Annotated in this window: 60 protein-coding genes (1 of these 60 cut by a window edge); 30 read left to right on the top strand and 30 right to left on the bottom strand. The window is 64.0% G+C overall.

The window, feature by feature from the left end:
* Nucleotides 1–58: 58 nt before the first annotated feature.
* Together VRS74_RS08745 and VRS74_RS08740 are read right to left on the bottom strand one after the other, a co-directional pair.
* Nucleotides 59–811 carry a metallophosphoesterase family protein gene (locus VRS74_RS08745; RefSeq protein WP_354144875.1) on the bottom strand — a complete coding sequence of 251 codons (753 nt, stop codon included), beginning with the start codon at nt 809–811 and terminating at the stop codon, nt 59–61.
* 43 nt (nt 812–854) lie between these two features.
* Nucleotides 855–1121 carry a hypothetical protein gene (locus VRS74_RS08740; protein WP_354144874.1) on the bottom strand — a complete coding sequence of 89 codons (267 nt, stop codon included), beginning with the start codon at nt 1119–1121 and terminating at the stop codon, nt 855–857.
* A gap of 217 nt (nt 1122–1338) precedes the next feature.
* Here VRS74_RS08740 and VRS74_RS08735 point away from each other — a divergent pair, with 217 nt between their 5' ends.
* Nucleotides 1339–1647: a UrcA family protein gene (locus tag VRS74_RS08735; protein WP_354144873.1), complete on the top strand. Its 309-nt coding sequence runs from the start codon at nt 1339–1341 to the stop codon at nt 1645–1647.
* Nucleotides 1648–1766: 119 nt separating this feature from the next.
* Here VRS74_RS08735 and VRS74_RS08730 read toward each other — a convergent pair whose 3' ends face one another.
* From VRS74_RS08730 to VRS74_RS08720, 3 genes are all read right to left on the bottom strand, one after another.
* The gene (locus tag VRS74_RS08730) at nt 1767–2513 is read right to left on the bottom strand and encodes a LytR/AlgR family response regulator transcription factor (RefSeq protein ID WP_354144872.1); all 747 of its coding nucleotides are present in this window, start codon (nt 2511–2513) and stop codon (nt 1767–1769) included.
* A 4-nt stretch (nt 2514–2517) separates the two neighbouring features.
* Complete coding sequence (locus tag VRS74_RS08725; protein WP_354144871.1) at nt 2518–3753, bottom strand: sensor histidine kinase; 1236 nt, start codon at nt 3751–3753, stop codon at nt 2518–2520.
* Nucleotides 3754–3853: 100 nt separating this feature from the next.
* Nucleotides 3854–5380 (bottom strand): fumarate hydratase, encoded by a 1527-nt coding sequence (locus VRS74_RS08720; RefSeq protein ID WP_354144870.1) that lies wholly within the window; start codon nt 5378–5380, stop codon nt 3854–3856.
* A gap of 142 nt (nt 5381–5522) precedes the next feature.
* Here VRS74_RS08720 and VRS74_RS08715 point away from each other — a divergent pair, with 142 nt between their 5' ends.
* From VRS74_RS08715 to VRS74_RS08695, 5 genes are read left to right on the top strand one after another with little or no spacing between them, the layout of a single operon-like run.
* The gene (locus VRS74_RS08715) at nt 5523–6110 is read left to right on the top strand and encodes a protein-L-isoaspartate O-methyltransferase family protein (protein ID WP_354144869.1); all 588 of its coding nucleotides are present in this window, start codon (nt 5523–5525) and stop codon (nt 6108–6110) included.
* The gene (locus VRS74_RS08710) at nt 6098–7597 is read left to right on the top strand and encodes a TolC family outer membrane protein (RefSeq protein WP_435521392.1); all 1500 of its coding nucleotides are present in this window, start codon (nt 6098–6100) and stop codon (nt 7595–7597) included. Before VRS74_RS08715 ends, VRS74_RS08710 begins: the two co-directional genes overlap by 13 nt.
* A gap of 52 nt (nt 7598–7649) precedes the next feature.
* The gene (locus tag VRS74_RS08705) at nt 7650–8111 is read left to right on the top strand and encodes a DUF2497 domain-containing protein (protein WP_354144867.1); all 462 of its coding nucleotides are present in this window, start codon (nt 7650–7652) and stop codon (nt 8109–8111) included.
* Nucleotides 8112–8145: 34 nt separating this feature from the next.
* Nucleotides 8146–10290 carry a S9 family peptidase gene (locus VRS74_RS08700; protein ID WP_354144866.1) on the top strand — a complete coding sequence of 715 codons (2145 nt, stop codon included), beginning with the start codon at nt 8146–8148 and terminating at the stop codon, nt 10288–10290.
* Nucleotides 10287–10685, top strand: coding sequence for a (2Fe-2S) ferredoxin domain-containing protein (locus VRS74_RS08695; RefSeq protein WP_354144865.1), 399 nt, complete (start codon nt 10287–10289; stop codon nt 10683–10685). The genes VRS74_RS08700 and VRS74_RS08695 overlap by 4 nt, the downstream gene beginning before the upstream one ends.
* Before the next feature lie 10 nt (nt 10686–10695).
* Here VRS74_RS08695 and VRS74_RS08690 read toward each other — a convergent pair whose 3' ends face one another.
* Nucleotides 10696–10989, bottom strand: coding sequence for a hypothetical protein (locus VRS74_RS08690; RefSeq protein ID WP_354144864.1), 294 nt, complete (start codon nt 10987–10989; stop codon nt 10696–10698).
* A gap of 116 nt (nt 10990–11105) precedes the next feature.
* Between VRS74_RS08690 and VRS74_RS08685 the strand changes: the two genes are divergently transcribed.
* From VRS74_RS08685 to xth, 3 genes are all read left to right on the top strand, one after another.
* Complete coding sequence (locus VRS74_RS08685) at nt 11106–11537, top strand: CBS domain-containing protein (protein WP_354144863.1); 432 nt, start codon at nt 11106–11108, stop codon at nt 11535–11537.
* A 33-nt stretch (nt 11538–11570) separates the two neighbouring features.
* The gene (erpA, locus tag VRS74_RS08680) at nt 11571–11900 is read left to right on the top strand and encodes an iron-sulfur cluster insertion protein ErpA (protein ID WP_354144862.1); all 330 of its coding nucleotides are present in this window, start codon (nt 11571–11573) and stop codon (nt 11898–11900) included.
* Between the two features lie 188 nt (nt 11901–12088).
* Nucleotides 12089–12886: an exodeoxyribonuclease III gene (gene xth / locus VRS74_RS08675; RefSeq protein WP_354144861.1), complete on the top strand. Its 798-nt coding sequence runs from the start codon at nt 12089–12091 to the stop codon at nt 12884–12886.
* A 63-nt stretch (nt 12887–12949) separates the two neighbouring features.
* Here the strand turns inward: xth and VRS74_RS08670 are convergent, their stop codons facing one another.
* From VRS74_RS08670 to VRS74_RS08625, 10 genes are all read right to left on the bottom strand, one after another.
* Entirely contained in the window at nt 12950–13612 is a 663-nt protein-coding gene (locus VRS74_RS08670; protein ID WP_354144860.1) for a cell wall hydrolase, read from the bottom strand.
* Nucleotides 13613–13813: 201 nt separating this feature from the next.
* Nucleotides 13814–14149 (bottom strand): DUF1491 family protein, encoded by a 336-nt coding sequence (locus tag VRS74_RS08665; RefSeq protein ID WP_354144859.1) that lies wholly within the window; start codon nt 14147–14149, stop codon nt 13814–13816.
* A 5-nt stretch (nt 14150–14154) separates the two neighbouring features.
* Complete coding sequence (locus tag VRS74_RS08660) at nt 14155–14655, bottom strand: PaaI family thioesterase (protein WP_354144858.1); 501 nt, start codon at nt 14653–14655, stop codon at nt 14155–14157.
* Nucleotides 14645–15106 (bottom strand): PTS sugar transporter subunit IIA, encoded by a 462-nt coding sequence (locus VRS74_RS08655; protein WP_354144857.1) that lies wholly within the window; start codon nt 15104–15106, stop codon nt 14645–14647. Before VRS74_RS08655 ends, VRS74_RS08660 begins: the two co-directional genes overlap by 11 nt.
* Nucleotides 15107–15240: 134 nt before the next feature.
* A complete protein-coding gene (gene hpf, locus VRS74_RS08650) occupies nt 15241–15825 on the bottom strand; it encodes a ribosome hibernation-promoting factor, HPF/YfiA family (RefSeq protein WP_354144856.1) in 585 nt (194 codons plus the stop codon).
* A 51-nt stretch (nt 15826–15876) separates the two neighbouring features.
* A complete protein-coding gene (dnaQ, locus tag VRS74_RS08645; protein ID WP_354144855.1) occupies nt 15877–16569 on the bottom strand; it encodes a DNA polymerase III subunit epsilon in 693 nt (230 codons plus the stop codon).
* 61 nt (nt 16570–16630) lie between these two features.
* Complete coding sequence (gene coaE, locus VRS74_RS08640) at nt 16631–17227, bottom strand: dephospho-CoA kinase (protein ID WP_354144854.1); 597 nt, start codon at nt 17225–17227, stop codon at nt 16631–16633.
* Nucleotides 17224–18078 (bottom strand): shikimate dehydrogenase, encoded by an 855-nt coding sequence (aroE, locus tag VRS74_RS08635; protein WP_354144853.1) that lies wholly within the window; start codon nt 18076–18078, stop codon nt 17224–17226. Before aroE ends, coaE begins: the two co-directional genes overlap by 4 nt.
* The gene (locus VRS74_RS08630; protein WP_354144852.1) at nt 18075–18659 is read right to left on the bottom strand and encodes a Maf family protein; all 585 of its coding nucleotides are present in this window, start codon (nt 18657–18659) and stop codon (nt 18075–18077) included. Before VRS74_RS08630 ends, aroE begins: the two co-directional genes overlap by 4 nt.
* The gene (locus VRS74_RS08625) at nt 18656–19504 is read right to left on the bottom strand and encodes a pyruvate, water dikinase regulatory protein (RefSeq protein WP_354144851.1); all 849 of its coding nucleotides are present in this window, start codon (nt 19502–19504) and stop codon (nt 18656–18658) included. Before VRS74_RS08625 ends, VRS74_RS08630 begins: the two co-directional genes overlap by 4 nt.
* A 331-nt stretch (nt 19505–19835) precedes the next feature.
* Between VRS74_RS08625 and hemE the strand changes: the two genes are divergently transcribed.
* The 4 genes from hemE to VRS74_RS08605 all read left to right on the top strand — a co-directional run bounded on the left by hemE (nt 19836) and on the right by VRS74_RS08605 (nt 23279).
* Nucleotides 19836–20858 (top strand): uroporphyrinogen decarboxylase, encoded by a 1023-nt coding sequence (gene hemE, locus VRS74_RS08620; protein ID WP_354144850.1) that lies wholly within the window; start codon nt 19836–19838, stop codon nt 20856–20858.
* Between the two features lie 49 nt (nt 20859–20907).
* On the top strand, nt 20908–21363 hold the full coding sequence (locus VRS74_RS08615; protein WP_354144849.1) for a CopD family protein: 456 nt from the start codon (nt 20908–20910) through the stop codon (nt 21361–21363).
* Between the two features lie 185 nt (nt 21364–21548).
* Entirely contained in the window at nt 21549–22814 is a 1266-nt protein-coding gene (gene rho, locus VRS74_RS08610; RefSeq protein ID WP_354144848.1) for a transcription termination factor Rho, read from the top strand.
* Nucleotides 22815–22886: 72 nt separating this feature from the next.
* Complete coding sequence (locus tag VRS74_RS08605; RefSeq protein WP_354144847.1) at nt 22887–23279, top strand: BLUF domain-containing protein; 393 nt, start codon at nt 22887–22889, stop codon at nt 23277–23279.
* A gap of 34 nt (nt 23280–23313) precedes the next feature.
* Here VRS74_RS08605 and VRS74_RS08600 read toward each other — a convergent pair whose 3' ends face one another.
* Together VRS74_RS08600 and VRS74_RS08595 are read right to left on the bottom strand one after the other, a co-directional pair.
* Entirely contained in the window at nt 23314–23715 is a 402-nt protein-coding gene (locus VRS74_RS08600) for a nuclear transport factor 2 family protein (RefSeq protein WP_354144846.1), read from the bottom strand.
* Between the two features lie 26 nt (nt 23716–23741).
* Nucleotides 23742–24440 (bottom strand): dienelactone hydrolase family protein, encoded by a 699-nt coding sequence (locus tag VRS74_RS08595; RefSeq protein WP_354144845.1) that lies wholly within the window; start codon nt 24438–24440, stop codon nt 23742–23744.
* 115 nt (nt 24441–24555) lie between these two features.
* Between VRS74_RS08595 and VRS74_RS08590 the strand changes: the two genes are divergently transcribed.
* From VRS74_RS08590 to VRS74_RS08565, 6 genes are all read left to right on the top strand, one after another.
* On the top strand, nt 24556–24813 hold the full coding sequence (locus tag VRS74_RS08590; protein WP_354144844.1) for a DUF6489 family protein: 258 nt from the start codon (nt 24556–24558) through the stop codon (nt 24811–24813).
* 18 nt (nt 24814–24831) lie between these two features.
* Nucleotides 24832–26109, top strand: coding sequence for a tRNA uridine-5-carboxymethylaminomethyl(34) synthesis GTPase MnmE (mnmE, locus tag VRS74_RS08585; RefSeq protein WP_354144843.1), 1278 nt, complete (start codon nt 24832–24834; stop codon nt 26107–26109).
* A 93-nt stretch (nt 26110–26202) separates the two neighbouring features.
* The gene (mnmG, locus tag VRS74_RS08580; RefSeq protein ID WP_354144842.1) at nt 26203–28056 is read left to right on the top strand and encodes a tRNA uridine-5-carboxymethylaminomethyl(34) synthesis enzyme MnmG; all 1854 of its coding nucleotides are present in this window, start codon (nt 26203–26205) and stop codon (nt 28054–28056) included.
* A complete protein-coding gene (gene rsmG, locus VRS74_RS08575) occupies nt 28053–28676 on the top strand; it encodes a 16S rRNA (guanine(527)-N(7))-methyltransferase RsmG (RefSeq protein ID WP_354144841.1) in 624 nt (207 codons plus the stop codon). The genes mnmG and rsmG overlap by 4 nt, the downstream gene beginning before the upstream one ends.
* 24 nt (nt 28677–28700) lie before the next feature.
* Nucleotides 28701–29477 (top strand): ParA family protein, encoded by a 777-nt coding sequence (locus VRS74_RS08570; RefSeq protein ID WP_354144840.1) that lies wholly within the window; start codon nt 28701–28703, stop codon nt 29475–29477.
* On the top strand, nt 29474–30454 hold the full coding sequence (locus VRS74_RS08565) for a ParB/RepB/Spo0J family partition protein (RefSeq protein WP_354144839.1): 981 nt from the start codon (nt 29474–29476) through the stop codon (nt 30452–30454). Before VRS74_RS08570 ends, VRS74_RS08565 begins: the two co-directional genes overlap by 4 nt.
* Before the next feature lie 114 nt (nt 30455–30568).
* Here VRS74_RS08565 and VRS74_RS08560 read toward each other — a convergent pair whose 3' ends face one another.
* Nucleotides 30569–31063 (bottom strand): GAF domain-containing protein, encoded by a 495-nt coding sequence (locus tag VRS74_RS08560; RefSeq protein ID WP_354144838.1) that lies wholly within the window; start codon nt 31061–31063, stop codon nt 30569–30571.
* A 98-nt stretch (nt 31064–31161) separates the two neighbouring features.
* On the opposite strand from VRS74_RS08560, the gene VRS74_RS08555 reads away from it, so the two are divergent.
* The gene (locus VRS74_RS08555; RefSeq protein ID WP_354144837.1) at nt 31162–32631 is read left to right on the top strand and encodes a PQQ-dependent sugar dehydrogenase; all 1470 of its coding nucleotides are present in this window, start codon (nt 31162–31164) and stop codon (nt 32629–32631) included.
* 17 nt (nt 32632–32648) lie between these two features.
* On the opposite strand, the gene VRS74_RS08550 is transcribed toward VRS74_RS08555, so the two are convergent.
* Together VRS74_RS08550 and VRS74_RS08545 are read right to left on the bottom strand one after the other, a co-directional pair.
* Nucleotides 32649–33476, bottom strand: a complete 828-nt coding sequence (locus VRS74_RS08550; RefSeq protein WP_354144836.1) for a DUF815 domain-containing protein — start codon at nt 33474–33476, stop codon at nt 32649–32651.
* An 8-nt stretch (nt 33477–33484) separates the two neighbouring features.
* Nucleotides 33485–35227, bottom strand: coding sequence for an acyl-CoA dehydrogenase family protein (locus tag VRS74_RS08545; RefSeq protein ID WP_354144835.1), 1743 nt, complete (start codon nt 35225–35227; stop codon nt 33485–33487).
* Nucleotides 35228–35294: 67 nt separating this feature from the next.
* On the opposite strand from VRS74_RS08545, the gene VRS74_RS08540 reads away from it, so the two are divergent.
* Nucleotides 35295–36266 (top strand): L-threonylcarbamoyladenylate synthase, encoded by a 972-nt coding sequence (locus VRS74_RS08540; protein WP_354144834.1) that lies wholly within the window; start codon nt 35295–35297, stop codon nt 36264–36266.
* 10 nt (nt 36267–36276) lie between these two features.
* On the opposite strand, the gene VRS74_RS08535 is transcribed toward VRS74_RS08540, so the two are convergent.
* From VRS74_RS08535 to VRS74_RS08510, 6 genes are all read right to left on the bottom strand, one after another.
* Nucleotides 36277–36615, bottom strand: coding sequence for a hypothetical protein (locus VRS74_RS08535; RefSeq protein ID WP_354144833.1), 339 nt, complete (start codon nt 36613–36615; stop codon nt 36277–36279).
* 71 nt (nt 36616–36686) lie between these two features.
* Complete coding sequence (locus VRS74_RS08530) at nt 36687–37502, bottom strand: GIN domain-containing protein (RefSeq protein WP_354144832.1); 816 nt, start codon at nt 37500–37502, stop codon at nt 36687–36689.
* Between the two features lie 71 nt (nt 37503–37573).
* Nucleotides 37574–38107, bottom strand: a complete 534-nt coding sequence (locus tag VRS74_RS08525; protein WP_354144831.1) for a CarD family transcriptional regulator — start codon at nt 38105–38107, stop codon at nt 37574–37576.
* 288 nt (nt 38108–38395) lie between these two features.
* Entirely contained in the window at nt 38396–38734 is a 339-nt protein-coding gene (gene fdxA, locus VRS74_RS08520) for a ferredoxin FdxA (RefSeq protein ID WP_354144830.1), read from the bottom strand.
* Nucleotides 38731–39054 carry an RNA-binding S4 domain-containing protein gene (locus tag VRS74_RS08515; RefSeq protein WP_354144829.1) on the bottom strand — a complete coding sequence of 108 codons (324 nt, stop codon included), beginning with the start codon at nt 39052–39054 and terminating at the stop codon, nt 38731–38733. The genes fdxA and VRS74_RS08515 overlap by 4 nt, the downstream gene beginning before the upstream one ends.
* On the bottom strand, nt 39054–41693 hold the full coding sequence (locus tag VRS74_RS08510) for a helicase-related protein (RefSeq protein ID WP_354144828.1): 2640 nt from the start codon (nt 41691–41693) through the stop codon (nt 39054–39056). Before VRS74_RS08510 ends, VRS74_RS08515 begins: the two co-directional genes overlap by 1 nt.
* Before the next feature lie 193 nt (nt 41694–41886).
* On the opposite strand from VRS74_RS08510, the gene VRS74_RS08505 reads away from it, so the two are divergent.
* Genes VRS74_RS08505 through VRS74_RS08480 form a run of 6 tightly spaced genes read left to right on the top strand, consistent with a single transcriptional unit; the run spans nt 41887 to nt 46550 of the window.
* Nucleotides 41887–43518 (top strand): peptidoglycan DD-metalloendopeptidase family protein, encoded by a 1632-nt coding sequence (locus tag VRS74_RS08505; protein WP_354144827.1) that lies wholly within the window; start codon nt 41887–41889, stop codon nt 43516–43518.
* Nucleotides 43519–43567: 49 nt separating this feature from the next.
* Nucleotides 43568–44563, top strand: a complete 996-nt coding sequence (gene hemB, locus VRS74_RS08500; RefSeq protein ID WP_354144826.1) for a porphobilinogen synthase — start codon at nt 43568–43570, stop codon at nt 44561–44563.
* 5 nt (nt 44564–44568) lie between these two features.
* On the top strand, nt 44569–45129 hold the full coding sequence (locus tag VRS74_RS08495) for a GNAT family N-acetyltransferase (RefSeq protein WP_354144825.1): 561 nt from the start codon (nt 44569–44571) through the stop codon (nt 45127–45129).
* Nucleotides 45122–45679: a GNAT family N-acetyltransferase gene (locus VRS74_RS08490; RefSeq protein ID WP_354144824.1), complete on the top strand. Its 558-nt coding sequence runs from the start codon at nt 45122–45124 to the stop codon at nt 45677–45679. Before VRS74_RS08495 ends, VRS74_RS08490 begins: the two co-directional genes overlap by 8 nt.
* Entirely contained in the window at nt 45676–46251 is a 576-nt protein-coding gene (locus tag VRS74_RS08485; protein WP_354144823.1) for a gamma carbonic anhydrase family protein, read from the top strand. The genes VRS74_RS08490 and VRS74_RS08485 overlap by 4 nt, the downstream gene beginning before the upstream one ends.
* 2 nt (nt 46252–46253) lie before the next feature.
* On the top strand, nt 46254–46550 hold the full coding sequence (locus tag VRS74_RS08480) for a DUF167 domain-containing protein (RefSeq protein WP_354144822.1): 297 nt from the start codon (nt 46254–46256) through the stop codon (nt 46548–46550).
* Between the two features lie 58 nt (nt 46551–46608).
* Here the strand turns inward: VRS74_RS08480 and VRS74_RS08475 are convergent, their stop codons facing one another.
* The 3 genes from VRS74_RS08475 to VRS74_RS08465 all read right to left on the bottom strand — a co-directional run bounded on the left by VRS74_RS08475 (nt 46609) and on the right by VRS74_RS08465 (nt 51569).
* Nucleotides 46609–48690: a S9 family peptidase gene (locus VRS74_RS08475; RefSeq protein ID WP_354144821.1), complete on the bottom strand. Its 2082-nt coding sequence runs from the start codon at nt 48688–48690 to the stop codon at nt 46609–46611.
* Nucleotides 48691–48834: 144 nt separating this feature from the next.
* Nucleotides 48835–51222: an ATP-dependent Clp protease ATP-binding subunit ClpA gene (gene clpA, locus VRS74_RS08470; protein WP_354144820.1), complete on the bottom strand. Its 2388-nt coding sequence runs from the start codon at nt 51220–51222 to the stop codon at nt 48835–48837.
* A gap of 143 nt (nt 51223–51365) precedes the next feature.
* Nucleotides 51366–51569 carry a DUF1192 domain-containing protein gene (locus VRS74_RS08465; protein ID WP_354144819.1) on the bottom strand — a complete coding sequence of 68 codons (204 nt, stop codon included), beginning with the start codon at nt 51567–51569 and terminating at the stop codon, nt 51366–51368.
* A 134-nt stretch (nt 51570–51703) separates the two neighbouring features.
* Here VRS74_RS08465 and VRS74_RS08460 point away from each other — a divergent pair, with 134 nt between their 5' ends.
* From VRS74_RS08460 to VRS74_RS08450, 3 genes are all read left to right on the top strand, one after another.
* A complete protein-coding gene (locus VRS74_RS08460; RefSeq protein WP_354144818.1) occupies nt 51704–52726 on the top strand; it encodes an NAD(P)H-quinone oxidoreductase in 1023 nt (340 codons plus the stop codon).
* Complete coding sequence (locus VRS74_RS08455) at nt 52719–53348, top strand: glutathione S-transferase family protein (RefSeq protein WP_354144817.1); 630 nt, start codon at nt 52719–52721, stop codon at nt 53346–53348. The genes VRS74_RS08460 and VRS74_RS08455 overlap by 8 nt, the downstream gene beginning before the upstream one ends.
* A gap of 130 nt (nt 53349–53478) precedes the next feature.
* Nucleotides 53479–53809: the 5' portion of a UDP-2,3-diacylglucosamine diphosphatase gene (locus VRS74_RS08450; protein WP_354144816.1), read on the top strand. It continues 602 nt past the right edge of the window; 331 of the gene's 933 nt are visible here — the first part of the coding sequence; the start codon lies at nt 53479–53481; the stop codon falls past the right edge of the window.

Below are 53809 nucleotides of genomic sequence, written 5' to 3'. Positions count from 1 at the left end.
CCCACAAGAGGGCGGTCCTGCGGGGCCGCCCTTTTCGTTTGGGCGGCAAGGCGACGGGTCAGGAGTGGAAGTCGCGCATTTCGACCGAGATCGAGCCTGCCCGGTCGATCCGCAGAACGTTGAACGAAGGCGGGGCATTGCGCCGCAGCCGGGTCGAAAGCGTACCCGCGCCGATCATTCGCATCGCATGGTTGTCGCGCGAACGCACCTGGTCGAACGGAAAGTGGACGTGGCCCGACAGGACCGCGCTGGCCCCTGCCGCCGCCAGCTCAGCAAAGGCCATGTCGCCGCGGATCGTCGGGTTTTTGCGCCTGTCCTCTTCGGCCAGCAAAGGGTGATGGCACGCGACCAGCTTCGGCCGAGGATCGGCGCGAAGGGCATCGAGCCGGGCCAATGCCGCATCGAGCTTGCGGCGCGTCACCACGCCGTCGGACCATGGCCAGCGCATTTGCGCCGGAACATTGGTGTCGAATGGGACGATGAGTGCATGGTCGAGCATGATTTCCGCGCCGACAGCCTGTTCGAGCGCACCATAACGGGCATAGGGCCGGCGGAACCGTTCCCACAGATTGTAATAGGGCATGTCGTGATTGCCCGGTTGCAGCATCACCGGCACCTGCAATCCGGCGAACCATTCTGCCGCGTCCGAATATTGGCGATGCGTCGCGCGCTGTGTCAGGTCGCCGGTGCAGACGATCGCATCGGGCCGCTCGGCATGCACCGCCGCTTCGAACCACGCCATTGCAGCGCGATCCTCGACGCCGAAATGGGTGTCGCTGACATGAAACAGGATCGATGCGTCGCCGGGCATGGCTCTGGCGCCTAGCACATCTGTTTCGCGAAGGAAGCGCCTCTCAGATCCGGCCGGTGAGGATCAGCCACGCCGCAAGCGCATTCAGCGCCGTATAGATCAGGTAGGCCCATGCCAGCCCGGGCCAGCCGTTCGCTGCAAGCATGAGCGCTGCGAGCAGGACCAGGAACTCGGTTACCAGAGTCAACCGCCCAACGAGCATGTGCACGAACCATGGCACATGGCCCAGCAGCGGGTGCCGGCTTTCGAGCACCGCCTTGTGCAACGCGAAATTGCCGATGCCGAGCAGAAAGATGAGCGCGATCGCCACGGCCGCATTATTGCGCAAACGCCGGTCGATGGGAAATGTCGGTTGATCGGCCTTCGTCAGCAATCAGTCCGAGCGGTGCATCGCCGGTCGAGCGTTTGCGCACAGCCGTCGAGCATAGGCTGCGTCAAGCTGCTGATATCCGTAACCTTCATTTTGCGGCCAGGGCCTTCTCCCCCTTCCCCCCCTTTTCAGGAGGCCACCGCGAATGGAGGAAATTATGTTGAAGTCCGCTCTTGCGGCAGCAAGCCTCACCGCTCTGATGGCGACCACCCCCGCCATCGCCGGCGAACAGGATGGCGATACGATTCAGGTGTCCTACAGCGATCTCAACCTCAAGGCAGCCGCCGGACAAGATCGGCTCGAAAACCGTCTCACCCGCGCCGCGCGCAAGGTTTGCGGCGTAGGATCGCCTACCGCCCGTCCGCGTCAGATCGACACCGCAAAGCGCGACTGCATGGCCGCCGCCATGAAGAGCGCCCGCAACCAGATGGCCGAAGCGATCAACGAACAAAAGCTGGGCGATTGACCCGGCAAAACCGACTGCACCCCTTGTGCAGGCTTGCGGCCTGAGCCCTTTCCAGTCCCGGGGCTCAGGCCGCTTCTTTATCTGGAATCGAGGGTAGCGCCCCGGCGCGCTGCCGCTATTCAGCGGCCGGCCATCGCCTTGACCTTGGGTAAATAGGTACGGCCGATCCGCATCGCATCGCCACACTCTAGCTCGGCCGACCAGACGCCGAGCCCGTCATGCCTGAGGCCGCGAATGTGATCTTTGCGCAGGATGGTCGAGCGGTGGATGCGGATGAACTGGTCCGGATCGAGCCGCTGCTCTAGGCCCGCGATGGTCTGCAACAGCAAATAGCTGCGCCCGCCATCGTTCTGGTCGCCTACGAACAGCCTGACATAGTCGCGCTCCGCGTCGATCCGGCTCACTTCGCTTACAGCGATCCGCAGCAATTCGGAACGATGCGGCACCCACAGTTCTTCGAGCCATTCGCTCTCGCTGCTGCGCGGGCTGCCACTTCGCGCCACAGCGCGTTCGATTGCACGCGCCAAGCGGTCCGCGGCCACGGGCTTGAGAACATAGTCGATCGCATCGAGATCGAACGCCTCGACCGCGAAATTGTCATGCGCGGTCACGAAAATCACCGCCGGCGGATTGTCCTTGCGGGCCAGTTCGCGCGCGACGCCGAGCCCGTCGAGCTCAGGCATGGTCATGTCGAGCAGCACGAGGTCGGGCGACAAGGCATCGACCAAGCGCAGTGCGGCAGCGCCATCGCTTGCCGTGCCCACAACATTGATCGCGCCGATTTCGGCGCAGATCACCTGGATCCGCTCGACTGCGAGCGGCTCGTCATCGACGATCAGCGTTCTCAAGGGCGCCTCCGATTGCATGGATTCAGCCGTTGCGAGTCAAAGGTAGGCGCATTTCGGTGCGGTATCCACCGGGCACCGGCCCCGATTCAAGCGTGACGTCGGGTCCGAAACGCGCTTCGATCCGGTCACGCACATTGGCGAGGCCGATGCCGAAGCCCTTGCGCGCCGTTTCTGGCACGCCCGGGCCGTCGTCACTGACGGTGATCACCAGCCGGTCGAACTCCTCACGCGCCGAAACGGTGATGGTGACCGGCCGGCTGACCGGCGAAACGGCATATTTGACCGAATTTTCGACCAGGGGCTGCAGGATCATGCCGGGCACGCGGGCGTCGGCAAGATCGCGCGGGAGCTCGAAATTGCTGCGCAGTCGCTCAGGAAAACGCACTGCTTCGATCTCGAGATAGAGCTTCTGCAGGTCGAACTCGTCTTCGAGTTGCACGTCGCTGGTGGGGTCATCCGCCAGGCTGTGGCGATAGAAGCGCGACATGGTCTGGATCATCTGCTCGGCGCGCTCCGCCTTGCCAGTCAAGACCAGCGAAGAGAGCGAATTGAGCGTGTTGAACAGGAAGTGCGGATTGACCTGGTAGCGCAGCGAACGCAGTTCGGCAGCCTTGGCCGCATTGCGGAATTCCTGCTCGCGCCGTTCGGCCACGCGCGCCTTTTCGCCTGTGAGCAGAGCCAGGTAGATAGCGCACCAGGCGAGCATCATGAAATAGCGGCTGAAGGCGATGTCGGTCAGCGAGCCGAGCGAATCGAGAAAGCCCATTTCTTCCGGCTGGCCATCGGCCATCGATTCGCTTTCGGGGAACAAGTTTGGCTCGGCTTCCGATGCGCCGCTCTGATCAGAGTCATGCGGAGCGCTGGTTGCCGCATTGCCGCCGTCGGTCGTGCCGACATCCTTGTTGATGCGCTCGTTGATGAGCCGCTCCATCTTCACGTTCAAATCGGCGAAGACGACGGTGTTGATCTGCGCCAGCAGCAATGCTGCAGGCAGCGACAATACCAATGCGGCAGTGGTCTTCTTCCACATCGCCCCTGCATCGAACAGGCGCAACACCGCCCACAGCACGAGGGTGACCGCCATTCCGCCGACCACGACGGCACCGCGCCGGACCATCATTTCGGTCGAATGGCCGATGCCGATGATCTCCCATCGCGCAGAGGCGAGCAGGAAATACATCGCCCACAGCACCACCACTGAAATCAGCACGGTACGAAAGGCGACCCTTGGCAGGGACTTGGCTTGGGCTATCGTCATTACCAACGCCCCTTAACCCCGGAGGTCGCGCAAGGCGAATCCGTCGTCGGCCATGGAATGGCGTTCATCGAAAGTTCATCGAGCGACCAACGACGCGAAATCACCCTCGCGCGAGCAGATTTTCCTTTGCAATCCGCTCTTTCCATTGCGCCGGGGCCAGCGTGTGGACGTTGGTGCCCTGGCTGTCGACCGCGACGGTTACGGGCATGTCCCTCACCGTGAACTCGTAGATCGCCTCCATCCCGAGATCCTCGAACGCGACGACCTTGGCCTCCTTGATCGCGCGCGCGACGAGGTAGGCCGCGCCGCCCACCGCCATCAAATAGGCGACTTTGAAGCGGCTGATCACTTCTACCGCATTGTGTCCGCGCTCGGCCTTGCCGATCATCGCCAGCAGCCCAAGATCGAGCATCATCTCGGTGAACTTGTCCATGCGGGTGGCGGTGGTCGGGCCGGCCGGGCCCACTACTTCGCCCATCACCGGATCGACCGGGCCGACGTAATAGATCGCACGCCCCTTGAACTCGACCGGCAGTTCCTCGCCCTTGTCGAGCATGTCCTGGATGCGCTTGTGCGCCGCATCGCGCCCGGTCAGCATCGCGCCACTGAGCAGCAACCGATCGCCCGCTTTCCAGCTGGCGACTTCCTCGGGCGTGAGATGGTCGAGATCGACCCGCTTGGCCTCCTTGTCCGGCTGCCAGTGAACATCGGGCCACTGGTCGAGATCGGGCGGATCGAGATAGGCCGGGCCCGAACCGTCCATCACCACATGCGCGTGGCGGGTGGCGGCGCAATTGGGGATCATCGCCACCGGTTTGCCCGCGGCGTGGCACGGCCAGTCGAGGATCTTGACATCGAGCACGGTCGACAGCCCGCCGAGACCCTGTGCACCCACGCCCATCGCATTGACCGCATCGAAAATGTCGATCCGCAGCTGCTCGATATCGTTCTGCGCGCCGCGCGCTTTGAGCTGGGCCATGTCGATCGGCTCCATCAGCGATTCCTTGGCAAGCTTCATGCAATGCTCGGCCGTGCCGCCAATGCCGATTCCGAGCATGCCCGGAGGGCACCAACCCGCGCCCATCGAAGGTATCTGCTCGACCACCCAGTCGACGATGTTGTCGCTGGGGTTCATCATCTTGAACTTCGACTTGTTCTCGCTGCCGCCGCCCTTGGCTGCAACGTCGATCGAGATCGTGTTGCCGGGCACCATTTCGACTGACAGGACGCAGGGCGTGTTGTCGCGCGTGTTCCGTCGAGTGAAAGCGGGGTCGGCCAAGATCGAGGCGCGCAGCTTGTTTTCGGGGTGGTTGTAGGCACGGCGCACCCCTTCATCGACCACCTCCTGCAGCGAACGCGCCGATTCGAGCCGGCACTGCTGGCCCCATTTGATGAAGACGTTGACGATGCCGGTATCCTGACAGATCGGCCGGTGCCCTTCGGCGCACATCCGGCTATTGGTCAGGATCTGGGCGATCGCATCCTTCGCGGCCGGGCCTTGCTCGGCCTTATAGGCCTCGCCCAACGCGGTGATGTAGTCCACCGGGTGGTAATAGGAGATGTATTGCAGCGCATCCGCCACGGTCTCGATCAGATCGTCTTCGCGGATTGTGATCATGTCGCTCATCGAAGCTGTGCTCCTGTCGGTCGATTCCACCGCCCCATAGACGCGTGCTGCTCCTAGCGTCAAAGCGCTTGGCTGCAAGCACCGCAATCGCTAGAGCAGATTGACGCAGTGTATTGCGTGTGTAATACAGCCGACGGATACCATGACCGAGACCAATATGCCCGCAGCCCGCAAGGCTATGATTGACAGCCAGCTTCGCACCAGCGGCGTGAACGAGCCCTTCGTTCTCGCACGCATGGGCGCGGTAGCGCGCGAAGACTTCGTGCCTGAAAGCGCGCGGGCAATCGCCTATGTCGACCGCGCCGTGCCGCTGGGCAATGGCAAGCATCTCGCCGCTCCGCTGGTGCATGGCAGGATGCTGTCAGAAGCGCTCCCCACTGCAAGCGATGGCGCGCTCGTTGTCGAAAGCGGATCGGGCTATCTTTCCGAACTGTTGCGGCCGCTGGTCGGCTCGCTCGACACGGTCTCGTCGGACGAGGTCGTCAAGGGCAAGCGCGGCCGCAAGAGCTATTCGCTGGTGCTGGTCGACGGCGCGATCGAGCAATTGCCCGAATCGCTCGCGAAGCAGCTCGAAGAAAATGGCCGGATCGTCACCGGGATCGTGCAGCGCGGCGTCACCCGCCTCGCTGTCGGCCGCAAGGTTGCGGGCAGCGTCACACTGCAGCCGGTTGCCGATATCGGCATCCCGGTGCTGCATGCGTTCGACCGCCCGAAGGAATGGAGTTTCTGATTTTGCCTGACCGGAGCCCTACCCTGCGGCGCATTGCCGCTGCCCTTTTGCTGGGTTCCGCGCTGGCCCCTGCGACCGCACAGGCCGACAGCCTGCGCGAAGCGCTGGCGAGCGCCTATGAAACCAACCCCTCGCTGCAGGCGGCCCGCGCACAGCAGCGCGCCGCCGACGAGGAAGTACCTATCCAGCGCGCGCAAGGGCTGCCCAGTATCAGCGCAACGGCCAATCACATCGAGTTCGTGAAGGCTTCGCCCAACAGTTTCACCGCTCCCGAACGGCGGTTGCTGGCAGGTCCGGACTTGACCGTGCCGATCTATTCGGGCGGCGCGGTCCGCAATGGGATCAAGGCCGCGAAGGAACGCGTGTCCGCAGGCCAGGCCGATTTGCGTGGCACTGAAAGCGCCATCTTCAGCCAGGTCGTCGCCGGCTATATGGACGTGCTGCGCAGCGAAGCACTGGTGGCGCTTTCGACCAACCAGGTCGAAGTGCTGACCGTCAATCTCCAGGCAACCAACGACCGGTTCGAGATCGGGGAACTGACCCGCACCGACGTGGCGCAATCGCAGTCGCGCCTCGCGCTGGCGCAGGGCGATTTGCGCAATGCGCAAGCCAATCTGATCTCCGCGCGCGAGAACTACATCCAGCTGGTCGGCCGCGCGCCGAGCAATCTGGAAGCGCCGCCGCCGTTGCCGGGCCTGCCCGAAACCGTGGGCGAAGCGGTGGTTGCCGCGCTCGACAACAATCCTGACCTGATTGCCGCGAAGGAGCGGGCGAAGGCCGCGGGTTTCGATTCGGAAGTGGCCGGGGCAGGGCGCCTGCCAACCATCGGCATATTCGCCGGGCTCGACTACACCAATTACTACGGGACGCTGGGCGGCCCGATCTCGTCGGACTTCAGGCAGAGCGAAACCACCGCCAATGCCGGGGCGCAGATCACTATCCCGATCTTCCAGGGCGGCCTTCCGGCAGCGCGCCAACGCCAGGCCTATGCCCGCGAAAGCGCCGCGCTCGAGAACGTCATCGCGACCGAACGCGACGTGATTGCGCAGGTCCGCGCAGCCTATTCGAGCTGGCAGGCTGCCAATGCCGTTATCGTCAGTTCCGAAGCGGCAGTGTCCGCCGCCGAACTCAGCCTCGAAGGCGTGCGCGCGGAGAACTCGATCGGCAATCGCACGATCCTCGACGTGCTGAATGCCGAGCAGGAACTGCTTTCCGCTCGCGCCCAGCTGGTGACCGCGCGGCGTAATGCCTATGTCGCGGGCTTCAGCGTGCTGGCCGCCATGGGAAGGGCCGAAGCGCGCGACCTCAACCTCGACACCGGTGTGCTCTACGATCCCGAAGTCAATGCCCGCCGGGTGCGCGGCCAGTTGTTCGACTGGCAGCGAGACGAAGAACCTGCTGCACAATCAACGAGAACCGTTGACATCCCCGCGCCTGACGCGATGATTGGCCCGCCCGTTGAATCGGATGACGTCACCACCGATTGACGTCACCTGCCCGCCGGGTGCCGCTTGGACGAACAACAGGGGATCGCGCGCAATGGCGCAGCATGGTGAAGCTTCGGTCGAAGAGATTCTCGAATCGATCAAGAAGGTGATTGCGCGCGACAATCGCGACGCCGCCCTGCAAGCACCTGCCCCGCGCTCGCCGGCGCAGGAGGTCGAGCCGGATGACGGCGATTCCGACATACTCGACCTTACCAGCATGGAATTCGCACAGGACGCCGTGCACCACGCCGAAGATGAGGAAGACGAGGCTGATCCGCCGCTGACCACCGATTCGGTGCGTCAGTCGATGCGCGAAAATTTCGAAGCGCTCGCCATGCTCGCCGAACCGGGCGCCCGCCCGCAGATTGTTCGCTCGGGCGAGACTTCGCTCGAAGGGCTGGTGCGCGAAATGCTGCGCCCGATGCTGGCCGAATGGCTCGACAAGAACCTGCCGGGCATGGTCGAGAAGATGGTCCAGGCCGAAATCGCGCGGATCGCAGGCAAACGCCGCTAGCGCCACGCCGGTCGAGCAGTTAAGCCTGCTCGCCATGACCAAGTCACACGCGCTGCTCTTCGCTACCGCCTTACTCGCGGCCCCTGCCACTGCACATGACCATGGCCCCGCCGCTCCGCCGATGCAGGCGCAGGACCTTGTAACGATGCCACGGCTCGGCGCGGCCGTCACTTCGCCCGACGGGCGGCTGGCGATCTATCGGGTTACGGAGACTGACGCCGAAACCTATGCACGCAGCGGCGAATGGTATCTGATCGACCTCGCCGATCCCGAAGCGGGTTCAGTCAAGCTCGACCTTGGCGGCGGCGCATCGGATGTTGTTTTCGGCCCAGACGGGGCGCTCTATTTCCTGTCCGATCGCGCGGACACAGCGGATGCGTCATCCGGCGGCGGCTACGCCCGACTCTGGCGCGCCGATTTGCACGCGGGCGGCGTTACAGGCGCTCCCACAATCGTCGCCGATTTCGCGGGGACCGCGATCGACGGCTTCAAGCTTTCGCCCGATGCCAAGCGACTTGCAGTCTGGGCCCCGATCGCGCGCGACTGCCCGCGCTTTGGGTGCGAAGGCGACGGCAAGGCGCATTTGCCCGGGCCCGGCACCGGCCGTCTCTATGACGCTGCCGACGGCTTCGTCCGGCATTGGGACCGCTGGACCACGCCTGGCACCTTCAACCGCGTGTTCGTGTTCGACCTGAAGGACGGGAAAGTGGCGGGCGGCGGCGTGCCGCTCGACGGGCGCGACCCGGCAACCGGCCTCACCGGCAACACGCCCACCATGCCCTTCGGCGGAGCCGAGGATGTCGCGTGGGCGTCCGACGGCACGGGCGTCTATTTCGTGGCACGCGTCGCCGATGCCGCAGAGCCGCGCTCTACCGATCTCGACATCTACTGGTCCGATCTTTCGGGCGCTGCCCCGGTCGAACTGACCGAAGCCAACCTTGCGCATGATTCGGCCCCCACCTCGTCACCCGACGGGCGCTGGCTGGCCTATCTCGCGATGGAGCGGCCGACCTATGAAGCGGACCGGCTGGTGATCCAGTTGCGCGACTTGCGCACCGGCAAGACCCGCGCGCTGACGCAGGAATTCGACCGCAGTTTCGACAGCATCGCCTGGACCCCCGATTCGCGCTGGATCATCGCCACGGCAGGCGACGTGCTCGACACGCCTGCGTTCCGGATCGATCCGCGCACCGGCGCAGTCGAGCGGCTAGACCTGATGGCGGGCAATGAAGCGCATATTGCGGGCGTCACCCCGCTTTCGGGCGGGCGCTTGCTGTTCACGCGCGATTCGATCGGATCGCCGCACGAACTCTATCTCTCGAAAGACTGGAAGCAGGCGCGCCCGCTCACCGATATCGCGATGAGCCGGATGGGGCAGCTGGCAACGACCGTCACCAGCCGTTTCAGCTTCGCCGGGGCCAATGGCGACACGGTGTGGGGCCAGGTCACCCGCCTCGAAAAGCAGGAAGGGCCAATCCCGGCCATCCTCTACATCCATGGCGGGCCGCAGGGCTCGTTCAACGATGGCTGGTCGATCCGCTGGAACCCGCGCGTACTCGCCAGCCAGGGCTATGCCGTGATCTCGGTCGATTTCCACGGCAGCACCGGATACGGCCAGGCTTTCACCGATGCGATCAACCGCGACTGGGGCGGAAAGCCGCTCGAAGACCTGCAACTCGGCCTTGCCGCCGCGCTCGCGCTCGACTCGCAGATCGACGGCAGCAACGCCTGCGCGATGGGCGCCAGCTATGGCGGCTACATGGTCAACTGGATCGCGGGGCAATGGCCGGACCGCTTCAAATGCCTGGTCCAGCACGACGGGCTGTTCGAGATGCGCAGCTTCTATTTCGCGACCGAGGAATCGTGGTTCCCGCGCTGGGATTTCGGAGGTTCCTACTCCGAAGCGAGCGAAACCTACGAGAAATGGAACCCGGCGAACCATGTCGACAAATGGCAAACGCCGATGCTGGTGGTCACAGGCGAGAAGGACTTCCGCGTGCCCTATACGCAGGGGATCCAGAGCTTAACCGTGCTGCAGGAACGCGGCATTCCCGCGCAGCTGCTGGTCTTCCCGGACGAGAACCACTGGGTGCTGGGCGCCAAGAACTCGCTGCAATGGCACAATACCGTGTTCGACTGGCTTGCCCGCTGGCTGAAGCCGCAAGCCCCGGTCGAATGAGCCAGCGCACCCCTCTCGAAGAGGCCGGGTTGGCGCTGGCCAAGCTCGGCGGCGAAAGCATTGAGCGGCACATCTTCCTTTGCGCGATGAGCGAGAAGCAGAAATGCTGTTCGCGCGAAGAGGGCGAAGCTGCCTGGAAATACCTCAAGCGCCGCCTCAACGAGCTCAAGCTGGCCGGGCCCAAGCGGATCGGCCCGGAAGGAAAGCCCTGTGGTGGGATCCAGCGCACCAAGGCCGATTGCCTGCAGGTCTGCGCGGCTGGACCGATCGCTGTCGTGTGGCCAGACCGCGTGTGGTACCACTCGGCGCGCGAGGAAGTGCTCGAGCAGATCATCCAGCAGCACCTGATCGGTGGCGAACCGGTCGAGGAATTCCGCTTGCACAGCGCGCGCTAGGCGCGACCGCTCAATCTTCGTCGTGCTGCGGCAGATTGTTGTCGACCGAGGCGTCGTGCCCGGTGCCATTCGACAGGAACACGAGGCCCATCAATGCACTGGTGAGCAGCATGGTGAAGCCAAGCCCCAATGCCACGGCGATGTAGAAATGCACCGAAATCGCGCCGTTCGATTTGTAGAGCAGCGCCAGTGCGATGAGCACGACTCCCACCGTCGCGAGGAACATGAAGCGCATGATCCGGCGATAGCGCGCCCAGGCGAAAGCGGCCTTTTCGGGATCGTCGAGGGGGGACTTGCCGACCATGCGCGCCACATGGGCGTTCGCGTCGCCCGATGCAACGTTCGATTTGCAACTGCACGATTCGCCTTTTGCGCGCGATAATGTCATTCTCTGTGGGGGAATCGGAGAGGAGACACGCAATGAGCATCGCACTGATCACTCAAAACCGCGGCGCCGCGAACGTCATTTCCTGCGATGCGTCGACGCCCATGCGCGAAGCGGTGAAGCTGCTGGCCGAAAAGCGCATCGGCGCATTGCCGGTGATGCGGGGCGGCTCGGTAGTCGGAATCTTCTCAGAGCGCGACGTGATCTACCGGCTGGCGCAGGAAGGCGAGATCTGCCTCGACCGCCCGCTTTCGGAAGTGATGACCGCTCCCCCGATCACCGTCGATACGACTACGCTGGTCGACGATGCGCTGGCACTTATGACGCGGCGCAGGATCCGGCACTTGCCGGTGATCGAAGGCGGCGCGATGGTGGCCTTCATCTCGATCGGTGATCTGGTGAAGCACCGCATCGACCAGGTCGAGCACGAAGCCGAAGCGATGCGGATCTATATCCAGACCGCTTGAGGATTTCCTCTCCCATCCCTACATCGGGCTATCATGGCTGACGCACTCACCCTTACGCCCGCCGCCGCCAAGCGAGTGGCGACGATTGCCGAGAAGCAGGTGAAGCCTGCGATCCTGCGGCTTTCGGTAGAAGGCGGCGGTTGCTCGGGCTTCCAATACAAATTCGACCTGGCCGAAGCGCCAGAGGCTGACGACACGGTGAGCGAGACCGATGGCGTCCGGCTGGTGGTCGACCCGATAAGTCTCGATTTGGTCGCGGGCAGTGTGGTCGATTTCGTCGAATCCCTGGGGGGTGCGGCTTTCCGCGTCGAGAACCCGCAGGCCGCTGCCGGCTGCGGCTGCGGATCGAGCTTCGGGATTTGAATTAGGCGTATTTGCGCGCGTCGCACGTTTGCGGCGCGCATGACGGCACCAGCCCGCACCCCCGCCTGGCCACCCGATAGGGTAAATCTTTGGGCGGCCGGGCGGGGGTGTGGGCTGGAACCGGGCGCAGGCCCGAGCATAGGGAGGGCCGGATAGACGCCAATCGAATCATCCGCCATGAAAGGCGGATGAAAATCGCCACATTCAACATCAACGGAATCAAGGCTCGCCTGCCGCGCCTGAAGGAATGGCTCGTCGAAACGCGCCCTACGGTCGCATGCCTGCAGGAGATCAAGAGCATGGACGAAAACTTCCCGGGCCATGAATTCGAAGAGATCGGCTATCGCGCGATCTGGCACGGGCAGAAGTCCTTCAACGGCGTCGCCATTTTGGTCGATGCCAATGCCGGGATCGAAGGCCCCATCGAAGTGCAGCGCGGGCTAGGCATCCCCGGCCCTGACGATTCGGGAGAGGAACAGGCGCGCTATCTCGAAGCCGATGTCGGCGGGGTACGCATCGTGTGCATCTACCTGCCCAATGGCAATCCGCAGCCGGGCCCGAAATTCGACTACAAGCTGGCATGGATGGAGCGGTTGCGCGCCCGCATGGCACAGATCTGGGCCGAGGAAGTACCCGCTGCCGTGCTGGGCGATTTCAACGTTATCCCGGAGGACAATGACGTTTGGTCGGTCAAATCGATGGCCGACGATGCGCTGATGCAGCCCGAATCCCGCGCCGCATACTCGCGCTTGCTGGGAGATGGCTGGACCGACGCGGTGCGCACGCACAATCCGCGCGGCGGCGTGTGGACCTATTGGGACTACCAGGCGGGCGCCTGGCAACGCGACCACGGCTTCCGCATCGACCACATATTGCTCAGCCCCGAACTGGCCGACCGGCTCGAAGCGGTTGGAGTCGATCGCGCCCATCGCGGGCGCGAAAAAGCGAGCGACCACGCGCCGGTCTGGGCCGTGTTGCGAGACTGACCCAATGCAAAGGGGCCCAACCTTGCGGCGGGCCCCTCCCGTCTTTCGTCAATTCGCCGATAATCAGCGATAGAAGACGTGCCGGCTGATAGTGGCCCGCGCCACTTTCTTGTTGCTCCAGCTTGGGCGCACATATTTCGCGTGGAAATAGAGCGAATCGCCCGCTTCCGATTCCCACAGGCCTTCATGCGCGATGCGGGCAATTGCCTTGGCGCGCTGCCAGGCTTCCGTACCGGTCTTGATGCGCGGCATTTCACCGCCGCTCACGAAGGAAAACTGCGCGCGCTGGTAAACCACGCCGCAATAGCTTGACGGGAAGCGCGGGTTGTCAGCGCGGTTGATCACCACTTGCGCCACAGCCAGCTGGCCGGCGAGCGGTTCGCCGCGCGCCTCGAAATAGACCGCGCCAGCAAGGCACTGCATCTGTTCGGAAAGCGCAAGTTCGGTATCGGTGGCGGCAACGAGCTGGCGCAGCGAGCCTGTCTTGGACGGCTGCGCATCGCCAGCGTCGGCAGCTTCATCGGCTGCGACGGTCGGTTGCACCACTTCCTGAGAGATGAACACGGGGGTGGATGCACTATTCGGTCCACCGGCGGTGTTCGCCGCCTCGATCTGCCCGGGATCAGTCTCCTGGGCAAAAGCGCCGGATGTTTCGGCGCTGGCAAATGTAAGGCCAAGCAAAGCCGCACCAGCGGCAAGCCCGAGCCCGTGGCTCCTGCGAGTCATATATCCATATTTTTAGGCGGTGGACGCGCACAGACGCAGGCTTGGACCGATCGCGCTTTTGCGCGTTTCTTATGGTCCGATTTATCGGCCTGCCGGCCGCCCCCCGTCTGCGTGCTTGCACCCCGGCCTTATTGCCGAAGGGCGCCGCCTGCGCACCTGGAAGCTGGCGGGCCACATAGAGTCGAGCGGCGAACAGTCAAGTTAACGCGGCAAAGATGCGACGAACCGTTCTCTGTCAGCGATATCTGCCTCCAAAATCCAGATATCGGGGTCCTGTTGCTTGCGCTTTTCGAGATATTCGAAAATTTCTTGCGGATTTTCAGATTTTTGCTGCTTTGCAGCAAGATACGGTCGCGAACCATCCAGTTGCGGCATTCTTTCGAAAAGCACCGCGTTCTCGCCGCGATAGATGGTTAAGATGAGGACGGTTCCGGCGTCCCTTTCGCCCTTCGCGATAACACTTGCGAAACCACCTTGCGATTCGATCGCACGAATAATGCCGGCGACTTCGAGATGGGCCGGCAGCCGCGCATCCATCGCAGTCAGTTGCCGCTGCCCGCGGACGCTGGCGCATAGCCCGGCAAGCCGGCGAGCGGAATGCGCGAACGCATGAAAGTGCCGGTGCCACGGCCGATCTCGTCGCCTTCGGCATCGACCAACCGCGCTTCAGCCACGAAAACGCGCCGTTTCCCGCTGATCCAGCGCCCTTCGGCAACCACCTGGCCAGTGCGCACAGGCTTGGTGAAGTGCAGGTTGAACGAAGTGGTCAGCAGGAAACGGTCGGTCGTGCGCGTATTGGCCGCATAGAAGGCGGCATCGTCGAGCATCTTGAAATAGATCGTGCCGTGTGCAGCGCCCGCCGCATGGTAGCTGCGCTCGTCCACTTCGAAAGTGATACGTGAGCGTCCTTCGCCCAGGATTTCGAGCCGTGATTCGAACAGCCGGTTCACAGGCGCCGAGGCATAGAGCTGCTCGAGTGCACGATAATGCAGCTCGGCCCCACTTACCGGAGCCGCAGCCAGGCTGGATGTATCAGGCGGCATCGCGGTCGAGATGGTTGCTCAGTAGCGCAAACATCGCTTCGGCATCGGGCGCGTCGAGCAGCGCCTCGCGCTTGGCATCGTCCCGCACGAGCCGCGAGATCGCCGCCAGAGCATGCAGATGCGCAGCACCGGCGTTCTCGGGCGAAAGCAGGCCAAACACCAGTTCGACCGGCATGCCGTCCGCCGCGTCGAAATCGACCGGTGATTCGAGCCGCAACAACACCGCGACCGGGCGATTCACTTCGCTGGACCGCGCATGCGGAATCGCGACGCCATTGCCGAATCCGGTCGAGCCGAGCTTCTCGCGCACTTCGATCCCTTCGAGTGCCTGCGTTGAATCGATCGCATAGGCGCGCGCGAACAGCGCCGCGACCTGCTCCAGCACGTCCTGCTTCGATTCAAGCCGACCCGTTGCGACCGCTTCGGGAAGCAATTGAAAATTTGCGTTCATTTCAAGCTTGCATCACGTCCAATGATTGTACCAGCGCCCCCTGACGCTTGGGCCACCGCCTTCTGCGGGCAGTGCGCCTGTTGTGGCATCCAGGGGCGTCGAGCTCTACCGCGTTCCATCCTGCGGCAATTGCCTTAGCGAGGCTCGACCCAGCCGATCGATCCGTCGGGGCGGCGGTAAACCATATTATGCCTCCCAGTTCCAGCATTTTTGAAAAACAGCGCGTTCGTGTTTCGCAGATCGAGCATCATAACCGCGTCAGCCACGCTGGCTTCGGGGATGTCGACGCTGGTCTCGGCAATGATCGGCGGGGCATCACTGGTGACCTCCTCTTCCGCCTCGTCGCTCGCGAAGATGGTATAGGCCGCTTCCTCGAAAGCGTAGGCGGCAGCTTCTTCACGCTGCGCGTGCGCGGCCTGCTCGTGCCGGTCCGTCAGCCGGCGTTTGTAGCGGCGCAGCTGCTTGTCGATCTTCTCTGCCGCGCCGTCGAGCGCGAGGTGCGCATCCTGCGCTTCCGCGTGTGCCTTGAGGATCAGCCCCTGCATCACATGCGTCACGATGTCGCATTTGAACATGCCCGCCGGCGCCTTGCCGAATGTGACATGCGAGGACAGCGCCCGGTCGAAATATTTGTCGACGATCCCGCCAAGGCGGTCTGCCACATGGTCCTGAAGGGCAGCGCCCGTTTCGATCTGGTGACCCGAAACACGAATATCCATGACGGCTCGATCTCCTTTCTGTTCTTGCGAGACCGCATCGGCCCCGGAAATTCAGTTCGACCAGAGCGGTGAGTCGATCCGGTCGACAAATGCCTTGTGCCGCGCCAACTCCTCCTCGCTCGGCGCATGTGGACGTGGTTCGCGGCGTGGCCTGAGTGCAGCGCTCGCCGCGATGGAACGGGAAACTTCGACTTCGACTACAGCGGTTTCCGCCGCGAGCTCGAGCCCGATCTGGCGACCGCCAGTGAGTTCGACATAGACCTGAGCCAGCAACTCTGCGTCGAGCAGCGCGCCGTGCTTCACGCGGTGGCTGCGATCGATCCCGTAGCGGGTGCACAGCGCATCGAGCGAAACCTTCGCACCGGGATGGCGCTTGCGTGCGATCGCGACGGTGTCGATCATCCGGTCGCTGTCGACACGCGCCATTCCGATCCGCTCAAGCTCCGAATTGAGGAAGCCGAAGTCGAAGCCCGCGTTATGCGCCACCAGCGGCGCATCGCCGAGGAACTCCATCAGTTCTTCGGCGCGTTCGGCAAAGCGCGGCTTGTCTGAAAGGAACGAGATCGACAGCCCGTGGACAGCCTCTGCCGCAGCAGGCATGTCGCGTTCCGGGTTGAAATAAGCGTGGAAACTGGCGCCGCTTGGCACCCGGTTGATCATTTCGATGCATCCGATTTCTACCATCCGGTCGCCCGAAGCTGGGTCAAGGCCGGTGGTTTCGGTGTCGAAAACGATTTCCCGCATCGATTTCAATATCGGACTCGGTTTGGCGTTTGGCAAGCGATTCTGCGCCGACAGGCGGTGTCTATTTTCCTGCTGACAGTCGCTCGATCAGAGCGACCACTTCGGCTTCGGTTTCCGCATGCGACACGCCGGTGTCGATCACATGGTCTGCTTTCGCGCGTTTTTCCGCATCGGGCACCTGGAGTTCGAGGATATGGGCGAATTTCTCGGGCGTCATGCCGGGCCGGGCGAGCACTCGCTGGCGCTGGACATCGGCCGGTGCCGACACGACCACCACCGTATCGACCTGTTTTTCTCCGCCCTTTTCGAACAGCAAGGGGATATCGAACACCACGATCGGAGCGCCGCCATGCTCAATCAGGAATTCGGCGCGATGCGCCGCCACAGCAGGATGGACGATCGCCTCAAGCCGGGCGAGCGCCTGCTTGTCGCCGAACACTTGCGCGCCAAGCGTCTCGCGCTTGACCCCTTCAGGGCCCGTCGAGCCGGGAAAGGCCGCTTCGATCGCAAGAAGCAACTCGCCGCCGGGGCGCTGCATCCGTCGCACTTCGGCATCGGCATCGAACACAGGAACGCCGTGGCGGATGAACATTTCCGCGACGGTCGACTTGCCCATGCCGATCGATCCGGTGAGGCCGACTATGAGCGGGCGGGTCATCGGGTCAGTATCTCCCTCAGTTCGGCATCGTGCTCGCGCGGGGGCGCTTGGCCGAAAAATCGCTCGAACGCGAGCGCGGCCTGGCCGATCAGCATGTTGAGGCCATCGAGGGTGCGATGCCCGGCGGCACGTGCCATTTTGAGGAAGTCAGTGTCGACCGGATCGGTGACGATGTCATAAGCAATCGCGCCCGGTGGGGCATGGCTCCAGTCGAACGCAAGCGGCGACTGGCCGCGCATGCCCAGCGGCGAGGCATTTACCACCAGGTCGAAGCAGCCCTTGCGGTCATCGAAGGGAAAATCGGTCGGGTCGGCGAAATGGGCGAGATCGATCGCATGATGCTCGCCGCGCGGCGCGAGCTCGTCGAGCAATGTCCGCGCCTTGGCAGGATCGCGCCCGGCCAGCACCAGAGTGAAACCCTCTTCCGCAAGCGCTGCAATGATCGCACGCGCCGCGCCGCCCGTACCAAGCACCCGCGCCATGCGGAACAGGTGATGCTGGCCGAGTTCCTCGCGCAGCGGCTCGAGGAAACCACCCGCGTCGGTATTATAGCCGACCAACTGCTCGCCCTCGCGAACGATAGTGTTGACCGCGCCGATGCGCGCCGCCAGCGGATCGAGCCGGTCGAGCAGCGCGATCACCGCCTGCTTGTGCGGCATGGTGACATTGCAACCGCGCCAGGCGGGATCCGAGCGACGGCTATCAAGGTAATCCGCCAGTTGCGCGGTAGTGACATGCGCGGCCCGGTAATCGGCATCGAGGCCTAGGTGAGCGATCCAGAAGCCATGGATCGCGGGGCTTTTCGATTGCACGATCGGATCGCCGATCACTTCGGCATAGGGACGCGTCACGAGGACATCTCCCCCAATTCGCGCAGCGCGCCGAGCACGCCGAGCAGCGGCATTCCCAGCACGGTGAAGTGGTCGCCTTCGATTCTCTCGAACAATTGCACACCGAGCCCCTCGATCCGAAACACGCCGACGCAATGGCCAACTTCGGGCCATTCGGCGTCGAGATATCGCTCGATGAAGCCCTCGCCGAGTTCGCGGACATGCAGCCGCGCAAGCGAAGCCGCGCTCCATTCGCAAGTGTCGTCGCGCACCAGGGCCGCAGCGCTGTGCAGTTCCATCACCTTGCCCGAAAAGTAGTGCAGGTGCTCTGCCGCCTGCGCGCGGCTCTCGGGCTTGTCGAAGCGCCGCCCTCCGCACGTCACCAGGCTGTCGCTGCCGAGCACCAGCCGCCCGGCATGCGTGCTAGCCACCGCCTGCGCCTTTGCGACGCTGAGCGCTTCGGCAATCTCTCCCGGCGTGCAATCCGCCAGCCCGGCTTCGAGCGCCCGCTCGTCGAGCGATGCGGGAATCGCCTCATGGGCGACACCCGCAGCATCGAGCATGGCGCGGCGCGACGCGCTTTTCGATGCGAGGACGATCATATCGCGCCTTCGCCATCTTCGCCGCCCTCACCGGGGCGGTCGGTTCGCTCCTGCATGATGCGCATTACTGCAGCAGCGGTTTCCTCGATCGAGCGGCGCGTCACATCGATCACGGGCCAGCCATTGTCAGCAAACATGCGGCGCGCGAATTGCACTTCCTCGCGCACTTTCTCGCTATCAACGTAGGACGTCTCAGTGCCTTCATTGAGCGACAACAGGCGGTTGCGCCGCACCTGCACCAGCCGCTCGGGCGCGGTGGTCAGCCCCACCACCAGCGGGCGGCGCAGTCCGAACAATGCAGGCGGGGGCGGCGATTCCATGATCAGCGGGATATTCGCAACCTTGTACCCGCGATTGGCGAGGTAGATGCTGGTCGGCGTCTTCGAACTGCGCGATACGCCTGCCAGCAAGATGTCCGCCTCTTCCCAGTCTTCCCAGCCCACGCCGTCGTCATGCGCGATTGTGTAATGGATCGCTTCCACCCGGCGGAAGTAGGCGTCGTCCATCAGGTGCTGGCGGCCGGGCTTGCCATGCGCCTCTTCGCCCAGCTGGACTTCGAGCGCGGCAGTAACCGCGTCGAGCACTGGCACGGCGGGCAGACCCAGCTGGCGGCAATGTTCCTCCAGCCGGGCGCGGGTTTCGGGATTGACCAGAGTGAACAGCACCAGGCCGGGGCTGGCAGCGAGCGACGGCACGATCCGGTCGAGATGCTGGCGCGAACGCACCATCGGCCAAAAATGGCGCACGACGTCAGGGTTGTCGAATTGCGCGAGCGCCGCCTTGGCGATCATCTCGAGCGTTTCGCCGGTCGAGTCCGAAACGAGGTGGAGGTGCATGCGTTGCATTGCGCGGTCGTTGCATCCTTGCCGGGAATGCCTGTGGAGAACAGCTGGCATAAACCACGGGAGAGGCCTGCCGACAAGTTCGGGGAGAGATTCCATGCCCGCTATCGGCTTTATCGCCAGCGGCTTTGTCGACATCGTGCGCCGCTATCAACAGGCTGGGGATAGCGCGGATAAGTTTGACTCGACTCAGGCAATCCCGCGATTCGCGAGCCGGACAGCGCTTTGCATCGCGGGAAAAATCGGGCAGGAACCACTTGTCCCCGAAATCCACAGGGCCAACAGACTCCTAAAACCCTTTATAAATATAATTATATTGATTGGATAAGACCTCATGCCGGGCTTGCTTCTTGACACTCTGCGTGGCCTCAAGGGTGAACGAGCACCCATGTGGCTGATGCGTCAGGCAGGGCGATACCTGCCCGAATATCGCGCACTACGATCAGAAAAGGGCGGGTTCCTCGAACTCGTTTACGATAGTGAAGCCGCGGCGGAAATCACGATCCAGCCTTTGCGCCGGTTCGGTTTCGACGGGGCGATCCTGTTCTCGGATATTCTGATCGTGCCGCATGCGATGGGACAAGGGCTCGAATTCCTCGCGGGCGAAGGTCCCAAGCTGTCGCCGCCGCTGCTTGAAGCCAGGCTCGAGGATTTCACTGCGCAACCCCAACGGTTCGAAGCGATCTACGAGACGGTGCGGCTGTGCCGCGCGCAGCTCGACGAAAGCGTGACGATGCTCGGTTTCGCGGGTAGCCCGTGGACCGTCGCGACCTATATGGTGGCAGGCGAGGGCAGCCGCGACCAGCATGCGACGCGCGAGCTTGCCTACGGGGATCCAGTACGGTTCCAGGCGATCATCGATGCTATCGTCGAAGTTTCGATTACCTACCTGCGCGGCCAGATCGATGCCGGGGCTGAAGCGGTGCAGCTGTTCGACAGCTGGGCCGGCAGCCTGGCACCCGACCAGTTCGACCGATGGGTAATCGCGCCCAACGCCGCGATTACCGCTGCGCTCAAGCAATCGCATCCGGATACGCCGGTGATCGGCTTTCCCAAGGGCGCGGGAGCCAAGCTTGCCGCCTATGCCAATGAGACCGGAGTCGACGCAGTGGGGTTGGACGAGACGGTCGATCCCGAATGGGCGGATCGCGAATTGCCAAAGGGCATGCCGGTGCAAGGCAATCTCGATCCGCTGCTGCTGATGGCGGGCGGTGCGCCGCTGGTCGATCGCGCATGCTTCATCCTCAAGACGTTCGCCGATCGCCCGCATGTGTTCAATCTGGGGCACGGTATCGGCCAGTTCACCCCGATCGAGCACGTCGAACAGCTTGTTGCCGTGCTGCGCGGACAGCGATGATTGTGGCGGGGGATGACGCGGCGGTGATGGTCGACTACATAAGCGAGCGATGCAGGACGTCATCGCCATGACCTATCTTTGGCTCAAGGCAGGCCACATCATCTTCGTGGTCTTCTGGATGGCGGGCCTGTTCATGCTCCCGCGGCAACTGATCTATGTCCATCCGGCGCAGCCCGGATCGGAGGAAGAAGCGCTGTGGGTCCACCGCATGGGCCTGCTGCGCAAGGTCATCCTCACGCCAAGCCTGGTGGTGGTTTGGGTGCTCGGCCTGCTGATGGCGGCCGAATTGGGCCTGTTTGCGGGCGCACCGGGATTGGGCTGGCTCCATGCCAAGCTGCTCTTCGTGCTGCTACTCACTGGCTATCACGGCTTTATGGTGGCGCAATCGAAGAAGATTGCTGCAGGAGAGCGGCCACTAAGCGAGAAGCAGCTGCGTATGCTGGGCGAAGTGCCTGGCCTGCTGCTGGCGGTCATCGTCGTGCTGGCGGTGCTGCGCCCTTTCTGAACCATTTGCTCCGCGAACAATCGGCGATTGACGGCGGTTTCCGCGGGCCGTATTTTGAAATCCTCTATCCGGCATGAGGCTTTGCATTCGGCAAAGCCAAGGTCTGCTTTCTCCAAGCCCATATGCCTCGCTCCACAGACGAGGCGACGACCTGTCGGCCAATCCAGAGACGGACGAATATTACAATGCATCTCAAAGACTTGAAACGAAAGACACCGGCCGAACTGGTCGCCATGGCCGAAGAGCTGGGTGTCGAAGGCGCGTCGACCATGCGCCGGCAGGACTTGCTGTTTAGCATCCTGCGCGAACTCGCCGAAGACGAGGAATATGAAGAGAAGATCATGGGTGTCGGCACCATCGAGGTGCTGCAGGACGGTTTCGGCTTCCTGCGCTCGCCCGAGGCGAACTACCTCGCCGGGCCCGACGACATCTATGTTTCGCCCAACCAGATCCGCAAATGGGGCCTGAGGACCGGCGACACGGTCGAAGGCGAGATCCGCGCCCCGCGCGACGGTGAGCGCTATTTTGCCCTCACAAGCCTCACCAGCGTCAATTTCGACGATCCGGAGGCGGTGCGCCACCGCACCAATTTCGACAACCTCACGCCGCTCTATCCGGACGAGAAGTTGACTCTCGACCCGGTCGATCCGACCGTGAAGGACAAGAGTGCACGGGTGATCGACATCATCGCGCCGCAGGGCAAGGGCCAGCGTGCGTTGATCGTGGCGCCTCCGCGCACCGGCAAGACCGTGCTGCTGCAGAACATCGCCAAGGCGATTACCGACAATCACCCCGAAGTGTTCCTGATCGTCCTTCTGGTCGACGAACGACCCGAGGAAGTGACCGATATGCAGCGCAGCGTGAAGGGCGAAGTTATTTCTTCGACCTTCGACGAGCCTGCGACGCGCCACGTGCAGGTTGCCGAAATGGTGATCGAAAAGGCTAAGCGCCTGGTCGAACACAAGCATGACGTGGTGATCCTGCTCGACTCGATCACCCGCCTCGGCCGCGCCTACAACACCGTGGTTCCGAGCTCGGGCAAGGTGCTGACCGGCGGTGTCGACGCCAATGCACTGCAGCGCCCCAAGCGATTCTTCGGCGCAGCGCGCAACATCGAGGAAGGTGGTTCGCTTTCGATCATCGCCACCGCGCTGATCGATACCGGCAGCCGCATGGACGAAGTGATCTTCGAAGAGTTCAAGGGCACCGGCAACAGTGAAATCGTGCTCGACCGCAAGGTCGCAGACAAGCGCATCTTCCCGGCGCTCGATGTCGGCAAGTCCGGCACCCGAAAGGAAGAACTGCTGGTGGGCAAGGACAATCTGTCGAAGATGTGGGTGCTGCGCCGCATCCTGATGCAGATGGGCACCATCGACGCGATGGAATTCCTGCTCGACAAGATGAAGGATTCGAAGTCGAACGAAGACTTCTTCGCGACGATGAACCAGTAAGGCTTGTGGGGCCCGCGCCGGACAGGCGTGGGCCCGCTTGCCTTTGGGCACGATCCGGCTATCACCGGGCCAATGCTGCGCCAATATGTCTATATCAGCACTGCGGACGGGATCGGTCCCGAGGATATCGCTTCGATCCTCGACTCGTGCCAGCGCAACAACAGCGAGCGCAATGTCACCGGCCTGCTGCTCTACAACGGGCGCAATTTTCTCCAGCTGCTCGAAGGCGATGTAGAGGATCTTTCCTGGGTGATGCGCAAGATCGAAGCTGATCCGCGCCATAACGGGGTTTCGATCATCGAGGATATCGCCATTGCCGGGCGCGCCTGCCCCGACTGGCTCATGCGGCATATCCGCATTGTCGACCAGGTGCCCGAGCGGCGTGCGGCGCTCGACGCTGAACTGCCTGCCGCGCTCGAGCCGAACCTGCGGCGGATCATCCTGAATTTCGCGGCACTGAACTAGGCGCGAAGCTCGCTATACAATCGAGCGCGCGGCCCTAGGCCTTTTGCCGCTCCAGCTGCGCAGCCATCATTTCCCAGACCTTGTTGATGGCCTTGAGCGGGCGAACCATCACTTTGAAATCCTTGATCAAACCCTCCTCGTCGAAAGCGATCATGTCGATCCCGTTGACGTGGATGCCATCCATCTCGGTGGTGAATTCGAGCACGACAGTGTCGTCGCCCACAACTTCGCGCACATAGGTGAAGCTGCCATTTCCCAGCGTCGCCCCCGCTGCAGTGAGATAGGCGACCACGATCGGCTTGCCCACTTGCGGGGTGTGGACGACAGGCGAGTGAAACACCGCGTCATCGCGCATTATGGCGGCGAGTGCGGCAGGATCGCTTCCTCCTTCGATCACTTCGTGCCAGCGCTTGAGGCCTTCGGCTGCAATGCTCATTGGATGCTCCCTATAATCCGCGATGTTCAGCCGAGATGTTCGGCGAAAAAGGCCTTCGTGCGGCTGTCGGCGAGCTGCGCGCCCGCTTCGTTGCGGCGGTTGCCGCTTTCAGTGGCGAAGCCATGGTCGAGCCCTTCGTAATCATAGAGCGTGACCCGCGGATGATCGTCCAGCCCGGCATGCATCGCGGCTTGCGCTTCAGGTCCGACGAAATGGTCTGCGGTAGGCACGTGCAACAACAGGGGATGCGCGATGCCGTGCTTCTCGCCCAGCATCTGGTCGATCATCACCCCGTAATAGCCGACCGAGGCGTCGATATCGCTGCGCGCTGCAGTCATATAGGCGAGCTTGCCGCCCAGGCAGTAACCGACGCAGCCGACCTTCGGCACGCCGGCCACACGGCGGATCCAGTGGATCGTCGCTTCGATGTCCTTCACCCCGTCATCGGGATTGTATTCCCCGAAATAGCCGAGCGCTTCCTGGAATTCGGCTTCGACGTCCGGGTCGAGCTGGATGCCCGGCTTCATGCGGAAGAACAGGTCGGGCGCGACCGCGAGATAGCCTTCGGCCGCCCAGCTGTCGCATTTGTTGCGGATCCCGGGGTTCACCCCGAAGATCTCCTGAATCACAATGATCGCTGCCTTGGGTGTGCCCGCAGGCCGCGCGACATAGGCATCGAAGCTGGCATTGCCGTCGAAGGTGGGGATCGTCGCGTACTGGGTCATTGCGGCTGCTCCTTTGATTCAGCGTGAAAGCGGCTTATCGCTTGCCGCAGGTGATTGCCAAACCCAAATATGTCAGGCGATACGGGGTTCCCGAAGGTTGGAGGGAGTAAGCGCGATGAAGTTTCATATCGAAATCGACTGCACGCCCGAAGAGGCGCGGGCCTTCATGGGGCTGCCCGATGTGTCGAAGGCCAACAATATCTATGTCGAAAGCATCGCCAAGGCGATGAAAGGGGTCTCCAATCCCGACCAGTTGCAGGAATATGCCCAGCAGCTCGCACCAATGGGGCAGATGGGGCTCAAGATGTTCCAGAGCTTCATGGAAAGCGGCATGCGCGGCGCAGGGTCCAAATCGAAATCTGACGACGACTAGGAACTGCGTCGTTTACGCATGAGCGACACCATCTTTGCACTTTCCAGCGGGGCTCCGCCCGCGGCGATCGGCGTGATCCGCATCAGCGGGCCGGCGGCCGGCGCGGCCTTGCGCGCGCTGGTCGGGCGCGATGTCGAACCGAGGCATGCCAGCCTGGCTAAGCTTCGTGGGGATGATGGTGCGCTTCTGGACGAGGCGCTGGTGCTTTGGTTCCCGGGCCCGAATACCGCGACGGGCGAAGACCTTGCCGAATTGCATTGCCATGGCGGCCGGGCGGTGATTTCCGCCATTGAAGCGGAATTGGGTGCGATTTCAGGCCTGCGCCGCGCCGAACCGGGCGAGTTTACACGCCGCGCCTTTGCCAACGGGCGGATCGACCTTGCCGAAGCCGAAGGGCTGGCGGACCTGCTCAGCGCCGAAACCGAGCTCCAGCGCAGCGCGGCAATCGCCATGGCGGGCGGGAGATTCTCCCGGCAGGTCGAGTTGTGGCGCGACGGCGTGTTACGGCTCTCGGCGGAAGTCGAGGCGGCGCTCGACTTTGCCGATGAGGACGATGTGGGCGGGTTGGCAGCCGATTTCGGCGCGCGTCTCGACCAGTTGGCGAGTGAACTGGCGCTATGGCTTGCGCGGCCGCGATCGGAACGGCTGGGAGAGGGTTTCCGCGTGGTGCTCTCTGGGCCGCCCAATGCCGGAAAATCCACCTTGTTCAATGCGTTGGTTGAGAGCGAGGCGGCCATCACTTCGCCCATTGCGGGGACTACGCGCGATGTGATCGAGCGCTCGGTGGCGATCGCCGGAATTCCCTTCACCTTCGTCGATACTGCGGGCCTGCATGAGGGCGGGGGTGATGAAATCGAATCGATAGGGATCGGGCGTGCGCGCGAACAGCTCGAACGTGCCGATCTGGTTCTCTGGTTGGGGCCCGAATACGAGGGACCGAGTGGGTGTTGGGAAGTCGAGGCACAGATCGACAATCATGCGCATCTGGTTAAATCTGCGCCTGATTGGCGGGTTTCCGCGCGGACAGGGGAAAATCTGGGCGCACTGAAGGCCGCGCTGGTCGAGAAGGCGCGTCAGTGCATGCCGAGGCCCGGAGAGGCCGCGCTCAATGCACGCCAGCATGGATTGCTCGCCGACGCCAATATTGCGTTGAGCGAGGCTAGCGAGCTGTCTGACCCCCTCATTATTGCAGAATGCCTGCGTCGGGCGCGCCTCGCTTTCGACCGTCTGGTCGGACGGGCGACCACCGAGGACATGCTCGACGCGCTGTTCGGGCGCTTCTGCATCGGGAAATAGACGGCAACACCCCGATGTTTCACGTGAAACATCGCGTCCCCGCTCTCGCGAAAGTTCTTTGACCCCGCGCCAGCGCGCCTGTATCGGCGCGACATGCGTAGCTTCGACGTGCTTGTGGTCGGCGGCGGTCATGCCGGTGTCGAGGCGGCCTGTGCGGCCGCCCGCATGGGTGCGCGCACGGGCCTGGTGAGCTTCGATCTCGACGCAATCGGCGCGATGAGCTGCAATCCGGCGATCGGGGGCTTGGGCAAAGGCCATCTGGTGCGTGAAGTTGATGCGCTCGACGGGGTGATCGGGCGCGCAGCCGATGCCGGGGCAATCCATTACCGCATGCTCAACCGCTCGAAGGGGAGCGCCGTTTGGGGCCCACGCGTGCAGGCCGACCGCGTGCTGTTCAAGGCAGCGGTGCAGAGGGCGGTCAAGGCGCAAGCTGGGCTCGATCTGATCGAGGGTGAGGTGGCAGCACTGCAACTCACTGCGGGTCGTGTTGCCGGGCTGGAATTGGCCGACGGCACGGCGATCGAAGCGGCGGCCGTTATCCTGTGCACCGGGACATTCCTCGGGGGCACGCTGTTTCGCGGTGAGGAACGCTTCGAAGGCGGACGGATCGGCGAGAATTCGGCACAGAAACTTGCAGCGCAGTTGCGCGGCGCGAATTTGCCGATGGCGCGACTCAAGACCGGGACGCCGCCCCGGCTCGACGGGCGCACGATCGACTGGGCCAGTCTCGAAGAGCAGCCATCCGATCCCGATCACTGGACCATGTCGCCGCTCACCGAGCGTCGCGCCAATCCGCAAATCTTCTGCGCGATCACACGCACCACCGAGGCCGCGCACGAAGCGATCCGCGCGAATCTGCACCGTTCCCCGCTATTTACCGGAGCGATCGGAGCGGCCGGGCCGCGCTATTGCCCCTCAATCGAGGACAAGATCCATCGCTTTGGCGATCGTGAGGGGCACCAGGTATTCCTCGAGCCCGAGGGCTTGAGCACGCATCTGGTCTATCCCAACGGGATAAGCACCTCTCTGCCGGCCGATGTCCAACTCACCATGCTCCGCGCCATGCCGGGGCTTGAGCAGGTTGTGATGGAAGTCCCGGGTTATGCGGTGGAATATGATCACATCGATCCGCGTGCGCTCACGGCGGACCTGCAATTGCGAGCGATTCCGGGGCTTTACTGCGCCGGGCAGATCAATGGCACAACGGGCTATGAAGAGGCTTCTGCACAGGGGCTGGTGGCGGGGCTCCACGCCGCAGCGCATGTTTTGGGCCTTGAGGCACCACGGCTCGACCGGGCGAACAGCTATATCGCAGTGATGGTCGACGATCTGACCCTGCAAGGCGTGAGCGAACCCTACCGCATGTTGACTGCGCGGGCCGAGTACCGCCTGCGTCTGCGCGCCAACAACGCTTCCACGCGCCTTACCCCGCTGGGGATCGAAGCGGGCTGCGTCGGAGCGGAGCGTGCGGAATGGTTTGCGCGCCGTGAAGAGCGCCGTGCAGCTTTGGCCGGGCATTTCGATACAGCGATCCATGCCCGCGAGTTGAGCGAGGCCGGCCTGCCGGTGCGGCGCGACGGCGGCACCAAGCAAGTGAGTGAATGGCTGCGGCACGAAGGAGTGGGCCTGGCCGATTTGAACCAATGGCTGGATCAGGAACTCTCCTTCGATGATCCGTTGATCGCCGAAATGGCCGAAGACGCGGCCTATGCTCCTTACCTTGCGCGGCAGGATGCCGAACTGCGCGATCTGCGTGCAAGCGAAGCGCTTGAACTGGCGCGTGATTTTCCCTTTGGCGAGGTTCCGGGGCTGTCCAACGAGATGGTCGAGCGGCTTGAGGCAGCAAAGCCCGCCAATCTCGCGGCGGCGGGAAGGGTGCCTGGGATCACGCCCGCTGCGCTTTCGGCTCTGCTTGTCCATGCGCGCCGGAGGCAGAAGGCCGCATGAACGGGCAACTCCTGAGCGACGAGGTGTCGGCGCGGCGCTATGTGGAGCAGATTGCGGATCAGGTCGCGATGGATCGGCTCGAAGTGCTGATTGCTGAGCTTCTTGCCGAGAACCAGCGCCAGAACCTGATTTCGCGCCCTTCCGAGGCGCAGGTGTGGCAGCGCCATATTGCCGACAGCGCGCAATTGCTGCGATTTGTTCCACGTGAAACATCTGGCACCTGGCTCGACCTTGGCACGGGGGCTGGCTTCCCTGGCATGGTGATTGCTGCGATCGAGCCCGAGCGCGAAGTGGTGCTGGTCGAATCGCGCGCGCGCCGCGTCGAATGGCTCGAACGAATGGCGGAGAAGCTCGCGCTTCCGCTGTGCCGGGCCGAAGGCAAGCGGCTTGAGCTGGTCAAACCGTTCCCGGCGCGTGTCATTTCGGCACGCGCCTTCGCGCCATTGCCAAAGCTCCTGAAACTATCCGCACCCTTTTCCACAAAGGCGACCACCTACCTGTTGCCCAAGGGGCGCTCGGCGGCGCAGGAACTGGAATCAATCCCTGCAAAGATTCGTCGGATGTTTCACGTGGAACACTCCTTGACCGATGCAGAGGCGGGGATCATCGTAAGCACCTGAGTGCGGGAAGGCGGAAAGCAGCCGATGATCACGATAGCCATTGCGAACCAGAAGGGCGGGGTGGGCAAAACCACAACCGCGATCAATATCGCTACCGCAATGGCGGCGATCGGCTGGCGCACGCTGCTGATCGACCTCGACCCGCAGGGAAATGCCTCGACCGGGCTGGGTGTGGGCACCGCTGCGCGCGTCGCGTCGAGCTATGATGTGCTGATCGATGGTGTCTCGCTCAAGGATGCAATGGTTGCTACGAGCATTCCCGGACTCGATATCGTCCCGGCGACGGTAGATCTCAGCGGTGCCGAAGTGGAGCTGGTTTCGGTAGAGGAACGGACTTCGCGCCTTGCCACTGCTCTTTCGGCGCATCGCGGGCACGATATCTGCTTCATCGACTGCCCACCCTCGCTCGGCCTGCTCACGCTCAACGCGCTTTCGGCCGCCGATACATTGCTGGTGCCGCTGCAGTGCGAATTCTTCGCGCTTGAGGGCCTCAGCCAGCTGTTGCAGACGGTGGAGCAGGTGCAGCAGCGCTTCAATCCCGCGCTCGGCATCATCGGCGTGGCGCTCACCATGTTCGATCGGCGCAACCGCCTGACCGACCAGGTGGCGGACGATGTACGCGAATGCCTCGCCGGCCTGGTGTTCGACACCGTGATCCCGCGCAATGTGCGCCTGTCCGAAGCGCCGAGCCACGGCTTGCCCGCACTGGTCTATGACCACTCTTGCGCCGGCAGCCGCGCCTATATCGCACTCGCGCGCGAACTCATCGGGCGCCTGCCCCGCGAAAGGAAAGCCGCATGAGCAACCCGACCGATCCGATCCGCTTTTCGGTGCCGGGCGTTGCAGCTACTGACCGGAAGAAGAAGCTCGGTCGCGGGCTGGGTGCCTTGTTGGGTGAAACCCGGCGCGAAGAACCGTTGGCGCAGCCTTCAGCCGACGTTTCGTCTGAAATCGGCGTTAAAACAGAATCTTACGCGACTTCGGGTCTCGCATCGCTACCTGTTTCGTCGATTGAACCGCTGCCCGGCCAGCCTCGCAAGCATTTCGACGAGGCTGCTCTCGACGAGCTCGCTGCCTCGATTGCCACGCGCGGAGTGATCCAGCCGGTGATCGTGCGCCCGCGTGGTGCAGGGCGTTACCAGCTGGTGGCGGGCGAGCGCCGCTGGCGCGCAGCGCAGAAGGCGCGGCTCCACGAAATTCCGGCGCTGGTGCGCGAACTAGACGAGCGCGAAGTTATGGCGCTCGCGCTGATCGAGAATATCCAGCGCGAGGATCTCAATCCGGTCGAGGAAGCGCGTGCCTACCAGCGGCTGAGCGATGACGAAGGGCTGACCCAGGCCGATATCGCGCGCATGGTCGAAAAGTCGCGCAGCCACGTCGCAAACCTCCAGCGCCTGCTGGCACTGCCCGATGCGGTGCTCGACCTGGTCGAGCAAGGCACGCTGTCGATGGGGCATGCGCGTGCGTTGATCGGGAATGACGACGCGATCGCGCTCGCGAAGCAGGCGGTGCGCGACAATCTCTCGGTGCGCGAAGTCGAGCAACTCGTCCGCGGCGATGCGGCGCCCAAACTACGCAAATCGGCAAAACGCAACACGCGCGATCCGGCCAAGGATGCCGATATCGCTGCGGTGCAGGCGCATCTCGAGGAATTCCTGGGCCTGACGGTGCGGATCAAGACTGAAACCGATCCGCGCAAGGGGGCGGTAACGATTCGCTATCGCACGCTCGACCAGCTCGATTTGATCTGCCAGCGACTAACCGGCGGAGATATCTAGCCCGCGAGCAAGTCGCGCCGCGCGACTTTCCGCACAAAGGCGTGGGCAAGAAGTTGCGCCGCGCAACTTGATGCAAAGCAAACAACTGAATTTTCGTGTGAATTTCCGGCGCGACTAGATTCGCGATGCGAGAAGTTCAGCCAACGCTTCGATTCCCGCTGCATCGTCGGCGGTGAATCGTGCGGGGGCCGGGCTGTCGAGATCGATCACAGCCACAACTTCGCCATTGCGCTTCACCGGCACCACCAGTTCCGATCGGCTCGCCGCGTCGCAAGCGATATGTCCGGGGAAGGCGTGGACGTCTTCGACCAATTGCGTTTCGCCCGATGCCGCCGCTGCGCCGCAAACGCCCCTGCCCAGCGGGATGCGGATGCAGGCTGGGCGGCCAACGAAGGGGCCTAGCACCAGTTCCTCGCCAGTGCCGGTTTCGACCATGCGATAAAAGCCCGCCCAGTTGAGATCGGGCAGGAATTCCCACACCAGCGCAGCGACATTGGCCATATTGGCCACGCCGTCGCTTTCGCCCTGGGTCAGGGCATCGGCAGCATCGCACAATTGGCGATAGCGCTCTGCGGGTTCGAGCGCAGGATCGGGGCGAAAATCATACATCGTGCCGTGCGATCTAGTGCCGCGCGCGACGAAGGCAAGCCCGGCGCGTGAAAGAGGGAGATTGCGGCGCCCCTTCGGCTAGCCTATTCCTTTGCGCCATGAGCACAACTCGCAAGATACTGATCGCCCTTCTCGTTATCATCCTGCTGCTGGGAGCCGCCATCTGGTGGCTGGCGCGCGGCGACACTGCGACCCTATCGGTCGACGAAGTTGCAGGCACCGATCCCACGCTGGAGCAGCCCAAGGCCGAATCCTTCCCAACAGTTCGCATTGCCAAACCGGTCGGCTGGGCCGAGGGCGAAGCGCCCGAAGCCGCCGAAGGGCTGGCGGTTGCGCGTTTCGCCGAAGGACTCGATCACCCGCGTGTGTTGCAGGCGCTGCCCAATGGCGACGTGCTCGCGGCACTGGCGCGTTCACCCAAGAGCGATGACGACGGCGGCATCATGGGTTGGATCGCCGACCTGCTGATGAGCCGTGCCGGGGCAACCGGCGACTCACCCAACCAAATCGTGCTGCTGCGCGATGCGGATGGCGATGGCACCGCGGAAGTGAAGCAAGTGATCCTCGACGAAGCGGGCGGGCTCGATTCGCCTTCGGGGATGGGCTGGCATGACGGCACGCTCTATGTCGCCAACCACGATGAAGTGCTTGCCTATCCTTACGAACTTGGCACGCTCAAGGTCACCGGCAAGGCGCGCAAGCTGATGGACCTGCCGCCGGGCGGCGGCCACTGGATGCGCAATCTCGAACTCAACCCCGAAAGCACGCTACTCTATGTTGCGGTCGGTTCGGTCTCGAACATTGGCGAGAGCGGGATGGAGGTCGAGCAGGGCCGCGCGATGATCTGGGAATATGACCTGACGACCAATCGCCAGCGCCAATTCGCGGTCGGGCTGCGCAATCCCAACGGCCTCGCCTGGAGCCCCTGGTCGGGCGAGCTGTGGACCACTGTGAACGAGCGCGACATGCTCGGCAGCGATCTCGTGCCCGATTACCTCACCAATGTGCCCGTGGGTGCGCAATATGGCTGGCCGTGGGTATACTGGAAGGACAATCTCGACGAACGGGTCAAGGCGCCGCGCCCGGCCTATCTGGTCGAATATGCGCGCAAGCCCGAATATGCGCTTGGCCCGCACGTCGCCGCGCTTGGGCTGGTCTTCACGCAGGAAGGCCACTTGATGGGCGATAAATTCGCCAGCGGGGCCTTTATTGCGCGTCACGGCTCGTGGAACCGCAAGCCGGCCTCGGGCTATGACGTGGTTTATGTCGCCTTCGATGCGCGCGGCAATCCGCAGGGCAAGCCCGTTCCGCTGCTGACCGGCTTCTTCAAGGGCGACGGCACCACGCATGGCCGGCCGACCTGGGTCGAATGGGCGGGCGACGGCGCGCTGCTGGTGAGCGACGACACGGCTGGTATCATCTGGCGGGTCAATGCGCCGGGCGCGCAGCCCGGCAAGGGCATCGAGCGGGTGCGCTCGGCTCCGCTCCGCCCGCAACGCGAGCTATCGGGTGATCCGCAGGCTGTTTTCACCGGCGAGGAGCTGGAACGCATCGTCCCGGTGCAATAGGGCGCGAAGTCGCGACGTCAGATTGCTTTCCCGGCCCGACCGGCCAGCTCGACCACGAATTGCCAGGCGCTGCGCCCTGACAGCGGGCCGCGTTCGCGCGACCAGCTGAGCGCATCCTCGGGCGACCATTCAACACCCAGTGACGTGGCATGGGCTGCGACGATCGAAAGGAACTCGTCCTGCGAGCAGGGGTGGAACCCCAGTCGCAGGCCGAAACGGTCGGCCAGCGCGAGCGAATCGTCCATCCGGTCGCGTTCCTGCAGCGGATCGGCCTGGTCCTCGCTGCTCCGTGCAAGGATGGCGCGATGGTTGGAGGTCACCGCCAGCCGCACATTGGCGGGGCGCGGCGCAAGGCTGCCCTCGAGCGCGCTGCGCAAATGCCGCATGGTCTGGTCGGACGAATGGTCGAAGGCGAGATCGTCAAGAAACAGGATGAAGCGCCGCTCGAGATGGCCGATCGCGGCGAACAGTTCGGGCAGGGCATCGAGGCTGGCGGGATCGAGCTCGACCAGCGCCAGCCGGGCACCGGCTTCCTCCTGTTCGGCGGCGACGCAGGCACGCAGCAGCGCAGATTTGCCCATGCCGCGTGCGCCCCACAGCAGCATGTCATGCGCGGCATGGCCCTGCGCATGGCGCCGCACGTTCTCGCGTACCGCGATTTTCTGCCGGTCGATCGCCTTGAGCCGGTCGAGCGGCAACGCATCGAGTTGCGCTACTGCGCGAACCCGGCCTGCGCTCCAGACATAGCCCGCATGGCCGAGCCAGTCGGCGTTGTCCTGCGCGGGCGGGGCCAACCGTTCAAGCGCCTCGGCAATGCGTGCCAGCGGATCGCCCTGGTCGGCCATGCCGCGCTCTAGCTCGCGAGCGCTTCGGCAGAGAGGCTGTAGAGCAGCCCTGCCCCTGCGGTGGCTGACGTCTTGAGGCCGCTTGCCTCCGGCACGATTCGATCAAGGAAGAAGCGCGTCGTGACTGGCTTGGTCGCGGCCAGCGTGGGGGCTGCGCCCGCCGCAATCGCCTGCGCCTGCTTCGCCAGCTGCCAGCCTGCGACTGCGACCGCGAGCATGGTGCAGAAGGGCACACTGCCCGCGAGCCTGTCGTCGAGGCTCGCTTCGCTCGCCATCCATGTGGCGATCGCACGGCAATCCTCCGCCAATGCGCGCAGCGCGGGCTCCTCGCCAGCGTCGCGGATAATGTCGGCGATCAGCGCCTCGACCACGCCACCCTGCTCGAGCCCGAGCTTGCGCGTGACGAGATCGGCTGCCTGGATGCCATTGGTGCCTTCGTAGATCGGGGCGATCTTCGAATCGCGCCAATGCTGTGCGGCGCCGGTTTCCTCGATGAAGCCCATCCCGCCGTGCACCTGCACTCCGATCCCGGAGACTTCGACCCCGACATCGGTGCCCCAGGCCTTGACCAGCGGCACCAGCACTTCGGCGCGCTGCCCCGCGGCGAGATTGCCCAGCGTGCCGCGATCGACCTGCCCCGCGCAATAATAGAGCAGCGCGCGCGCGCCTTCGGTCAGCGCCTTCATGCGCAGCAGCATGCGCCGCACATCGGGATGCTCGATGATCGCGACAGGCGATTTGTCGGGCGAACCGGCGCGGGCCGACTGCACGCGGTCGCGCGCATAGGCGAGCGCCTGCTGCGTCGCTCGCTCGCCGATCTGCACGCCCTGGTTGCCGACATTGATGCGCGCGTTGTTCATCATTGTGAACATCGCCATCAGCCCGCGATTGGGCTCGCCGACCAATTCGCCCACGCATTCGCCATTGTCGCCATAGGACATGACGCAAGTGGGCGAAGCGTTGATGCCCAGCTTGTGCTCAAGGCTGACGCAGCGAAGGTCGTTCTTCGGGCCAAGCGAGCCGTCGTCCTTCACATGGTATTTGGGCACAAGGAACAGCGAGATCCCGCGCGTGCCTTCGGGTGCGTCGGGCAAACGCGCCAGCACGAGATGGACGATGTTCTCGGCCAGCTCATGTTCGCCCCAGGTGATGTAGATCTTCTGGCCCTGGATCAGGTATTTGCCTGCGTGCTCGCCCTGTTCGATCGGCGTTGCTGTGGCGCGCAGTGCGCCGACGTCCGAACCCGCCTGCGGCTCGGTGAGATTCATCGTGCCCGACCATTTGCCGCTGACGAGGTCGGGAAGGTACTTCGCCTTCTGCGCGTCCGAGCCGTGATGTTCGAGCGCTTCGATCGCGCCCACGCTCAGCATCGGCAGCAGGTTGAACGCCATGTTCGCGCTGCCGAGGTTCTCGAGCACGTTGCAGGCGAGCGTGAAGGGCAGGCCTTGCCCGCCGAATTCCACCGGCGATGCGATCGCATTCCAGCCCTGCTCGACATAGGCGGCGTAGGCTTCGGCGAAACCGTCGGGCAGGCGCACCACGCCATTCTCGAGCTTCGCGCCTTCGAGGTCGCCAATGCGGTTCAGCGGCGCGAATTCGCCCGCTGCGAATTGCCCCACGCCTTCGACGATCGCTTCGACCAGATCGGGCTCGGCTGCGGCGAAGCGCTCGCTCTGCGCGAGCTCGTCGATCCCGGCGTTGACGCGGATGGCAAGCAGCTGGTCCTGGGTGGGCGGCGTATAGGGAGTCACGTCGGTCGAATCCTTGTCTCGCAGCAAAAAACTTGGCTTTGCGCGTCCCCACCTATAGCGGGCGGGCATGACCGGCAAGAACGCTACGGAAGTGATAGCTGCGGACGCAGCGGGAATCGCGCGAGCGGCGACGATTCTTGCCGGGGGCGGGCTGGTCGCGGTGCCGACCGAGACGGTCTATGGACTCGCGGCGCGCGCCGACAGCCCCGAAGCGGTGGCCCGGATATATGCCGCGAAAGGCAGGCCCGATTTCAACCCGCTGATCGTGCATGTCCGCGATGTGGAGCAGGCGCAGCGATACGCGCAGCTTTCGGGTGTCGCGCTGGATGTGGCGGGGGGCGAGTGGCCGGGGCCGCTGACGCTGGTCCTTCCGCTGCGCGCTGATGCGGGCTTGGCACCGGCCGTGAGTGCTGGGCTGCCGACCGTCGCCTTGCGGTGCCCGGCGCATCCGGTGATGCGCCATTTGCTCGAACAGGTCGATTTCCCGCTGGCGGCCCCTTCGGCCAATAGCAGCGGATTTATCAGCCCGACGCGGCCCGAGCATGTGCTGGCCTCGCTCGATGGAAGGATCGAGATGGTGCTCGATGGCGGCCCCTGTGCGGCCGGTGTCGAATCGACCATCATTGCGATCCGCGAGGATGGCAGTTGGGACGAGCTGCGGCCCGGCCCGGTGGATGTCGAGACCCTGCGCGCGCGATATGGCGGCGCGCGAAACAAAATTGGCGGGGAGACTCCCGCCGGAAGTATTGAAGCGCGTATTGAATCTCCGGGCCAGCTAGCCAGCCACTATGCTCCTGGAAAACCCGTGCGGCTGGGCGCGCTCGATGCCGAAGCTGGCGAATTCCTGATCGGCTTTGGCGATGTGGCGGGCGATTGCACCCTTTCCGCGGCGGGCGAATTGGATGAAGCCGCCGCACGGCTCTACGATTGCTTGCATCTTGCCGCGGCCAGCGAGCACTCACGCATTGCCGTGGCGCCGGTTCCTGAACGCGGGATCGGCAAGGCGATCAACGACCGACTGCGGCGCGCCGCAGCCTGATTCTGCCCGCTCAACGCTCGGGAGATGCGGCCAGCCCGGGGTTGTTGCGCAGCAGGATCTGGATTTCCGAGTAGGTTTCCTTCGCCTCGAAGCAGGCGCGATCATTGCCTTCGCGGCATTTCTCCAGCTGTCGATCATAGCGCCGCTCGAACTGGCGCAACTCTTCCTCGCGTTCACGCATTTCGCGTCCGCGCTTCTCGTCGGCTTCGGACTGGCTGGTGGTGGCAAGGTCGACTCGCTTGCTTGCAACCTTGACGGGTGCGGTCACGACGTCAGCGGCGGCGCGAACCACGCAGCCGCCAAGGAAAAGGGAAGACAGGGCGAGAGCAAGGAAGGGAAGGCCGCGCATGGGCTGGATGTCCCACACGCGGCCATTGCTTGTCCAGCGGCACGCGATGAAGCGCGCCGAATTGCCTTCGGTTATTCGGCTGGGGCGGCCTCTTCAGCACCCGGCTCGCACTTGAGCGTGCCCGAACCCATTGCGTTGATCTCGCAGGTGGCGCGCCCGATCACTCGCACATCGCCCGAGCCCATGATGCTTGCTTCGACTTTGCCGTCGGATGCAAAGCTGGCCGAGCCCGAACCCGCGACCGTGATATCGGCGCTCTCGACCTTGAGACTCGCCATGTCGGCTTTGCCCGAACCGAGAATGTTGAGGCCGAGCGTCGTCGCCGTACCGGCGGTCGTGAAAGTGCCTGCGCCCGCGATGGTGACATCGGCTTTGGTCGCTGAAAGCGCCGCCACGGAAAGGTCGCCCGATCCGGCGATGGTTACATCGGCAGTGTCCGCCATGGCAGCCGCCTCGACCTTGCCCGAACCGGCGATCACGATTTCCTTCGGCGCAGGCATCGTCACGCGCACGATCGCCGTGCCGCTGTGATCCCATTTGCCGTTCTTGCGCATCACGGCGAGCGCGCCGTCCTTGAGCGAGAAGCGGAGCAATTCGGTCGTTTCGCTGTCGCCTTCGACATCGATGTCGAGCGTGTCGCCTTCGCTCAGCACCACCGTGTCGGGGCCGGCCAGGATCAACTCGGTCGGGGCATCGCCCGACATGTCGAGCTCGGCCAGCGGCACGCCTTCCTCGCCATTGATTTCGATATTCATGTCATTGCAGCCAGCCACCGCCGCAGAAAGGGCGATTGCCGCAACGGGCGCCAGGCGCTTGATCAGCTTGTTCAGCATGGGTTCCTCCACCACATAATCCGTATTGCCCATGTAATACAGTATGGGACCCACATCAACCGCCCATGCGAAAAGGGCCGCCCTTTCGGGCAGCCCTTCGTCGAATTCGGAATGTCGCCGGTCGATCAGGCGTCTTCGGTGTTCTCGTAATATTGCGGCGCGTGCTTGCGCAGCACATCGAGAATCTTGCCGAGCGCGGTCGGTTCGTCGGTTTCTTCCATCGCCGCGAGTTCGCGTGCGAGGCGGCTCGAGGCCGCTTCGAAGATCTGGCGTTCCGAATAGCTCTGCTCGGGCTGGTCTTCGGGGCGGAACAGGTCGCGCGTCACTTCGGCGATCGACACCAGGTCGCCGGAATTGATCTTCGCTTCATACTCCTGCGCGCGGCGCGACCACATGGTGCGCTTGACCTTGGGCTTGCCCTTGAGCGTTTCCATCGCTTCCTTGAGCGTCTTGTCGCTCGACAGCTTGCGCATGCCGATCGCTTCGACCTTGTTGGTGGGCACGCGCAGCGTCATCCGCTCTTTCTCGAAGCGCAGCACATACAGCTCAAGCTGCATGCCGGCGATTTCCTCGTTCTGGAGCTCGACCACGCGGCCAACGCCGTGCTTGGGATAGACCACATAATCGCCGACGGTGAAGGCAGGAGCCTTGCTTGCCATGCACAATCCTTTCTTTGGACGAGGCCATCGATGGACAGTCGAGGGGACCCTTTCGGGCCTGCAAAGGCAGGCGCCGCGTGCCACCAGCTATCCGAGAATTTGGCCTTGCCTTTCTCTGCTACAACCCGGGCGCCAGGACCAATCCGGCGCGCTTGATCGATTATATAGCACACCCGCAACAAAATTGCGAGTCGCAAGCGCAATCGCCCTGAAAGCTATCGAAAGCGGTCGCGAGAGGCTCGATCCGAAGATGTATCAGCGCACGCCCCGCAGGACGGCGGGCCCGACTCAGTCGCCTTCGCCCGGCTCGGCCGAGAAGTACTTCTCGAACTTGCCTTCCTCGCCCTTGTGGTCGTCGGCGTCGGCCGGCGGTTCCTTCTGGCTGGTGATATTGGGCCATTCGGCCGAATATTTGGCATTGAGCTCGAGCCACTTTTCGAGGCCGTCCTCGGTATCGGGCAGGATCGCCTCGGCCGGGCATTCGGGCTCGCACACACCGCAGTCGATGCATTCGGAGGGGTTGATGACCAGCATCGTCTCACCCTCGTAGAAGCAGTCGACCGGACATACTTCGACACAGTCGGTATATTTGCACCGGATGCAGGCGTCGGTGACGACATAGGTCATGTGGCGGAATCCCCTTGCGTATCGCGTGTTTCGTCCGCTGCTATCGCGCTTTCTCCGCTTCGGTCAAGCTCGCGATAATGCGAACGCGCCATTCCCGGCGGGCCGCGCCGGTCCGGCAGGGAAAGAACCTCCACGATCCGCACCTGGTTCCCATGCGGGAAGGTGAGCACGTCGCCCGGATGCACGTCCTCGCTGCCGCGCCGCACATGCACGCCGTTGACCCGCATGTGCCCTTCGGCAATCATCGCCTGTGCGCGGCTGCGCGTCCGGGCGAAGCGCAGATAGACCAGCAGCCGGTCCATCCGCATCGCCTCGCCCATCAGCCGAGCAGTTCCTTGAGCGCGTCGAAGGCACCGCCGGCGCGTGCCGGGCCATGCTGGCTTTCACGCGGCTTTCCGCCTTTCGCGGCTGGTTTTCCCTTGCCACCTCCCTTGCCGTGGCACTTGTGGCCCGGCTTGCCATGCCTTTGCTTGGCTGCGGGCGCACCGCGCTCGTTCCGATCGTTGCGCTCGCCAGGGCGGCGCGGGCGCCAGCCCCACATGTCGGGCGCGGGCGGCCCGAATGCGCCTTCAGCCAGCGCGCGGGCGCCCTGCCGCTTGAACCCGGCACTGCCGAGCAGGCGCGGGATATTGCCCGCTTCAAGCCCGATCGAGATCGGGAGCGAAAGGTCGATCGCGAATTGCGAAGGCGGTTTGGCTTTGCCCCCTGCCCCGGTTGCCTTTGCGCGCGCATCGAAAGCGGCGCGCAGGATTTTTTCGGCCAGGTCGACGCGGATCGCCTGGCTGCCCGCCGGTCGATAGCCCGCGGGCAAGTGCCGCTGCTCGCCGATCACGGGCAGCATGGCCTCTTCAAGCGGCCGGCGGTCGATCCCCAGCGCATGAAGCAACCGGCGCGGGGCGGGCTTGAGCAGCGCGGGCACGAAAATGTCGAGCGCGCCGAACGTAACGCCGAGCTTGCGCAGGTAGGGCCGCAATTCCTTGGGCAAATGCTGCAACCCGGCATCCTCGCGGCTGACGCTGCCATGGCCTGCGATCACCGTGTGGAGCAGTGCGCGCGCTTCGGAACCCGCCGCCGGATCGTGCGCCGCCGCCGCAAGCGTGCGGAGCGGCGCGAGCGGTTCAAGCTGAGCTTCAAGCCAGTCGAGCAGCGCCGCTTCGAATTGCTTGCGCTCGAGTTCGGGCAAGAGCGCAAGCTCGCGCACCGGCACAAGGCGCGGCTTGCCGAAATCGTCAGGCAGTTCGACTTGGGCGAGCCGGTGGCCGTTCCACTGGATCGCGCCTTCGGACAGTTCGAGTTCGCCAAGCCCTTCGGAGGCGACCCATTGCGCGCGCTGCGTCAACAAGGCCGGCAGGGCCTTCTCGCCTGCTGCGAGCAGCATCTTGCGGTCCGCCACGGTGGCGTCCGGCGCGACCACGAAGCGGAATCCCTCGAGCTTTCCGATCGGTTCGCCATCGACAGTCAGCGCGCCATCGGGCGCGAGTTCGACCGGCAGGCCGCTGCGATCCTGGCCCAGCGATTTCATCAAAAGCGAAGTCCTCCGGTTTACAAATCTCTCGGTCAGCCGCGCATGCAGCGCGTCCGACAGTTTCGCCTCGGCTGCGCGAGCGCGCGCGAACATCTCGTCGCGCGCCAATACCCAGTCGGGGCGCTGGCAGATATAGGCCCAGGAACGCACCGCGGCTATCCGGCCTTGCAGCGTGTCGATATCGCCTTGCGTCCGGTCGAGTTCGGCAATGCGCGCGGCGACGTAGTCCGCCCCGAGATAGCCTTCGCAAAGGTCTTGCCATAGCCGCGCAACGAAGCGCGCGTGCTGCTCTGTGCCGACCGCGCGGAAATCGGGCAGCGAGCAGGCCTCCCAGAAGCGCCGTACCAATCCCGCACCCTTGATGCTTTGCGCCAGCGGTTCCTCGGCCAGCCGTTTGAGCACGGCCAGGTCGATTGCTTCGGGTGCTGCGCGCAGTTGCGGTTCGTCTGGCGGCGCTTCAAGGTCGCCGACCAGCGTGGCGAGATCGTCAAAGCGCGGTTCGGCTTCGCGCCAGAACAGATGCGTCAGCGGCGCGAAGCGATGCTCCTCGATCGCGTAGACTTCTTCATCGGTGAACTCGGGCGGCGAAGCCGTGCTGCCGCGCATGCCCGAAACCGTGCCGAAGGTGCCGTCGCGTTGGTGTCGACCCGCGCGACCGGCGATCTGCCCCATCTCGGCGGGCGTCAGCCGCCGCTGGCGCCTCCCGTCGAACTTGGAGAGCGATGCGAAAGCGACATGGTCGAGGTCGAGATTGAGCCCCATGCCGATCGCATCGGTGGCGACGATGTAGTCGACCTCGCCGTTCTGGAAAAGTTCGACCTGCTTGTTGCGCGTTTCCGGCGACAGCGCGCCCATCACCACTGCCGCCCCGCCGCGAAAGCGCCGCAGCGCTTCGGCCATGGCGTAAACCTGCTCGACGCTGAAAGCGACCACTGCGCTGCGCGGCGGCAGGCGCGACAGCTTGCAGCTTCCCGCATGGCTCAGGGTCGAGAAACGCGGGCGCCCGACCAGCTCGGCGCGCGGCACCAGCGCCTTGACCATCGGTTCGAGCGTAGAAGACCCGAGGATCATCGTCTCTTCGCGGCCGCGGGCATTGAGCAGCCGGTCGGTAAAGATATGCCCGCGTTCCGGATCGGCGGCGAGTTGCGCCTCGTCCAGCGCTACAAAGGCATGGCCACCGCCGAGCCGGTCCATCGCTTCGACCGTGCAGCAAAAATAGCGGGCGTCGGGCGGTTCGATCCGTTCCTCGCCGGTGATCAAGGCCACCATCTTGTCGCCCTTGATCGCGCGGACCCGGTCGAACACTTCGCGCGCAAGCAGCCGCAGCGGAAAGCCGATCATCCCGCTCGAATGGCCGCACATGCGCTCGATCGCGAGATGGGTCTTGCCGGTATTGGTCGGGCCCAGGACCGCCTTGATCGTGCCGTCGCTCACAATCGCGTTTGTGGCACCGCGCCGCGCCCCCCGCAACCGCGCGGCACGCCGCTCGGGGCGCTTCTCAACATTTCGCCGCTTGGCGGACTCGCTTGATCGCGCATTAAGCCAGCATTTACTTTGATCGGCGAAAAAAATGGGCCATTGAGCGCGTTGCACCATGGGGTTCGCAGGGCGCGAGGGAGTTGGGGCTTTGGAGCAATTGCGCGAATTGCCGGGCGAGACCGCGCCAGCGATCGAGGAACCGTTCCTCGATTTCGGCGACGTTCCGCCTGCTCGCAGCGCATCGGCCAGCGATTCCCCCGCCCCCGGCAAGATCGTGCTCAAGCGCGTGGAGGACTGGCGCGCGCGCTTCGACGAATGGCGCAACGAAGCCTCGCGACGGTTCGAGGGGATCGATATCGCGCCAGATCTGGCGGAGGACATCGGCAGCCGCCGCTGGTTCCGCGGGCTCGGCACCATGCTGGGGCTGAGCGCAGTCGCGCTGGCGCTATGGCCCGATTTCGCCCCGCTCGAAGCACGGCCCGCAATGGCGATCGACCAGACCGCGCGCGACGAATTCCGCAGCCAGATGATCCTGCCGTTGGCGCTTGGAGCTGACAGCGGGCGGCAAATGGGTGCCGGGCCGCGCGTGATTCCGCTCGCTTCGGCCCCGGAGCGCCCGCAGGTCGAGCTGGTTGCCACGCTGTCGCGCGGCGACAGTTTCGAGCGCATGCTGCAACGCGCCGGCGTGGGGCCGAGCGATGCCGCGCGGGTGCAGGAACTGATTGCGGGAGAAATGCCACTCGACCAGATCGAGCCCGGCACCACGATCGATATCACGCTGGGCCGCCGCCCGGCTCCAGGCGCTGCCCGCCCGCTCGACGACCTTTCCTTCCGCGCCCGCTTCGATCTCGAGCTCGAAGTGCTCAACGACAATGGCAATCTGTCGCTGCGTCGCAACGTGATCCGCGTGGACGACACGCCGCTGCGGATTCGCGGCACAGTGGGCCAGAGCCTCTATCGTTCGGCCCGTGCGGCGGGTGCGCCGTCCAGCGCGGTTCAGGAATTCATCAAGGCGCTCGACGGGCAGATCGACCTTGAACGCAGCGTGCGAGCCACCGACGAGTTCGACATCATTGTCGCCTATCGCCGCGCCGCGACGGGCGAACGACAGGCGGGCAAGGTGCTTTATGCCGGGATCGACCGCGACGGAAAGCCCAAGACCCAGCTGATGCGCTGGGGGCAAGATGGCAATTTCTTCGAGGCTTCGGGTGTAGGCGAACAGCGCGGCGGTATGGTCTCGCCAGTGCCAGGCCGCCTCACTTCTGGGTATGGCATGCGCCGCCACCCGATCCTCGGCTATCGCCGGATGCACTCGGGCGTCGATTTCAGCGCGCGCTATGGCACGCCGATCGTTGCGGTTACCGATGGCCGGGTGGCCGCGGCGGGCCGCATGGGCGGCTGCGGCATCGCGGTGCGGCTGAGCCATGGCAACGGCCTGTCGACCCGTTATTGCCACATGAGCCGGATGGCAGTGAATTCGGGCCAGCAGGTCCGCCGTGGGCAAGTAATCGGCTATGTCGGCTCGACCGGGCTCTCGACCGGTGCGCACCTCCATTACGAGATGTATCGCAATGGCCGCGCGGTTGATCCGCGCACGGTCAATTTCGTCACTCGCGCGCAGCTCGAAGGGCGCGAACTGATGAGCTTCCGCGCCGCATTGTCCGAACTCAAGATGATCGAACCGGGTGCCGCGCTCGAAGATCTTGAGCTGCAACCGAGCGAGATTGCAGCGCCCAAACGCGAAATCGAGAAGATCGACAACAAGCGGAAGATCGGCTGAACGCCAGCACCCGATTGCGCCCCCTGCAATTATCCGGCAACACGCGCGGATGAGCGTATCCTATCCCAATTTGCGCATGCGCCGCACCCGCGCCAGCCAATGGAGCCGCGCGCTCCATCGCGAGAACATTCTTACTCCGGCAGACCTGATCTGGCCGCTGTTCGTGACTTCGGGGGCGGGCGTGGAAGAGCCGATCGCCACACTGCCCGGAGTATCGCGCTGGTCGGTCGACGGGATTGCGCAGCGCGCGAAGGAAGCGGCGGCGATGGGCATTCCCTGTGTCGCGCTGTTCCCCAATACGCCCGCCGACAGGCGCAGCGACGATGGCGCCGAAGCGCTGAACCCTGACAATCTGATGTGCCAGGCGATCAAGGCGATCCGCGATGCCTGCGGCAGCGATATCGGCATCCTCACAGATGTCGCGCTCGATCCCTACACCAGCCACGGGCAGGACGGGCTCGTCGACGATGGCGGCTATGTCGTGAACGACGATACCGTCGCGGTGCTGGTCGACCAGGCGCTCAACCAGGCCGAAGCCGGGGCGGACATCATCGCTCCGTCGGACATGATGGATGGCCGCGTGCGCGCGATTCGCATGGCGCTCGAAATGAACGGTCACCCCAACGTCCAGATCATGAGCTATGCCGCGAAATACGCCAGCGCCTTTTACGGGCCGTTCCGCGATGCGGTGGGTTCGCGCGGGCTGCTGAAGGGCGACAAGAAGACCTACCAGATGGATCCCGCCAATGGCGATGAGGCACTGCGTGAAGTGGCGCTCGACATTGCCGAGGGTGCCGACAGCGTGATGGTGAAGCCGGGGCTGCCCTATCTCGACATCGTGCGGCGCGTGAAGGAGCGCTTCGAAGTGCCGGTCTTCGCCTACCAGGTCTCCGGCGAATACGCGATGATTGAGGCGGCGGTGGCTGCAGGCGCAGGCGATCGCGATGCGCTGGTGCTCGAAACGTTGCTTGCGTTCAAGCGGGCGGGCTGCAGCGGCGTGCTGAGCTACCACGCCTTTCATGCGGCGCGCCTGCTTGGCGGGTGAATCCGATGGCGGAATTTCGGCACGAAACCGAGCGGCTGGTGCTGCGCGACTGGCGCGATGCGGATTGGGCGGAGTTCTTCCGGGTGACCAATACCCCGGCGGTGATGGGCTGGCTCGGCGGCGTGTTGGACGAAGCGGGCAAGGAGGCAACCCGCGCCCGGGTGGAAAGCTGCGCTGCAAGCAACGGTTTCTGCTTCTGGGCCATTGAGCGCAAGGACGACGCTGCGCTGCTGGGCTTTTGCGGGCTCAAGCGTGCCAACGCGCCCGGCTCTACGGTTATCGACAAAATGGAGGTTGGCTGGCGGCTGCGCGAGGATGCCTGGGGCAAAGGCTATGCCAAGGAGGCAGCGATCGCTGCAATCGATGCCGGGTTCGATCGCTTCCATGCCGATGAGATCGTAGCATTGACGGTTATCGACAATGAAGCGAGCTGGGGACTGATGAAGCGGCTGGGCATGCGGCGGCGCGCAGAGCTCGACTATCCCGATGCGCGCTACGATCCGCCTTGGCGCGATACGATCGTCTATTCCATCGACCGCCCAGCATGGGAGAAGCAGCGTGGGTGATATTGTGATCGAGACCGAGCGACTGGTGCTGCGCCGGATCGACGAAAGCGATGCCGAGCTGCAATTCCGCGTGCTCAACACGCCGACCGTGATGGAACATCTCGGCGGAGTAAAGGAACTGCACGAGATCGAAGCCAAGCACGCCAAATCGATGGCATGGTTCGCGCAGCGCGGGTTCGGCTTCATGATGATGATTGAAAAATCCAGCGGCGAGCTGGTCGGCCATTGCGGGATGAAGCTGGTCGACAATCCGCTCGCCCCAAATCAGGGCGATCACGAGATAGGCTGGCTCGTGCGCGAGGATCGCTGGCGCCACGGCTATGCCAATGAAGCGATGCGCGCGGTGATCGACTGGGCCTTTGCAACGATCGGCGTGCCCCACCTCGTGGCGCTTGCCTGCGACCGGAACGTGCCGAGCTGGCGCTTCATGGAGAAGCTGGGGATGGAGCGGCGGCGCGATCTCGATTTCGACGATCCCGCTTATGACCCGCAGGACAACCCGACTATCCAGTATATGCTGACACGCGAGCAATGGGAGCAAGCGCAATGACCGCAAGGCCAGGAGTCAACATCGTCCCGATCCATGGCAAGTCCCCGCAGATCCACGACAGTGCCTTCATCGCACCCGGCTGCACCATCATTGGCGATGTTACGATCGGGGCGGAAAGCTCGATCTGGTACAATTGCGTTTTGCGCGCCGATGTCAGCCGGATCGTGATCGGCGAACGCAGCAATGTGCAGGACGGCAGCATCCTGCATTGCGACCCGCCGCGCCCGGGCGACCCGGACGGTTCGCCGCTGATCATCGGCGACGATGTGCTGATTGGCCACATGGCGATGATCCATGGCTGCACGATCCACGATCGCGGGTTCGTGGGTCTGGGAGCGATTGCGATGAACAAATCGGTGATCGGAAGCGATGCGATGCTTGCTGCCGGCGCGATGCTCACCGAAGGCAAGGTGATGGAGCCGCGCATGCTGTGGGCGGGGCGCCCGGCCAAGCCGCTGCGCGAACTCAACGATGCCGCGATCGCGGGGATGCGGATGGGCACCGCGCATTATGTCGAGAACGGCCGTGCCCATGCCGCGGCGGTAGCCGCCGCTTTGGGCGACCCGGCCTAGGGGTGGCGCGGCCGCGCGCCGAATTGCCGCCGCCAGAGGCGGTGCACGCATTGATCGACGGTGAAGGGCGGCTGGCGCTGCGGGTGACGCCCGGCGCGCGCAGCGAAGCGATGTCGATCGACGGTGGCCAGCTGCTGGTCAAGGTGCGCGCCAGGCCGCAAGACGGGGCGGCCAATCAGGCGGTGCTGGAACTGCTCGCCAGGGCCCTCGATATCGCCCCGTCGCGAATCGAATTGCTGCGCGGCGCGAGCGCGCGGGAGAAGCTCTTCCGGATCGTCGCCTGGGCGAGCCCCCCATAGTCGGGCGAGATCGCCCGCCCGCCTCGGGGCATGAACGCTCAGGCCCGCCGCTCGGAGATCACTCTGTTTTGTCGCCTTTGCGGTACTTGTCGAACCAGGCAATAACCGCAGAGGTTCGCGCGGCTTGCTGGCTGGGCGACTGCGACAGATTGTTGTGGCTCGAATCAGGGGTAACCACCAGCATGGTGTCGACTCCGGCCAGCTTGAGCGCGCCGTAATATTGCTCGGCCTCGCTGCGCGGGGTGCGATAGTCGTCCGCGCCGACCAGGACCAGCGTCGGGGTCTTCACATTGCCCACAAGGCTCAGCGGCGATCGCGCCCAATAGCCCTGCGGGTCTTCCCACGGCAGCGCACCGAGCCAGTAGCGCCCGAAATAGGCGGTGCCGTCTGCCGTCAGCGAATGGCTGGTCCAGTTGATCACCGGCTTGTGCGAGGCTGCCGCCTTAAACCGGTTGGTCTTGCCGACCAGCCAGCTGGTCAGCACCCCACCGCCAGAGCCTCCGGTGACGTAAAGATCATTCGGATCGGCATAGCCTGCGGCAATCGCGGCATCGACCACGGCCATCAGCTCGTCGAAATTGCTGATCGGGTAATTGTCCTCGATCCGGTCGGCAAAGGCTTCGCCATAGCCGGTTGAGCCGCCCGGATTGCTGAACAGCACGGCATATCCCGCCGCGCCATAGAGCTGGTAATCCGCCGAAAACAGCGGGCCATAGGCGGCATAGGGGCCGCCGTGCATTTCAAGGATGGTCGGCACCTTGTCGCCCGGCTTGTATCCCGGCGGCAGCATGATCCACGCCGGGATCCTGGTGCCATCGGGCGCGGTGACTTCGAGTGCACGGGTTTCGCCGAGCTGCTTGCCCGAAAGCTTGAGTTCGTTGAGTGCGGTGAGCTGGCGCATCCCCGCCTTGGTCGTCACGCCGACGTCGGGCGGGCGCGTGCTGCTCGCGGTGGTGAAGGCCATCGTCCCGCCATCGCTCACCGACCATTCGCCGCCGGTATAGGGCAGCGCGTAATAGGTGCTGCCCAGCGCCGGTGCGAGCGGGGTGACTTGCCCGCTCAACGAAATGCGCGCGACGCGGTGTTCGCCATCGCTCTCATAGCTGGCGAACAAGCCGGCAGCGGTCCATTCGAGCCCGTCGAAGCTGCGGTCAAAATCCGCTGCGATCCGCCGCGCACCCGAACCGTCGGCATTCATCAGGTAGAGCCCGGTCTGGTCATAGGCATTGCCGAGATCGTCGAAGCCGAGATAGGCGATCTGCTTGCCGTCGGGCGAGAATTGCGCGCCGCCATCGGGCCCCTTGCGGCTGGTCAGCGCGGTGATTGCGCCGCTCGCGACATCGAGTGCGTAGATCTCCGACTGCAGCGGTTCGAGCTCCCAATCGGGATTGCGATTGGCGCTGAACAGCAAGGTCTTGCCATCGGGGCTCCATTCGACCGAGCCGCCATTGTCGTATGGGCCGAAGGTCAGCTGGCGGGGCGCGCCGCCGGTCGCCGCGACCAGGAAGAGCTGCGACGTGCCCGGCTGGACATAGCCGCCGCCGTCGTTGCGGAAGGTGATCTTGTCGATCACCTGCAGCGGCTTGCCCCATTCGGCGCCCTCGGGCTTGGCGGGGGGCTTGCCCAGGCTCGGCGGATCGGCCGGAACGCGCGCGGTATAGGCGATGCGGGTGCCATCCGGCGACCAGGCGATCGCGCCCGGCGCTTCGGGCAGCGCGGTGATATTGGCGCGCGCGCCGCTCGCCAGCCACAGCACATGCAGTTCCGGGCCGCCGCCGCTGGCGGTCGAGACATAGGCGATGCGGGTGCCATCGGGCGACCAGCGCGGCGAGCCGTGCGATCCTTCGCCTGTCACCAGCGGGGTCTGCGCGCCGCTGGCCACATCGACCAGCCAGATCGAGCTGACCGTGCGGTCGGTCATGATGTCATTGGTGCGCCGGACATAGGCGATCTGCTTGCCGTCGGGGCTGATGCGCGGATCGGCCGCGACCGTCAGGCCGAACAGGTCGTCGCCGGTGAAATGCGGGTTGGGCGCGGTGCCCTCCGCCGCGTCAGCCTGTCCGTCGGCCAGCGCCGGTGTAGCCAGTACGGCAGGGCTGGCGAGAACGAGCGCCAGCGCGGTAAGGCGAAATGCAGTCATGTGAACCCCCCTCAAAACAGCAATGCACCGGTCAATCATATCCCGGCGGCAAATGCTATGGGGAGGGAGCAGTGGGGACGCGAGAAGGGGCCACGCTTCGACGAAGCGCGGACCCCGCTCGACTGCTGGGAACTCGTCTGGCCTTCAGCCTTTGCTGTCGCCGCCGTCATTGCCCGAAGCTTCGGGCTTGGCGGTCGGCTTTTTCGGGGCAGGCTTCTTCTTCGCCGCGGTTTTCCGCTTCGGTTTGGCCTTGGGCGGAGCGGGCGTGATCTCGAAGCTGGGCTTGCCGTCCTTGATGCCGACATGCACTTCGCCACCATCGGCGAGCTTGCCGAACAGCAGCTCTTCGGCAAGCGGCTGCTTGACCCGTTCCTGGATCAGGCGCGCCATCGGGCGGGCACCATACAGCTTGTCATAGCCCTTGTCCGCCAGCCATTCGCGCGCATCCTTGTCGAACTGGATGTGCACGTTCTGCTCGGCCAGCTGGAGCTCAAGCTGGAGGATGAACTTGTCGACCACGCGCCCGACAGTGCTCTTGCCGAGATAGGCGAAGGGCACGATCGCATCGAGGCGGTTGCGGAACTCGGGGGTGAACATCTTCTTCACCGCTTCGTCGCCCGCATCCTCCTTGCTGACATCGCCGAAGCCGATGCCTTGCGTCGCCATTTGCGCTGCACCGGCATTGGTCGTCATGATCAGCACGACATTGCGGAAATCGACCGTCTTGCCATGGTGGTCGGTCAGGCGGCCGTTATCCATTACCTGCAGCAGGATATTGAACAGGTCGGGGTGCGCCTTCTCGATTTCGTCGAGCAGCAACACGCAATGCGGGTTCTGGTCGATCGCATCGGTCAACAAGCCGCCCTGATCGTAACCCACATAGCCCGGAGGCGCACCGATCAGCCGCGAAACGCTGTGGCGCTCCATATATTCGGACATGTCGAAGCGCTTGAGCTCGATCCCCATGATCGAGGCGAGCTGGCGCGCGACTTCGGTCTTGCCGACGCCGGTCGGGCCGGAAAACAGGAAACTGCCGATCGGCTTGTCGGGATCGCGCAGCCCGGCGCGGCTCAGCTTCATCGCTGTCGCAAGCCGCTGAATCGCTTCGTCCTGGCCGAACACAACATGCTTCAGGTCGCGTTCGAGGTTCTCCAGCGCCTTCTTGTCGTCGGTGCTGACCGATTTGGGCGGAATCCGCGCCATGGTCGCGATCACCGCTTCGATTTCCTTGGCGGTGATCTTCTTCTTGCGGCGACTGGGCGGCACCAGCATCTGCATCGCGCCGACCTCGTCGATCACGTCGATCGCCTTGTCGGGCAGCTTGCGGTCATTGATGTAGCGCGCCGACAGCTCGACCGCGGTCTTGATCGCGTCGGGCGTGTAAGTGACCTTGTGGTGCTTTTCGAAAGCGCTGCGCAGGCCCTTCAGGATCTTGATCGTGTCTTCGATGGTCGGTTCGTTGACGTCGATCTTCTGGAACCGGCGCAGCAGTGCGCGGTCCTTCTCGAAGTGGTTGCGGAATTCCTTGTAGGTGGTCGAACCGATGCAGCGGATCGCGCCCGAGGACAGCGCGGGCTTGAGCAGGTTCGAAGCGTCCATCGCCCCGCCGCTGGTCGCGCCTGCACCAATCACGGTGTGGATCTCGTCGATGAACAGGATCGCTTCTGGCATCTGTTCGAGTTCGTTGACGACCTGCTTGAGCCGCTCCTCGAAATCGCCGCGATAGCGTGTGCCTGCGAGCAGCGCGCCCATGTCGAGCGAATAGATCACCGCGTCGCGCAGCACCTCAGGTACATCGCCTTCAATGATCTTGCGCGCCAGCCCTTCGGCGATGGCGGTCTTGCCCACGCCGGGATCGCCGACATAGAGCGGGTTGTTCTTGCTGCGACGGCACAGGATCTGGATCGTGCGATCGACTTCAGGCCCGCGTCCGATCAGCGGATCGACCTTGCCGGCCTCTGCCTTGGCGTTGAGGTTGACGGTGAACTGGTCGAGCGCGGTTTCCTTCTTGTTGCCGCTTTCCTTGGCCTGTTCGCCGCTTTCCGCCTGCGCTTCTTCCGAGCCCTGCGGCGACTTCGATTCGAGCTGGCGCCCGCCCTTGCCGATGCCGTGGCTGATATAGCTCACCGCATCGAGGCGGCTCATGTCCTGCTGCTGCAGGAAATAAACCGCATAGCTGTCGCGTTCGCTGAACAGCGCCACCAGCACATTCGCGCCCGTCACCGTGTCCTTGCCCGAGGACTGCACGTGCAGGATTGCGCGCTGGATCACGCGCTGGAAACCCGCGGTCGGCTGCGGATCCGCACCATCCTCGGTCTTCAGCGACTGGTATTCCTGGTCGAGATATTGTTTCACCACTTCGGCCAGCTCGGCGAGGTCGACCCCGCATGCCGCCATCACTTGCGCCGCGTCTTCATCATCGATCAGCGCCAGCAGCAAATGTTCGAGCGTGGCATATTCGTGCCGCCGCTCGGACGCATTGCCGAGAGCGTTGTGCAGCGTTCTTTCGAGGTTCTGGGCGAAACTGGGCATGGGGGTACTCTACAGGAGGGGGCGGAAGTTCTCCCTTGCGGGAGAGAGTGAAGTCGAATGGTTAAACGACCGGGAGAACTCCCGGCCACCCTCGATATGGGGCCTGTGCGCGCAATTGCGAATCCGGAACGCGCGGGCGGCCCTCATGTGTCCGGCTTCTTGAACAGCGCATCGGCGGCATTGCGGTGCGCAGCCGACTTGAGCCGGTGATTTTCGACCCGTGCGATCTCGGCCTCAAGCAACGCGATCCGCTCTTCCAGCTCGTCGATCGAATAGGGTGAAAGATCCTCTGCTGCGAGCTTGCTCGCTGCGTCGCCCCGCGGGCGGGGAAGGTCGTCTTCGTGCATTACTTCTGCAGCATCGCAAGCCGGGTGGCTTGCTGTCAATGCACTGCGCAGCTACTTGCCACTGTCGATGCAAGGAGAGGTGCCGACTGTCGCCTTGCAGACACAGGGCGTTTGCAACAGGGATGATGGGGAAAATGGGTCAAGCGGATGCAGGCGGGCCTCCGGAAACGATGCGGGCAGTGGGGTTTGACGCGCCGGGCGGACCCGAAGTGCTCAGTTTGCGCGAGCTTCCCCTCCCGGAGACAAAGCCGGGCGATGTGCTGATCAAGGTTGCCTATGCCGGGGTCAACCGGCCCGACTGTATCCAGCGCGCCGGCCACTATCCCGCGCCTCCCGGAGCGTCGCCCCTGCCCGGGCTCGAAGTATCGGGCGAAGTGGTGGCGGTGGGCAGCGAAGTCCCGCGCGAACTTATAGGCCAGGTGGTTGCCGCGCTCACGCCAGGCGGCGGCTATGCCGAATATTGCGCTGCGCCGTGGGGCCATTGCCTGCCGGTGCCGCAAGACATGCCGCTGGCCGAAGCGGCGGCGCTGCCCGAAACGCTGTTCACTGTGTGGCACAATGTGTTCGAGCGCGGCATGGCGGCCGAAGGCGACCGGCTGCTGGTGCATGGCGGCACTTCGGGCATCGGCACCATGGCGATCATGCTTGGCAAGGCATTCGGGCTGGAAGTGATCGCGACTTGCGGCGACGAGGCCAAATGCGCGGCCGCGCGCGAGATCGGCGCGGACCTTGCGATCAATTACCGCGAAAGCGATTTCGTCGAGGCGGTGATGGAATACACCGGCGGCGCGGGTGTCAATGTCGTGCTCGACATGGTTTCGGGCGACTATGTCCCGCGCAACCTCAAATGCCTCGCCGAAGATGGCCGCCACGTCACCATCGCGGTGCTGGGCGGGATGCAGGCGACGATAAATATGGCTGTGGTGATGAGCCGCCGCCTCACGCTGACCGGCTCGACGCTGCGCCCGCGTTCGGATGCGTTCAAGACTGCGCTGGCTGACGAAATCGCCGAAAATGCCTGGCCGCTGTTTGCTTCGCGCGAACTCAAGCCTGTGATGGATGCGGTGTTCCCGCTCGCCGATGCTGCCGGCGCGCACGCCCGCATGGAAGCAGGCGACCATATCGGCAAGATCGTGCTAAAAGTGCAGGATGACTGAGTCTCTCATCCTTCACGAAGACCCGCGCAGCGGCAATTGCTACAAGATCAGGCTCACTGCTGCATTGCTCGGCCTTCCGCTCGAGACGCTGCAATATGACATCATGAAGGGCGAGACCCGCACGCCCGAATTCCTTGCCAACATCAACCGCAACGGGCGCATCCCGGTGCTGCAGATCGGCGAGGGACCGAACGCGCGCTTCCTGCCCGAAAGCAACGCGGCCTGCTGGTACCTTGCCAGCGGAAGCGCGCTGATCCCGGAAGATCGCTTCGCGCAGGCCGACATGCTGCGCTGGATGTTCTTCGAGCAGTATAATCACGAGCCCAATGTCGCGACGCTGCGCTTCTGGCTGCATTTTGTGGGCGAAGCGAACCTTTCGATCCAGCAGAGCGGGCAGATCATGGCCAAGCGCGTGGCCGGCTGCGAAGCGCTGCGGCTGATGGACGAGCATCTGTCGCGCGGCGACTGGATGGCCGGGAACAGCGTGACGCTCGCCGATATTGCCCTGTTTGCCTACACCCATGTCGCCGAGGAAGGCGGCTTCGGGCTGGATGACTATCCCTCTCTGTGCCGTTGGCTCGAGCGGGTACAGGCGCTGCCCGGCTTCGTGCCGATGGATTGACGCGGATCTGACGGTGGCCTGACACGGGGCTGACTTGGTTTCCCCGAACCGTCACTGAACTGCGCGCGTGATGTAACAAAACCCTGCCATGGCTGTCCGGCGACAGATGCTTGTCGCAGGAGCACAGACCATGGTCGAGCAATTCTCGCCCGCGCTTCCCCTCCCCGCCGAAGGCCCGCACTCGTCGCCCGTCGCGAATTTTCCGGTGCGGCCGCTCAACCGGCCCGAGCCCGAAGGCATCCGCCGCCGCCGCTATCGCACGATCTGGATCAGCGACGTGCATCTCGGCACCAAGGGCTGCAATGTCGAACTGCTGATCGATTTCCTCGACCATACCGACAGCGAGACGATGTACCTCGTCGGCGACATCATCGATGGCTGGCGGCTCAAGAAGAAGTTCTACTGGCCCGCCGAGCACAATGACATCGTGTGGCGGGTGCTGAAGCGCGCCCGGCGCGGCA

It is taken from the genome of Altererythrobacter litoralis, assembly GCF_036324225.1.
In the GTDB taxonomy this organism is placed as follows: domain Bacteria; phylum Pseudomonadota; class Alphaproteobacteria; order Sphingomonadales; family Sphingomonadaceae; genus Erythrobacter; species Erythrobacter litoralis_A.
This window is presented reverse-complemented; position numbering and strand designations above follow the sequence as displayed.

Bases quoted from the DNA above. Each gene is read 5' to 3' on its own strand.
- rho (WP_354144848.1), top strand. From the start codon at position 21,549: ATGCATCTCAAAGACTTGAAACGAAAGACACCGGCCGAACTGGTCGCC.
- VRS74_RS08515 (WP_354144829.1), bottom strand. From the start codon at position 39,054: ATGGGCGAGGCGATGCGGATGGACCGGCTGCTGGTCTATCTGCGCTTC.
- erpA (WP_354144862.1), top strand. From the start codon at position 11,571: ATGGCTGACGCACTCACCCTTACGCCCGCCGCCGCCAAGCGAGTGGCG.
- VRS74_RS08700 (WP_354144866.1), top strand. From the start codon at position 8,146: ATGACCAAGTCACACGCGCTGCTCTTCGCTACCGCCTTACTCGCGGCC.
- VRS74_RS08660 (WP_354144858.1), bottom strand. From the start codon at position 14,655: ATGCCGCCTGATACATCCAGCCTGGCTGCGGCTCCGGTAAGTGGGGCC.
- VRS74_RS08600 (WP_354144846.1), bottom strand. From the start codon at position 23,715: ATGAGCATTGCAGCCGAAGGCCTCAAGCGCTGGCACGAAGTGATCGAA.
- hemE (WP_354144850.1), top strand. From the start codon at position 19,836: ATGCCGGGCTTGCTTCTTGACACTCTGCGTGGCCTCAAGGGTGAACGA.
- fdxA (WP_354144830.1), bottom strand. From the start codon at position 38,734: ATGACCTATGTCGTCACCGACGCCTGCATCCGGTGCAAATATACCGAC.
- VRS74_RS08695 (WP_354144865.1), top strand. From the start codon at position 10,287: ATGAGCCAGCGCACCCCTCTCGAAGAGGCCGGGTTGGCGCTGGCCAAG.
- VRS74_RS08745 (WP_354144875.1), bottom strand. From the start codon at position 811: ATGCCCGGCGACGCATCGATCCTGTTTCATGTCAGCGACACCCATTTC.
- VRS74_RS08665 (WP_354144859.1), bottom strand. From the start codon at position 14,149: ATGGATGCGCGGCTGCCGGCCCATCTCGAAGTCGCCGGCATTATTCGT.
- mnmE (WP_354144843.1), top strand. From the start codon at position 24,832: ATGAGCGACACCATCTTTGCACTTTCCAGCGGGGCTCCGCCCGCGGCG.
- clpA (WP_354144820.1), bottom strand. From the start codon at position 51,222: ATGCCCAGTTTCGCCCAGAACCTCGAAAGAACGCTGCACAACGCTCTC.
- VRS74_RS08475 (WP_354144821.1), bottom strand. From the start codon at position 48,690: ATGACTGCATTTCGCCTTACCGCGCTGGCGCTCGTTCTCGCCAGCCCT.
- VRS74_RS08655 (WP_354144857.1), bottom strand. From the start codon at position 15,106: ATGAACGCAAATTTTCAATTGCTTCCCGAAGCGGTCGCAACGGGTCGG.
- VRS74_RS08555 (WP_354144837.1), top strand. From the start codon at position 31,162: ATGAGCACAACTCGCAAGATACTGATCGCCCTTCTCGTTATCATCCTG.
- VRS74_RS08550 (WP_354144836.1), bottom strand. From the start codon at position 33,476: ATGGCCGACCAGGGCGATCCGCTGGCACGCATTGCCGAGGCGCTTGAA.
- rsmG (WP_354144841.1), top strand. From the start codon at position 28,053: ATGAACGGGCAACTCCTGAGCGACGAGGTGTCGGCGCGGCGCTATGTG.
- VRS74_RS08730 (WP_354144872.1), bottom strand. From the start codon at position 2,513: ATGCAATCGGAGGCGCCCTTGAGAACGCTGATCGTCGATGACGAGCCG.
- VRS74_RS08715 (WP_354144869.1), top strand. From the start codon at position 5,523: ATGACCGAGACCAATATGCCCGCAGCCCGCAAGGCTATGATTGACAGC.
- VRS74_RS08540 (WP_354144834.1), top strand. From the start codon at position 35,295: ATGACCGGCAAGAACGCTACGGAAGTGATAGCTGCGGACGCAGCGGGA.
- VRS74_RS08710 (WP_435521392.1), top strand. From the start codon at position 6,098: ATGGAGTTTCTGATTTTGCCTGACCGGAGCCCTACCCTGCGGCGCATT.
- VRS74_RS08735 (WP_354144873.1), top strand. From the start codon at position 1,339: ATGTTGAAGTCCGCTCTTGCGGCAGCAAGCCTCACCGCTCTGATGGCG.
- hemB (WP_354144826.1), top strand. From the start codon at position 43,568: ATGAGCGTATCCTATCCCAATTTGCGCATGCGCCGCACCCGCGCCAGC.
- VRS74_RS08595 (WP_354144845.1), bottom strand. From the start codon at position 24,440: ATGACCCAGTACGCGACGATCCCCACCTTCGACGGCAATGCCAGCTTC.
- VRS74_RS08535 (WP_354144833.1), bottom strand. From the start codon at position 36,615: ATGCGCGGCCTTCCCTTCCTTGCTCTCGCCCTGTCTTCCCTTTTCCTT.
- hpf (WP_354144856.1), bottom strand. From the start codon at position 15,825: ATGGATATTCGTGTTTCGGGTCACCAGATCGAAACGGGCGCTGCCCTT.
- VRS74_RS08685 (WP_354144863.1), top strand. From the start codon at position 11,106: ATGAGCATCGCACTGATCACTCAAAACCGCGGCGCCGCGAACGTCATT.
- VRS74_RS08725 (WP_354144871.1), bottom strand. From the start codon at position 3,753: ATGACGATAGCCCAAGCCAAGTCCCTGCCAAGGGTCGCCTTTCGTACC.
- VRS74_RS08560 (WP_354144838.1), bottom strand. From the start codon at position 31,063: ATGTATGATTTTCGCCCCGATCCTGCGCTCGAACCCGCAGAGCGCTAT.
- VRS74_RS08605 (WP_354144847.1), top strand. From the start codon at position 22,887: ATGCTGCGCCAATATGTCTATATCAGCACTGCGGACGGGATCGGTCCC.
- VRS74_RS08565 (WP_354144839.1), top strand. From the start codon at position 29,474: ATGAGCAACCCGACCGATCCGATCCGCTTTTCGGTGCCGGGCGTTGCA.
- VRS74_RS08670 (WP_354144860.1), bottom strand. From the start codon at position 13,612: ATGACTCGCAGGAGCCACGGGCTCGGGCTTGCCGCTGGTGCGGCTTTG.
- VRS74_RS08570 (WP_354144840.1), top strand. From the start codon at position 28,701: ATGATCACGATAGCCATTGCGAACCAGAAGGGCGGGGTGGGCAAAACC.
- VRS74_RS08495 (WP_354144825.1), top strand. From the start codon at position 44,569: ATGGCGGAATTTCGGCACGAAACCGAGCGGCTGGTGCTGCGCGACTGG.
- VRS74_RS08625 (WP_354144851.1), bottom strand. From the start codon at position 19,504: ATGCAACGCATGCACCTCCACCTCGTTTCGGACTCGACCGGCGAAACG.
- coaE (WP_354144854.1), bottom strand. From the start codon at position 17,227: ATGACCCGCCCGCTCATAGTCGGCCTCACCGGATCGATCGGCATGGGC.
- VRS74_RS08705 (WP_354144867.1), top strand. From the start codon at position 7,650: ATGGCGCAGCATGGTGAAGCTTCGGTCGAAGAGATTCTCGAATCGATC.
- dnaQ (WP_354144855.1), bottom strand. From the start codon at position 16,569: ATGCGGGAAATCGTTTTCGACACCGAAACCACCGGCCTTGACCCAGCT.
- VRS74_RS08720 (WP_354144870.1), bottom strand. From the start codon at position 5,380: ATGAGCGACATGATCACAATCCGCGAAGACGATCTGATCGAGACCGTG.
- VRS74_RS08460 (WP_354144818.1), top strand. From the start codon at position 51,704: ATGGGTCAAGCGGATGCAGGCGGGCCTCCGGAAACGATGCGGGCAGTG.
- VRS74_RS08690 (WP_354144864.1), bottom strand. From the start codon at position 10,989: ATGGTCGGCAAGTCCCCCCTCGACGATCCCGAAAAGGCCGCTTTCGCC.
- VRS74_RS08630 (WP_354144852.1), bottom strand. From the start codon at position 18,659: ATGATCGTCCTCGCATCGAAAAGCGCGTCGCGCCGCGCCATGCTCGAT.
- VRS74_RS08590 (WP_354144844.1), top strand. From the start codon at position 24,556: ATGAAGTTTCATATCGAAATCGACTGCACGCCCGAAGAGGCGCGGGCC.
- xth (WP_354144861.1), top strand. From the start codon at position 12,089: ATGAAAATCGCCACATTCAACATCAACGGAATCAAGGCTCGCCTGCCG.
- VRS74_RS08465 (WP_354144819.1), bottom strand. From the start codon at position 51,569: ATGCACGAAGACGACCTTCCCCGCCCGCGGGGCGACGCAGCGAGCAAG.
- VRS74_RS08525 (WP_354144831.1), bottom strand. From the start codon at position 38,107: ATGGCAAGCAAGGCTCCTGCCTTCACCGTCGGCGATTATGTGGTCTAT.
- VRS74_RS08455 (WP_354144817.1), top strand. From the start codon at position 52,719: ATGACTGAGTCTCTCATCCTTCACGAAGACCCGCGCAGCGGCAATTGC.
- mnmG (WP_354144842.1), top strand. From the start codon at position 26,203: ATGCGTAGCTTCGACGTGCTTGTGGTCGGCGGCGGTCATGCCGGTGTC.
- VRS74_RS08485 (WP_354144823.1), top strand. From the start codon at position 45,676: ATGACCGCAAGGCCAGGAGTCAACATCGTCCCGATCCATGGCAAGTCC.
- VRS74_RS08615 (WP_354144849.1), top strand. From the start codon at position 20,908: ATGCAGGACGTCATCGCCATGACCTATCTTTGGCTCAAGGCAGGCCAC.